59 protein-coding genes (2 of these 59 running past the window's edge) are annotated in these 55,411 nt (G+C 47.3%); 26 read left to right on the top strand and 33 right to left on the bottom strand.

What is annotated here, in order from left to right; translation table 11 throughout:
* On the bottom strand, positions 1–189 hold the 5' portion of the coding sequence (gmk, locus tag Q5L94_RS06470; RefSeq protein WP_317497631.1) for a guanylate kinase. 444 nt of this gene lie to the left of the window's left edge; the window shows 189 of its 633 coding nt (coding positions 1–189); it begins with the start codon at positions 187–189; the stop codon falls past the left edge of the window.
* A gap of 76 nt (positions 190–265) precedes the next feature.
* Here gmk and Q5L94_RS06475 point away from each other — a divergent pair, with 76 nt between their 5' ends.
* On the top strand, positions 266–1,513 hold the full coding sequence (locus tag Q5L94_RS06475; RefSeq protein ID WP_317497632.1) for a CynX/NimT family MFS transporter: 1,248 nt from the start codon (positions 266–268) through the stop codon (positions 1,511–1,513).
* Here the strand turns inward: Q5L94_RS06475 and Q5L94_RS06480 are convergent.
* Positions 1,497–2,087 (bottom strand): TetR/AcrR family transcriptional regulator, encoded by a 591-nt coding sequence (locus Q5L94_RS06480; protein WP_317497633.1) that lies wholly within the window; start codon positions 2,085–2,087, stop codon positions 1,497–1,499. The two genes, Q5L94_RS06475 and Q5L94_RS06480, sit on opposite strands and share 17 nt — an antisense overlap.
* A gap of 148 nt (positions 2,088–2,235) precedes the next feature.
* Between Q5L94_RS06480 and pyp the strand changes: the two genes are divergently transcribed.
* Together pyp and Q5L94_RS06490 are read left to right on the top strand one after the other, a co-directional pair.
* Complete coding sequence (pyp, locus tag Q5L94_RS06485; RefSeq protein WP_317497634.1) at positions 2,236–2,613, top strand: photoactive yellow protein; 378 nt, start codon at positions 2,236–2,238, stop codon at positions 2,611–2,613.
* 1 nt (position 2,614) lies between these two features.
* Positions 2,615–3,883: an AMP-binding protein gene (locus Q5L94_RS06490; RefSeq protein WP_317497635.1), complete on the top strand. Its 1,269-nt coding sequence runs from the start codon at positions 2,615–2,617 to the stop codon at positions 3,881–3,883.
* Here Q5L94_RS06490 and Q5L94_RS06495 read toward each other — a convergent pair.
* A complete protein-coding gene (locus Q5L94_RS06495; RefSeq protein WP_317497636.1) occupies positions 3,880–5,046 on the bottom strand; it encodes a PAS domain-containing protein in 1,167 nt (388 codons plus the stop codon). The genes Q5L94_RS06490 and Q5L94_RS06495 overlap by 4 nt on opposite strands.
* Positions 5,047–5,198: 152 nt before the next feature.
* On the opposite strand from Q5L94_RS06495, the gene Q5L94_RS06500 reads away from it, so the two are divergent.
* Positions 5,199–7,241, top strand: a complete 2,043-nt coding sequence (locus tag Q5L94_RS06500; RefSeq protein WP_317497637.1) for a BCCT family transporter — start codon at positions 5,199–5,201, stop codon at positions 7,239–7,241.
* Between the two features lie 111 nt (positions 7,242–7,352).
* Positions 7,353–8,243 carry a MaoC family dehydratase gene (locus Q5L94_RS06505; RefSeq protein WP_317497638.1) on the top strand — a complete coding sequence of 297 codons (891 nt, stop codon included), beginning with the start codon at positions 7,353–7,355 and terminating at the stop codon, positions 8,241–8,243.
* Positions 8,244–8,257: 14 nt separating this feature from the next.
* Here the strand turns inward: Q5L94_RS06505 and Q5L94_RS06510 are convergent, their stop codons facing one another.
* The 3 genes from Q5L94_RS06510 to Q5L94_RS06520 form a co-directional block, all read right to left on the bottom strand.
* Positions 8,258–9,532, bottom strand: coding sequence for a metal-dependent hydrolase family protein (locus tag Q5L94_RS06510; RefSeq protein WP_317497639.1), 1,275 nt, complete (start codon positions 9,530–9,532; stop codon positions 8,258–8,260).
* Between the two features lie 94 nt (positions 9,533–9,626).
* The gene (locus Q5L94_RS06515) at positions 9,627–10,079 is read right to left on the bottom strand and encodes an Rrf2 family transcriptional regulator (protein ID WP_317497640.1); all 453 of its coding nucleotides are present in this window, start codon (positions 10,077–10,079) and stop codon (positions 9,627–9,629) included.
* 18 nt (positions 10,080–10,097) lie between these two features.
* Positions 10,098–11,039, bottom strand: a complete 942-nt coding sequence (locus Q5L94_RS06520; RefSeq protein ID WP_317497641.1) for an META domain-containing protein — start codon at positions 11,037–11,039, stop codon at positions 10,098–10,100.
* A gap of 229 nt (positions 11,040–11,268) precedes the next feature.
* Here Q5L94_RS06520 and Q5L94_RS06525 point away from each other — a divergent pair, with 229 nt between their 5' ends.
* The gene (locus Q5L94_RS06525) at positions 11,269–13,398 is read left to right on the top strand and encodes a TonB-dependent receptor family protein (protein ID WP_317497642.1); all 2,130 of its coding nucleotides are present in this window, start codon (positions 11,269–11,271) and stop codon (positions 13,396–13,398) included.
* A gap of 64 nt (positions 13,399–13,462) precedes the next feature.
* Here the strand turns inward: Q5L94_RS06525 and Q5L94_RS06530 are convergent, their stop codons facing one another.
* Both Q5L94_RS06530 and Q5L94_RS06535 read right to left on the bottom strand, forming a co-directional pair.
* On the bottom strand, positions 13,463–14,410 hold the full coding sequence (locus tag Q5L94_RS06530) for an alpha-L-glutamate ligase (protein ID WP_317497643.1): 948 nt from the start codon (positions 14,408–14,410) through the stop codon (positions 13,463–13,465).
* Between the two features lie 9 nt (positions 14,411–14,419).
* Entirely contained in the window at positions 14,420–15,643 is a 1,224-nt protein-coding gene (locus Q5L94_RS06535; RefSeq protein ID WP_317497644.1) for an APC family permease, read from the bottom strand.
* Between the two features lie 88 nt (positions 15,644–15,731).
* On the opposite strand from Q5L94_RS06535, the gene Q5L94_RS06540 reads away from it, so the two are divergent.
* The 3 genes from Q5L94_RS06540 to Q5L94_RS06550 are packed head-to-tail and all read left to right on the top strand — an operon-like array spanning position 15,732 to position 18,725.
* Positions 15,732–17,096: an SLC13 family permease gene (locus Q5L94_RS06540; RefSeq protein ID WP_317497645.1), complete on the top strand. Its 1,365-nt coding sequence runs from the start codon at positions 15,732–15,734 to the stop codon at positions 17,094–17,096.
* Positions 17,097–17,156: 60 nt separating this feature from the next.
* A complete protein-coding gene (locus Q5L94_RS06545; RefSeq protein ID WP_317497646.1) occupies positions 17,157–17,495 on the top strand; it encodes a zinc ribbon domain-containing protein YjdM in 339 nt (112 codons plus the stop codon).
* 21 nt (positions 17,496–17,516) lie between these two features.
* Positions 17,517–18,725, top strand: coding sequence for an ectonucleotide pyrophosphatase/phosphodiesterase (locus Q5L94_RS06550; protein WP_317497647.1), 1,209 nt, complete (start codon positions 17,517–17,519; stop codon positions 18,723–18,725).
* On the opposite strand, the gene Q5L94_RS06555 is transcribed toward Q5L94_RS06550, so the two are convergent.
* Complete coding sequence (locus tag Q5L94_RS06555) at positions 18,722–19,216, bottom strand: DUF4199 domain-containing protein (protein WP_317497648.1); 495 nt, start codon at positions 19,214–19,216, stop codon at positions 18,722–18,724. The genes Q5L94_RS06550 and Q5L94_RS06555 overlap by 4 nt on opposite strands.
* A gap of 103 nt (positions 19,217–19,319) precedes the next feature.
* On the opposite strand from Q5L94_RS06555, the gene pgsB reads away from it, so the two are divergent.
* The 3 genes from pgsB to pgsW are packed head-to-tail and all read left to right on the top strand — an operon-like array spanning position 19,320 to position 22,263.
* On the top strand, positions 19,320–20,525 hold the full coding sequence (gene pgsB, locus Q5L94_RS06560) for a poly-gamma-glutamate synthase PgsB (protein ID WP_317497649.1): 1,206 nt from the start codon (positions 19,320–19,322) through the stop codon (positions 20,523–20,525).
* The gene (pgsC, locus tag Q5L94_RS06565; RefSeq protein ID WP_317497650.1) at positions 20,522–21,097 is read left to right on the top strand and encodes a poly-gamma-glutamate biosynthesis protein PgsC; all 576 of its coding nucleotides are present in this window, start codon (positions 20,522–20,524) and stop codon (positions 21,095–21,097) included. The genes pgsB and pgsC overlap by 4 nt, the downstream gene beginning before the upstream one ends.
* A 14-nt stretch (positions 21,098–21,111) precedes the next feature.
* Entirely contained in the window at positions 21,112–22,263 is a 1,152-nt protein-coding gene (gene pgsW / locus Q5L94_RS06570) for a poly-gamma-glutamate system protein (RefSeq protein WP_317497651.1), read from the top strand.
* Positions 22,264–22,288: 25 nt separating this feature from the next.
* Here pgsW and Q5L94_RS06575 read toward each other — a convergent pair whose 3' ends face one another.
* Positions 22,289–23,179 (bottom strand): TIGR00730 family Rossman fold protein, encoded by an 891-nt coding sequence (locus Q5L94_RS06575; protein WP_317497652.1) that lies wholly within the window; start codon positions 23,177–23,179, stop codon positions 22,289–22,291.
* Between the two features lie 77 nt (positions 23,180–23,256).
* A complete protein-coding gene (locus tag Q5L94_RS06580) occupies positions 23,257–23,703 on the bottom strand; it encodes a GNAT family N-acetyltransferase (RefSeq protein ID WP_317497653.1) in 447 nt (148 codons plus the stop codon).
* 133 nt (positions 23,704–23,836) lie between these two features.
* On the opposite strand from Q5L94_RS06580, the gene Q5L94_RS06585 reads away from it, so the two are divergent.
* The gene (locus tag Q5L94_RS06585; protein WP_317497654.1) at positions 23,837–25,015 is read left to right on the top strand and encodes an MFS transporter; all 1,179 of its coding nucleotides are present in this window, start codon (positions 23,837–23,839) and stop codon (positions 25,013–25,015) included.
* 119 nt (positions 25,016–25,134) lie between these two features.
* Here Q5L94_RS06585 and Q5L94_RS06590 read toward each other — a convergent pair whose 3' ends face one another.
* Positions 25,135–25,560: a secondary thiamine-phosphate synthase enzyme YjbQ gene (locus Q5L94_RS06590; RefSeq protein ID WP_317497655.1), complete on the bottom strand. Its 426-nt coding sequence runs from the start codon at positions 25,558–25,560 to the stop codon at positions 25,135–25,137.
* 86 nt (positions 25,561–25,646) lie between these two features.
* Here Q5L94_RS06590 and Q5L94_RS06595 point away from each other — a divergent pair, with 86 nt between their 5' ends.
* Entirely contained in the window at positions 25,647–26,081 is a 435-nt protein-coding gene (locus tag Q5L94_RS06595) for a nuclear transport factor 2 family protein (RefSeq protein WP_317497656.1), read from the top strand.
* A gap of 25 nt (positions 26,082–26,106) precedes the next feature.
* On the top strand, positions 26,107–26,385 hold the full coding sequence (locus tag Q5L94_RS06600) for a peptidylprolyl isomerase (protein WP_317497657.1): 279 nt from the start codon (positions 26,107–26,109) through the stop codon (positions 26,383–26,385).
* Between the two features lie 10 nt (positions 26,386–26,395).
* On the opposite strand, the gene Q5L94_RS06605 is transcribed toward Q5L94_RS06600, so the two are convergent.
* Positions 26,396–26,866, bottom strand: coding sequence for a hypothetical protein (locus Q5L94_RS06605; protein ID WP_317497658.1), 471 nt, complete (start codon positions 26,864–26,866; stop codon positions 26,396–26,398).
* A gap of 131 nt (positions 26,867–26,997) precedes the next feature.
* Between Q5L94_RS06605 and Q5L94_RS06610 the strand changes: the two genes are divergently transcribed.
* Both Q5L94_RS06610 and Q5L94_RS06615 read left to right on the top strand, forming a co-directional pair.
* On the top strand, positions 26,998–27,621 hold the full coding sequence (locus Q5L94_RS06610) for an isoprenylcysteine carboxylmethyltransferase family protein (RefSeq protein ID WP_317497659.1): 624 nt from the start codon (positions 26,998–27,000) through the stop codon (positions 27,619–27,621).
* On the top strand, positions 27,618–27,761 hold the full coding sequence (locus Q5L94_RS06615; protein WP_317497660.1) for a DUF2256 domain-containing protein: 144 nt from the start codon (positions 27,618–27,620) through the stop codon (positions 27,759–27,761). Before Q5L94_RS06610 ends, Q5L94_RS06615 begins: the two co-directional genes overlap by 4 nt.
* A 228-nt stretch (positions 27,762–27,989) precedes the next feature.
* Here the strand turns inward: Q5L94_RS06615 and Q5L94_RS06620 are convergent, their stop codons facing one another.
* Both Q5L94_RS06620 and Q5L94_RS06625 read right to left on the bottom strand, forming a co-directional pair.
* Entirely contained in the window at positions 27,990–29,858 is a 1,869-nt protein-coding gene (locus Q5L94_RS06620) for a DUF885 domain-containing protein (RefSeq protein ID WP_317497661.1), read from the bottom strand.
* 101 nt (positions 29,859–29,959) lie between these two features.
* Positions 29,960–30,256 carry a hypothetical protein gene (locus tag Q5L94_RS06625; protein ID WP_317497662.1) on the bottom strand — a complete coding sequence of 99 codons (297 nt, stop codon included), beginning with the start codon at positions 30,254–30,256 and terminating at the stop codon, positions 29,960–29,962.
* Positions 30,257–30,391: 135 nt separating this feature from the next.
* Here Q5L94_RS06625 and Q5L94_RS06630 point away from each other — a divergent pair, with 135 nt between their 5' ends.
* Positions 30,392–31,420 carry a sodium:calcium antiporter gene (locus Q5L94_RS06630; RefSeq protein WP_317497663.1) on the top strand — a complete coding sequence of 343 codons (1,029 nt, stop codon included), beginning with the start codon at positions 30,392–30,394 and terminating at the stop codon, positions 31,418–31,420.
* Here the strand turns inward: Q5L94_RS06630 and Q5L94_RS06635 are convergent.
* Positions 31,417–32,520, bottom strand: coding sequence for a Fic family protein (locus Q5L94_RS06635; protein WP_317497664.1), 1,104 nt, complete (start codon positions 32,518–32,520; stop codon positions 31,417–31,419). The genes Q5L94_RS06630 and Q5L94_RS06635 overlap by 4 nt on opposite strands.
* 128 nt (positions 32,521–32,648) lie before the next feature.
* Positions 32,649–33,287, bottom strand: a complete 639-nt coding sequence (locus tag Q5L94_RS06640; protein ID WP_317497665.1) for a LysE/ArgO family amino acid transporter — start codon at positions 33,285–33,287, stop codon at positions 32,649–32,651.
* Between the two features lie 88 nt (positions 33,288–33,375).
* On the opposite strand from Q5L94_RS06640, the gene Q5L94_RS06645 reads away from it, so the two are divergent.
* Together Q5L94_RS06645 and Q5L94_RS06650 are read left to right on the top strand one after the other, a co-directional pair.
* The gene (locus Q5L94_RS06645; RefSeq protein WP_317497666.1) at positions 33,376–33,951 is read left to right on the top strand and encodes an XRE family transcriptional regulator; all 576 of its coding nucleotides are present in this window, start codon (positions 33,376–33,378) and stop codon (positions 33,949–33,951) included.
* Between the two features lie 48 nt (positions 33,952–33,999).
* Complete coding sequence (locus Q5L94_RS06650; protein ID WP_317497667.1) at positions 34,000–34,578, top strand: 3'-5' exonuclease; 579 nt, start codon at positions 34,000–34,002, stop codon at positions 34,576–34,578.
* Between the two features lie 41 nt (positions 34,579–34,619).
* Here Q5L94_RS06650 and Q5L94_RS06655 read toward each other — a convergent pair whose 3' ends face one another.
* The gene (locus tag Q5L94_RS06655; RefSeq protein ID WP_199493760.1) at positions 34,620–35,483 is read right to left on the bottom strand and encodes a YicC/YloC family endoribonuclease; all 864 of its coding nucleotides are present in this window, start codon (positions 35,481–35,483) and stop codon (positions 34,620–34,622) included.
* A 29-nt stretch (positions 35,484–35,512) separates the two neighbouring features.
* Entirely contained in the window at positions 35,513–36,100 is a 588-nt protein-coding gene (smrA, locus tag Q5L94_RS06660) for a DNA endonuclease SmrA (protein WP_317497668.1), read from the bottom strand.
* Between the two features lie 136 nt (positions 36,101–36,236).
* Here smrA and rph point away from each other — a divergent pair, with 136 nt between their 5' ends.
* Both rph and pyrE read left to right on the top strand, forming a co-directional pair.
* Positions 36,237–36,950 (top strand): ribonuclease PH, encoded by a 714-nt coding sequence (gene rph / locus Q5L94_RS06665; RefSeq protein ID WP_317497669.1) that lies wholly within the window; start codon positions 36,237–36,239, stop codon positions 36,948–36,950.
* A 36-nt stretch (positions 36,951–36,986) separates the two neighbouring features.
* The gene (gene pyrE, locus Q5L94_RS06670; protein ID WP_317497670.1) at positions 36,987–37,631 is read left to right on the top strand and encodes an orotate phosphoribosyltransferase; all 645 of its coding nucleotides are present in this window, start codon (positions 36,987–36,989) and stop codon (positions 37,629–37,631) included.
* A gap of 168 nt (positions 37,632–37,799) precedes the next feature.
* On the opposite strand, the gene Q5L94_RS06675 is transcribed toward pyrE, so the two are convergent.
* Entirely contained in the window at positions 37,800–39,476 is a 1,677-nt protein-coding gene (locus Q5L94_RS06675; protein WP_317497671.1) for a cyanophycinase, read from the bottom strand.
* Positions 39,477–39,774: 298 nt separating this feature from the next.
* Here Q5L94_RS06675 and Q5L94_RS06680 point away from each other — a divergent pair, with 298 nt between their 5' ends.
* A complete protein-coding gene (locus tag Q5L94_RS06680; RefSeq protein ID WP_317497672.1) occupies positions 39,775–41,115 on the top strand; it encodes an ABC transporter substrate-binding protein in 1,341 nt (446 codons plus the stop codon).
* On the opposite strand, the gene trmL is transcribed toward Q5L94_RS06680, so the two are convergent.
* Entirely contained in the window at positions 41,099–41,563 is a 465-nt protein-coding gene (gene trmL / locus Q5L94_RS06685; RefSeq protein ID WP_317497673.1) for a tRNA (uridine(34)/cytosine(34)/5-carboxymethylaminomethyluridine(34)-2'-O)-methyltransferase TrmL, read from the bottom strand. The genes Q5L94_RS06680 and trmL overlap by 17 nt on opposite strands.
* Positions 41,564–41,617: 54 nt before the next feature.
* Between trmL and Q5L94_RS06690 the strand changes: the two genes are divergently transcribed.
* On the top strand, positions 41,618–42,547 hold the full coding sequence (locus Q5L94_RS06690; protein ID WP_317497674.1) for a cation diffusion facilitator family transporter: 930 nt from the start codon (positions 41,618–41,620) through the stop codon (positions 42,545–42,547).
* On the opposite strand, the gene Q5L94_RS06695 is transcribed toward Q5L94_RS06690, so the two are convergent.
* The 6 genes from Q5L94_RS06695 to glnA form a co-directional block, all read right to left on the bottom strand.
* Positions 42,537–43,541 (bottom strand): alpha/beta hydrolase, encoded by a 1,005-nt coding sequence (locus tag Q5L94_RS06695; protein WP_317497675.1) that lies wholly within the window; start codon positions 43,539–43,541, stop codon positions 42,537–42,539. The genes Q5L94_RS06690 and Q5L94_RS06695 overlap by 11 nt on opposite strands.
* Positions 43,538–44,803 carry a HAMP domain-containing sensor histidine kinase gene (locus tag Q5L94_RS06700; RefSeq protein WP_317497676.1) on the bottom strand — a complete coding sequence of 422 codons (1,266 nt, stop codon included), beginning with the start codon at positions 44,801–44,803 and terminating at the stop codon, positions 43,538–43,540. Before Q5L94_RS06700 ends, Q5L94_RS06695 begins: the two co-directional genes overlap by 4 nt.
* A 92-nt stretch (positions 44,804–44,895) precedes the next feature.
* Positions 44,896–45,576 (bottom strand): response regulator transcription factor, encoded by a 681-nt coding sequence (locus Q5L94_RS06705; protein ID WP_317497677.1) that lies wholly within the window; start codon positions 45,574–45,576, stop codon positions 44,896–44,898.
* 76 nt (positions 45,577–45,652) lie between these two features.
* Positions 45,653–47,059, bottom strand: a complete 1,407-nt coding sequence (ntrC, locus tag Q5L94_RS06710; RefSeq protein ID WP_317497678.1) for a nitrogen regulation protein NR(I) — start codon at positions 47,057–47,059, stop codon at positions 45,653–45,655.
* Positions 47,049–48,122, bottom strand: coding sequence for a nitrogen regulation protein NR(II) (gene glnL / locus Q5L94_RS06715; RefSeq protein WP_317497679.1), 1,074 nt, complete (start codon positions 48,120–48,122; stop codon positions 47,049–47,051). The genes ntrC and glnL overlap by 11 nt, the downstream gene beginning before the upstream one ends.
* A 72-nt stretch (positions 48,123–48,194) precedes the next feature.
* Positions 48,195–49,604 (bottom strand): glutamate--ammonia ligase, encoded by a 1,410-nt coding sequence (glnA, locus tag Q5L94_RS06720; RefSeq protein ID WP_317497680.1) that lies wholly within the window; start codon positions 49,602–49,604, stop codon positions 48,195–48,197.
* Between the two features lie 311 nt (positions 49,605–49,915).
* On the opposite strand from glnA, the gene typA reads away from it, so the two are divergent.
* Positions 49,916–51,757: a translational GTPase TypA gene (gene typA, locus Q5L94_RS06725; RefSeq protein ID WP_317497681.1), complete on the top strand. Its 1,842-nt coding sequence runs from the start codon at positions 49,916–49,918 to the stop codon at positions 51,755–51,757.
* A 106-nt stretch (positions 51,758–51,863) separates the two neighbouring features.
* Here the strand turns inward: typA and trhA are convergent, their stop codons facing one another.
* Both trhA and Q5L94_RS06735 read right to left on the bottom strand, forming a co-directional pair.
* Positions 51,864–52,529 (bottom strand): PAQR family membrane homeostasis protein TrhA, encoded by a 666-nt coding sequence (gene trhA, locus Q5L94_RS06730; RefSeq protein ID WP_317497682.1) that lies wholly within the window; start codon positions 52,527–52,529, stop codon positions 51,864–51,866.
* Positions 52,526–52,807: a DUF3081 domain-containing protein gene (locus tag Q5L94_RS06735; RefSeq protein ID WP_153850151.1), complete on the bottom strand. Its 282-nt coding sequence runs from the start codon at positions 52,805–52,807 to the stop codon at positions 52,526–52,528. Before Q5L94_RS06735 ends, trhA begins: the two co-directional genes overlap by 4 nt.
* A gap of 179 nt (positions 52,808–52,986) precedes the next feature.
* Here Q5L94_RS06735 and Q5L94_RS06740 point away from each other — a divergent pair, with 179 nt between their 5' ends.
* Positions 52,987–53,601: a TetR family transcriptional regulator gene (locus Q5L94_RS06740; RefSeq protein ID WP_317497683.1), complete on the top strand. Its 615-nt coding sequence runs from the start codon at positions 52,987–52,989 to the stop codon at positions 53,599–53,601.
* Positions 53,602–53,698: 97 nt separating this feature from the next.
* Here the strand turns inward: Q5L94_RS06740 and Q5L94_RS06745 are convergent, their stop codons facing one another.
* From Q5L94_RS06745 to Q5L94_RS06760, 4 genes are all read right to left on the bottom strand, one after another.
* A complete protein-coding gene (locus tag Q5L94_RS06745; protein ID WP_317497684.1) occupies positions 53,699–54,214 on the bottom strand; it encodes an NAD(P)H-dependent oxidoreductase in 516 nt (171 codons plus the stop codon).
* 15 nt (positions 54,215–54,229) lie between these two features.
* Positions 54,230–54,877 carry a DUF2959 domain-containing protein gene (locus tag Q5L94_RS06750; RefSeq protein WP_317497685.1) on the bottom strand — a complete coding sequence of 216 codons (648 nt, stop codon included), beginning with the start codon at positions 54,875–54,877 and terminating at the stop codon, positions 54,230–54,232.
* Positions 54,874–55,113, bottom strand: coding sequence for a YqaE/Pmp3 family membrane protein (locus Q5L94_RS06755; protein WP_317497686.1), 240 nt, complete (start codon positions 55,111–55,113; stop codon positions 54,874–54,876). The genes Q5L94_RS06750 and Q5L94_RS06755 overlap by 4 nt, the downstream gene beginning before the upstream one ends.
* A gap of 69 nt (positions 55,114–55,182) precedes the next feature.
* Positions 55,183–55,411: the 3' end of an SDR family NAD(P)-dependent oxidoreductase gene (locus Q5L94_RS06760; protein WP_317497687.1), read on the bottom strand. 494 nt of this gene lie beyond the right edge of the window; 229 of the gene's 723 nt are visible here — the last part of the coding sequence; its start codon lies off the right edge, out of view — the gene reads right to left on this strand; the stop codon is at positions 55,183–55,185.

Here is a 55,411-nt window from a genome sequence, read left to right on the forward strand (position 1 = left end):
AGTACTGAGGAAGTGGTAATGGACACCCTGAACTTCTCCCGGGCGCGGAGCACGCGTGGTGGATGACACAGACACCTGCATGGACTGATCAGGATGCTTTTCCAACAAAGCCCGAATCAGGCTCGACTTCCCTGCGCCACTAGGGGCCGCAATGATAAACAAATTCCCTAACACCGGAGACGCGGTCATAACGGGTTCTCTTTTTAAGAAACGGACGATCACTGTTGGCGCGAAATAATAACACGGTTTCACACCGCGATGAAAATTGAGTAAAGTATGGCTTTTAAGGACTCGTGGTATTACTTTGCAGACTCAATCGGCGCCTGTCGCCAAACCGTCTAAATTCTCCCTACTGTTCGGCTTGCTCGTACTGGTATTACTGGGGCTTAATCTGCGCCCTTTGCTGACATCCGTAGGGCCACTGACCGATGAGCTACAAACCATTACAGGTCTGTCTTTCAGTCAGGTATCGCTGTTAACCACATTACCCATTCTAATGATTGGTTTAATGGCCTTATTTGCCGGACGGGTGACAACCGCTCTGGGCTACAGACAAGGTATTGGACTGGGCTTACTGATTCTTTGCGCAGGCTTTACCGCACGCCTGTTTGAGCCGACCAGCACCAGCATGATCACCAGTGCTTTAGTCGGCGGCGTTGGCATTGCGTTACTGCATATCGTTATTCCGGAGCTGACCAAACAACAGTATTTGAATCGTTTAGGTATGGTCACTGGCCTTTGGTCTGCAGCGCTCATGGGCGGCGCGGCACTAGGTGCTGTCGCTACTCCATGGGCGGCAAACTTATTACCAGAACGCTTTCAGGCATTAGGCAGCTGGTCTCTTTTAGCGGCGATAGTGCTGATTATTTGGTACTTACCATTTAACCGCACACCGGTTGCCAGCATTCCTCCCCGGCACCTATTACTGCGGGCTCACCGTTATCCCAGGGCTTGGCTTCTAGGTATTTATTTCGCCCTGGTGAATGCCGGTTATGCCGGATTTATTGCGTGGATAGCGCCATTTTATGGTGAATTCGGTTGGCCGGCACAAAAAGCAGGGAATTTACTGGCGCTGTTTTCTCTGGTTCAGGTTATCGGCGCCCTGCTGCTGCCGGCTTTATCACGCACACAAGACCGACGGTTATGGCTAACAATCGCAGTACTTATTCAAATGACAGGCTTTGCGGGGTTAAGCTGGTTTCCGACCGAAGCTCCGTGGCTGTGGTCGGCACTTTGCGGCTTTGGCTTAGGTGGTGCCTTCCCGCTATGCATTGTCATGGCGTTGGACCATATCGATAACCCTGTGCAGGCAGGGCGTCTGGTTTCTTTTATGCAGGGTATTGGCTTTATGTTTGCCAGCCTGATGCCGCTGTTAACCGGATGGTTCAGAGACGTTTCCGGTAATTACAGTTTAGGCTGGCAGTTACATATTATTGTCGGCATTCTTATTGTGCTGATAACCAGGCAGTTTAATCCAAGCAGTTACCGAGACTTGTTTAACTTGCGGGAATAATTCTCGCAATTATATCATCGGCTAAACTTTCCAGCTGCTGCCGGGGAACTTCTCTCCGAGCCATAGTGCGCAAACCGATAATATTGGTTTGTAACAATAACCCGAGCCGTTCTGGAGACTGCGAAACACCGATTTCCCCACGCTGCTGTGCCTGCTGAAATGCTTCTGTAAACAGCTGTTCAAATTTATCAAGATAACTTTGCGCCGGCTCGCTGAAGGCTTTGTCTTCAGGTGTAAATTCCAGCAAGGTTTTTACCAGCATACAGGCCTGAGTTGGTGCACAGGTCGCTGTCATTACCGCAATGTTACGAAGGTACAAACTTATTCCCTGCAGCACCGAAGATTTTTGCGCTAAGGTTTGCTTAAACTCTTCCTCTGCCAGAGAGGAGTATTTTTCAAGGGTCTCTTTAAACAAGGTTTCTTTATTGCCAAATGCAGCATAAATGCTTCCTGGCCTCATATCCATTTCTTCCTCTATGTCCTTCATAGAGGTTGCGTGGTATCCCTTGCGCCAGAATAGCTTCAGCGCATTATTGAGCGCTGTTTCCCGATGAAATTTAGGCGTCCTGGGCATTGTTTTTATCCTTAATTATTTACCTGAGAGCAAGTATAGACCTGCTTGCTTTTAATTTCACTTTAAGAAGTGTTAAGAGAACATGATCTAAATGCCTCGGGGTCCACTACTAATCTATATATTTCATATCGAACTTAGAGGTAACACAATGGAAATTGTTCAATTTGGTTCTGATGATATCGAAAACACCTTAGCTAAAATGTCGGACGACAAGTTAAACGACATTGCCTTTGGTGCCATTCAGTTAGACGCCAGCGGTAAAATCATTCAATACAATGCCGCCGAGGGCGACATTACCGGTCGCGACCCGGGCGCTGTCGTTGGCAAAAACTTCTTTAACGAAGTTGCACCGTGCACCAACAGCCCAGAGTTTAAAGGACGCTTCGACGAAGGCGTTAAAAGCGGCAATTTAAACACCATGTTTGAATATGTTTTTGACTACGAAATGCAACCGACCAAAGTTAAAGTTCATATGAAGCAAGCCTTAACCGGCGACACCTACTGGGTATTCGTTAAGCGACTATAAAGTGACAGACTCACTTCAGCAGCACCTTGTTGTTACTGTCATCGGCGATATTATCGCCGATGAACTTGCGCGGATGCGTCCGGCTGAAAGTGAGCACTGGAAACGTCGTCAATGGCATGACGACGACACCTTAGTAGCAAAACACAAGTCAACCAAAGACAGTGGCGAAGACGAAGTTGCTGTTGATTCGCTGGAACGGCTTGCATTAGCTGGCCGGGTAGTTCAGTTCTTTCATATGGGCGACAGTGGAGTAGAAGATTACCTTCTGCGCCGCAACACTCTGTCCGAGTGGGCTGAAGTTATTCTGAAATCGAGGCAAGTTCACACCCAAAACTTAACAGTTACCACTTCCGGCAGCACCGGCCAACCCAAAGCCTGCGAGCACTCATGGAGTGCGTTAGTCGAGGAAGTGAAGGACTTTGTGCGCATTTTTGAAAACGATTATGAGTTATCTCCAGCTCGTGTTGTCGCTTTAGTGCCCAGCCACCATATTTATGGCTTTCTGTTTACAGTATTGTTGCCTCATCTTATTGATGCCCCGGTGCTGCGAGGCTTTAAAGCTTATAGCCATGTTCGCAACGGCGGCTTACGTGCCGGCGATGTTGTTGTCGGTTTCCCTGAGTTGCTCACTCAATTATCATCAGAGATGCTGCCACTACCGCCCGGAGTACTTTTTATTAGCTCTGCCGGAGCGTGCCCTGCCAGCACCTTCCACCAGTTATATTCTATAGGCGCAGCTCGCGTTGTCGAAATTTACGGCAGTTCCGAGACTGCAGGTATCGGTTACCGAAGTAAACCAGAAAGCAATTACCGTTTGTTATCCCGCTGGCGCAGGAATACTGAAAACTCTCAGCAGCTAATTGATAGACAAACAAAGGGTATTTTCGAAATACCCGATAATACCCAGTGGCACGCAGAGTGTGAGTTTCACGTTGCCGGACGAGTCGACAAGGCGGTCTCAGTACGTGGAATCAATGTGTTCCCGAATCATATTGCTAAATATCTGCGTCAACATCCGGCAATTGCTGATGCGACAGTGCGTCCGATGAGGCCCGACGAAGGCCATGGGCTCAAAGCCTTTGTTGTATTGCACGAGAGTCTTAGCGAAACGATAACCGAACAAAGTGTTCAGACCTGGTTAAGCAGCAACCTCTCCACTGCGGAAATACCTGAACGCATTAACTTTGGGAACCAGCTACCCAGAAACTCTATGGGTAAGGCGCAAGACTGGAACCTCGATAACTCGCCAACCGGTAAACCATTAAGTTAACTCAACGCCCGTAGCAACACATCGTCAAACCTCGAGTCGGTTATCTGTGCACGTTCTAACGCTATTTTATGCTCAATTTCGTGCTGCTCTAACAATTGTCGGGTGGCCTGTAAGCAATTCTTATTTTGCTCTGCCGACAGCGTTGACATGAGTACAACGATAATTCCGTTTCCCAAACAGCCTGGGGTATCGTAATCCTGAATGTTCTGGCGGACAATTTTGCTAACGGATTTTAAGGTTTCTGCGTTGCTCGCAACGCGCACGAGCATCACGTAATACTGATGCTCGGAGTGAGCCTGATATAAGCTAAAACGTCGCTGCAGAGACTGCAACATAAGCCGGCGATTATAAAACCCGGTGTGTTCGTCATTACCACCGGTTTCCCTGAGCTTGAGCTCCAGCTCTTTATAATCGGTAATATCCTGCGTAGTACCAAAAATAATTCCATGCCCTGCTTCGTCAATACGATAAATTCCCGATTGCCGTAACCACCGAATTTCACCGTCACCCAACATAATACGATGTTCGACATCTCTCGCCCCAGACTGCTTAACGGCATTAGTTGCGCCGGTTACGGCTTGCCTGTCTTCAGGGTGAGTTCTTTCTAAAGTCAGAGCTAAGGATGGGGTAACTTTGGCTTTCTCCAGCCCGTGTAAATGGTACATGGTATCGGACCACTGCGACTGCCCGGTCTCTAAATCGAGCTGCCAATGGCCTAGCCCGGCAACGCGTTCAGCAAGCATTAGATTTCGCTGGTTCTCTTCAACTTTCAGCTCCAGCATCTTCCTCTCAGTAATGTCCAGCATTTGTCCATTCCAGAGTGTGCTGCCGTCGGCCTGTTGACTGGTCACTGCGTGCCCGTATATCCAGCTTACCCGGCCATTTTTAATCACCCGGTATTCTTTCACCCACAAATATTGATAGCGGGCAGAATTGTGCATACTGCTCAATACAGATTGTAAGTCGTCGGGGTGAATAATTTCACTCAGCAATGTCACGTCATTTGCCAGTGACTCAGCCGAACACCCAAAAATAGCTTCAACGCCCTGACTGACATAATTAAATTTCAATTGCCCGTCCGGTGAGCGTTCAAGCTGGTATAGCGCACCCGGCACCGAGTTTGCTAAATGTTCAAGATTAACCAAGCTTTTTTCAAAATCCATAAACTGCAAAATAACTCTTTATCAACAACCATCACAGTCATAATATTAACTTACCGACTGGGAACTAAACAGCAAATAAATGAAAGTGACCCATTACAAATCTTTTTTAGTAGTCTATATATAAATAAATCATAATAAAAACAGGAGTTTTTATGTCAGCCGATAAGCAGAAATGGCATTCTGCAATTTTACTGCCAGTATTCCTTCCTGCGGTTATCGTTATAGCCTTACTGGTTATAGGCACGTTAAGTGCGCCGGAAAAAGCCGGCGAACTGTTTGACTGGACCCTTGCTGGCATTACCGATAATTTCGGTTGGTTTTATATGTTAGCAGTCGCACTTTTTCTCATTTTTATTATTGGTGTGGCCGTCTCAAGTTGGGGCAAAATTAAATTAGGGCCCGATCATTGCGAACCGGAGTACAGTTTTACTTCCTGGTTCGCCATGTTATTTTCCGCCGGATACGGTATTGCCCTGCTGTTCTTTGGTGTATCCGAGCCCATACTGCATTACGCCGAACCACCCGCAGGCGCAGCAGAAACCGTGAGTTCAGCTAAGCAGGCCATGCAAATCGCCTATTTCCATTGGGGCTTTCATATCTGGGCAATATACGGCTTAGTTGGCTTAGTACTGGCTTACTTTTCGTTTCGCCACGGCTTACCACTTTCTATGCGTTCAACGCTTTACCCGCTTATTGGCGACAGAATCAACGGCCCTATTGGACATACAGTCGACACTTTCGCCATCCTCGGCACCATGTTTGGTATTGCGACGACCCTTGGCCTTTCGGTTATTCAAATTAATGCCGGCCTCAATTACTTATGGGAAGACATTCCTGTTGGAACAACGGTTCAGGTTATCGCTATTGGAATCATCACACTAGCAGCCATAGCATCAGTTGTTGCTGGCATGGACAAAGGTATTAAGCGACTGTCCTTGATTAACATTACCTTAGTCATATTCCTGCTGTTGTTTGTTTTCGCGGTTGGGCCGACTATCCATATCCTGGAAACTTTCTTGCAAAATACCGGCGCCTACATAAGTGGCATTGTGGAGCGTACCTTTAATTTACAGGCCTATGAGCGCAGTGACTGGATTGGTAACTGGACACTATTTATCTTCGGCTGGACGATAGCCTGGGCACCTTTTGTCGGGCTGTTTATTGCCAAAATTAGCCGCGGCCGTACCATACGCCAGTTTGTTTTTGGCGTTATGCTGGTGCCAACCATATTCACTTTCTTCTGGTTTGCCGTGTTCGGTGATACAGCATTGAATATGATCATGAACGAAGGTTACACAACCTTAATTTCGGAAGTTCAGGATAACCAGGCGGTAGCGCTGTTTAAACTCTACGAAAACCTGCCTATGACCAGTGTCCTAAGCTTCCTGACAGTACTATTAATTATCACCTTCTTTGTAACGTCATCGGATTCTGGCTCACTGGTTATTGATTCATTGTCCTCTGGCGGCATGATGGAAACACCCGTCTGGCAACGTGTTTTCTGGGCGAGTACTGAAGGCATTGTTGCATCCGTTTTGCTCGTAGCGGGAGGGTTAGGCGCTCTGCAAACCGCCGCTATCACCAGTGCATTACCCTTTGCTGTCATTATTTTAATATCGGCGGCAGGCATGTGGCGCGCACTTATAATTGAAGGACATCAGTCTAATAGTCTTCAAAGTCACCGCCACTCTCACCGCCGGGGAGTCAATGAAGGCGCCGATTACTGGAAAAAACGTCTGGCTGGTCTAGTCGACTTTCCAAATAAAGAGTCGGTGCTGGAATTTATTAACGGACCAGCTACAGAAAGCATGAAAAAAGTCCGGGACGAGTTAAAAGATCAGGACTGGCCGGCGGAATTCCGAGCTGACGAAGACCATAACCGCATTATTCTTAGCGTTGAGCGAAAAGGTGACTTAGAGTTTGCTTACGAAATTCGCTTAAAAGACTACCTGCTACCAGAGTACGCTTTAACCAACGATGAAGGCAGAGAAATTTACTATCGAGCTGAAGTATTTCTCAGACAAGGTGGGCAGTCTTATAATTTATATGGTTATGAGCAGACTGATATCATCAACGATGTCATTAATCAGTTTGAAAACTATTTGCACTTTCGTCATCACAGCCCTGGTGTTCTCCCATGGGACTTGGAAAAACATGACGAAGACCTCAATGAAAACCTTGAGTCGCAGAAATAAAAAAGCGTAAAGAAGCCGCTCTTCGGAGCGGCTTTTTAGTGGTCGGACTGTTGATAGCAGGAGACATGTGAGAGAATAGCCATATTGTCAGTATGGAGTTTAACTATCACTATGGAACGTGTTGATACAAGCCCGCAAAAGCTAAGCCCGATGCCCAGCATGTTATTGCGCTCTCTGTTGACGTTACAACGCAGCGATGAATCAGCAGCAGAATCTGAAACTTTGCTCAAAGAGTACTCAATTCCTGCGCCAACAGCTAAGCATTTGAGCCGTTATCAACAGTCATTCGGTGGTTTCGTCAGTGACGTCCCTCTGGCCATGCTGTACTGCATCGCGCAAAGAGCTCATTTATCGCAAATGCTCGATGACAGCTTTCCCTGGCCTGCGCCTGGTTTAGTTCATGTCAGCAATAAAATTGAGCGTCATCAGGTCATTTCTGCGCAAGCGCCTTTTCAGCTGGTATCCAGAGTAAAAGTACCTAAGCGCGGCCCTGATGTTTCTCCGCGTCGCCTGCGCCCCCAGTTCGTGGTTGAGTTCTGGCAAAATAATGAGAAAGTGGCAACTTGCTCCAGCGTTTATCAGGTAATGAGCGGACAAAATACTGGAACAACGAAAAAATCGATGCCTCCGATAAAAACATTTGAGCCGGAAGCTGGCTGGGAAAATCTCAGTCACTGGCAATTAGGCAGTGGCATGGGCCGACGCTATGCACGCATTTCCGGCGACTTTAACCCAATTCACTTGCATCCACTGGTCTCACGCTGGTTTGGCTTTGAAAAACCAATTATTCACGGCATGTATATGATGGCAAGAGCTCAGGCTGAGCTCGAGCAGCGTCAGCAAAAACCAGTAACTTATATCGACGTTACCTTTAAGCGCCCCGTTATTCTTCCCGCACGGGTGCAACTATGGGCATCAAAGCAAGATGATAAAACCAAATACGAAGTGCGCAGTGCTGATCACAGCTCACTGAAGCTGGAAGGGTCAGTTCGTTTCGACTAACCCTTCCTGGTGCCTTACTGATGCTTATACACCTTGCCGTCTTTCATCACGAAGCTCACACTTTGTAATACCGTGATGTCTTCCAGCGGATTTCCTTTTACAGCGACAATATCGGCCAATTTACCTTCTTCAAGATGCCCAATATTGTCATTCTTAAGTATTTTCGCTGCCGTTTTAGTCGCTGACTGAATTGCCTCAGCTTCTGATACACCGGCCTCTACCATGTACTGGAATTCAAGCGCATTATCACCATGCGCTGAAACACCACTATCGGTGCCAAAAGCGAAATTCACTCCAGCTTTGTACGCTTTTACAAAAGTATTCTGAATTTTAGGTCCTATGGCACGGGCTTTGGGTCTGACCACATCCGGAAAATAGCCGTCGATCTCAGCTTTCTCCGCAACAAACTTACCTGCCAGAATTGTCGGAACCAAATAAGTACCATGTTCTTTCATAGCGGCAATGACTTCGTCATCCATGTAAGTGCCATGTTCCACCGAGGTGATACCCGCTTTTACAGCACGTAACATACCGGCTTTGCCGTGAGCATGGGCTGCAACGTGAAAATTATAATCGCTGGCAATATCCACCAGAGCTTTTAATTCATCTTCGGTAAACTGTGGGTTATCACCGCTGCTGGCCATACTTAAAACACCACCGGTCGCGGTTATTTTGATGAAGTCAGCCCCATCTTTATAATGCTGGCGTACTGCCTCGCGGGCACCCGCCGCACTATTAATGACACCGTCTTTTGGCGTGGGACGCCCCATAAGTTCTTCTTTCCAACCATTAGTAGGGTCAGCATGCCCCCCTGTCGTTGCCAGCGACTTGCCCGCAGAGTAAATTCTGGGACCATCAACGACACCGGAGTTGACGGCATCGCGCAGAGCAATAGTCACGTTGTGGGAGTCACCCGGGTTTCTTACGGTGGTAAAGCCGGCATGCAAAGTTTTCATCCCATAATGTTGAGCCGTTAAAGCGAGATCGGCCGGATTTTCAGTAAACTGTTTTATGTATGAGTTCGGCCCCGACTGACCGTCAAGGTGTACGTGTAAGTCAATAAGACCAGGCAAACAGGTATGAGAGCTTAAGTCTGTAACTGACGAAGCACCACCAGGGCTGTTCACTCTTATAGCGGTGATTTTATTATCCGTGACTTCAATATACCGCTCTCCGGCCAGACGGCCACTTTCACTATCAAAAACGTTTCCGCAATGCAGCCATTCATCGGCTTGAGCAGAATGCCCGGCTAAGGCAACAGTCAATCCGATAGCTATCTTTTTCAACATGGTTTCCCCTTATATTCATTCTAGTTATTGTTCTTCTTTGATACTCCGAACCCTACCCAAATGCAACGATAGCGGCTGACATTGAGACCAAAAGTCAGTCTTTGTCGATAGTTACCGGAATAGCGGCCCCCCAAAACTCTCGAATTTGTGCATCATTACTCACTAATGACGCAAGAGTGTAGCCTGACAGAGAATTGTAGAAAGTTTCTTTCCCTTGGTTAATTACATTTTTCAGCTCACAAACAGGGAAAATAGCACACTCGGGTTTATGGCAGTCGACCCAGTACTCATCACCCTCCAGCCGGCGTATGACTCTATCCAGCCGAATATCGGCCGGTTCAACCGCTAACAGGAAACCACCGTTTTTACCACGACGCGTTTCAATTAGACCTTCTTTGCCCAATTGATGGACGACCTTATTTAAATGATTGCGGGGAACATTGAATATGCCGCTCAGCTCATCAATAGTGGCAAGCTTCGTATCCTCTTTTGCGGCAAGATACATAAGAACCCGCAGGCCGTAATCTGTGTACTTTTTCAATTGCATGCTGGCGCCCTTTTACCTTTATTCGCTCTGCTGCTTAAATGTCATTTGACGGCCCCCGCGAGTGCTCAGTATCAAGCGTCCTTTATCATCAATGTTCACTTGATAAACTCGCTCCAGAGCACTTCTGAACTCTTGCGAGAGTTCGTTAGCCTCGCCACTGCATGCCATTTTCGTGCTTCCGGTAATACGAATTTGAGCAAGTTCGCCACCCATGTTGTAGTTCCCGAAATAACGATTACAACCATTAAAACCGACAAGCTGGCTGTCTTTTAAAAACTGAATGGTTGCTGGCCTAGAGTTAATCGCATGCCCTTCAAACTTGGAGAGCTCCCAGGTAGCCCCCTGGAGCAACCATTCACTGTCACCACCGCAGCCAGAGTACATACGATCAGATTCCTGCAAATCGACCTGATAAGGATATAAACGCCCACTCATCGAATCCCGACATAGCCTGTCAATAACAATAAGATGTTTATCGCTCGTCGACTCAATACGCCATTCATAAGGTTGTTCAGAAACAACCTGCGCTGCGGCTAAGTCAATAATTGCTTCGCTTTCAGGAGTCGTCAGCGCCATATGCTGTGGATTTACCGCCGCTTGCCAGAAAGGTTCATTGCCCCTCGCCGTAAAGTGTTTAGGTAAAGTGCCTTGCTCGACACAAAGCGGCATTTCCTGGCCGCGCCAGATAATATCGGCTTCATTACCTTTACTCCAAAACTGTGTTAACGGCTCTTTATTATTTGAGTAACGGGCTCCAGAACCACTAACGGTCTGCAGTAAATCCTCCTGCTGTGACCCATAACTTAACAGCACACCTTGATCTTTTGGCAGTACGCTAAGTTCACTTGCACCACACTGATAATATGTCGGCACTTGCTCTTCCGAAGTTAACAGAGTGCAACCTGACAGCAGCATTACAACGAGAACAGAGACACTTCCTTTCATATGTATCGCAAGCATTCTTGCCATCCTTATATTTTTTACCATTAAGTTAGAATTCTATAGATCGCACGGGTAATTGCATTAATTCTTCCAAGTCTTTTTCAAATCTTCCGGAGGAACACCAGAGTAAAGAGCTGGATCAAAAATCTTAAAAAGATTATTGCGAATCATTCTTATTTTAATTACTATTCCCATCGAATTTAATTAATCTAAAATAACTTTTCAAAAAAGGTGAAGTGAATACGTTATGAAAAAGACGATCTTAGCCAGCACCATACTGACCGCTCTCGCAGCTCCCGCTATGGCCAATAACGCTAGCGGCGATACTGATATCGAGCAAATCAAAATTATTGGCAGTAAAACAGACGCCCGCAATGTTGCCGGCTCCAGCGCCGTTATTGACGAAGAACAGATGCGTATTGAGGTGCCGAGCGATATCAACCAGTTAATGAAAACCATCCCGGGTGTTTATGTTCGTGAAGAGGACGGCCAGGGTCTGCGCCCTAACATCGGCATTCGTGCTGCTTCAGCCGGACGTGTCAGCAAGGTCACACTGATGGAAGACGGCGTCATGATAGCACCGGCTCCCTATTCAAACCCGGCCGCCTACTACTTCCCGACTACGTTCCGTATGTCATCGGTTGAAGTGTTAAAAGGTGCGCCTTTGCTACGTTACGGCCCACAAACAACCGGCGGCGTTTTAAACCTGGTGACAACACCTATTCCGGAAGACTTTGGTGGCCAGGTTCTGACTCAGTTTGGTGAGAACAGCAGCCGTGATATTCACGCTCATGTGGGCGGCACTGAAGGTCCATGGGGCTTTTTATTAGAAACAGTGCAACGCAGCAGCGACGGTTTCAAAGAAATTGATCGAAGCAGTCGCGATGCCGGTTTTGATATTGAAGACTACGTTGCAAAACTGCAGTGGACTGGCGAGCGCCAGAGCCTGTTGGCCAAAGTTCAATATTCAGAAGAAATCTCAAATGAAACCTATCTTGGCCTGACTGACACCGATTTTGCTGAAAATGAAAATCGTCGTTATGGACTTTCTGAAATTGATCAGATGGATAACTCGCACAAGGGCTACAGCTTAAACTATGTATTTGAAGCCACTGATAATCTGACTTTAAATATTTTAGGCTACTACAACGACTATGCCCGTAACTGGTTCAAACTGGATGGCGGCAATGCATACGTCAGTGCGGCTAACAACGGTGACGCCGAGGCATTAGCTATTTTGCGAGGCACTCAGGACGAAGCCGGGTTAAACTACAAAAACAACAACCGTGCTTATGAATCTAAAGGCATTGAAGCCAATGCTCAGTTTGCTTTAGGGGCTCATGACCTGGAAGTGGGTGTTCGCGATCACAGCGACGAGATGGATCGTTTCCAGCCAGTTGAAATTTATGATCAGGTTAACGGTAGCCTCGTTTACCAAGGCGAAATTATGCCTACCGGCGGTAATAACCGTCTAGAAGGCGCAGACGCAATCAGTTTCTGGTTAACGGATCAATGGCAGGCAACCGAGAATCTGAACGTACACTTAGCGCTGCGTTATGAAGACGTAGAGTCTTACCGTAACCAGTTTGCGGATACAGCACGCGAACAGTTGGACAGCGCGCGTTCAAACGACAGCAACGAATGGTTGCCGGGCGTATCCTTCACGTATGACGTGAACGAAAACTGGCAGGTACTGGCTGGTGCACATAAAGGCTTTTCTCCTTTAGGCGGCGGTGCGAAAAGCTTCCAGGAGCCAGAAACCAGTAATAACTACGAAGCCGGTGTTCGTTTTAACCAAGGTTCATTCTTTGCAGAAGCCATTGGTTTCTATAGCGACTTTAGCGACACCACACAACAATGTTCAATTGCTAACCCATGTGACAACGGCGCTGAATCAGGCAACTACGTATTGGGTGAATCAGTCGTTCGCGGTTTGGAATTCCAGGCGAGCAATACCTTTGAAGCAGGAAGTTTCTTAATACCTATTGATGTTACTTACACCTATACCAAGGGTGAAATTAGCGAAGACAACCTCGATAACCTTGACGGCGACGAGTTAGCTGACATTCCACAAAACATGTTCAGTATGCGTATTGCGCTCGATAACCAGCAAGGATGGGTAAATTATGTTGTCGCCAAATACGCTGACGAAATGTGCGTCAGCACCGGCTGTAACCGAAGCAACAGCCGCTTTGACAAAACGGAGTCTGTTTTTGTCACCGACTTTGTCAGCCGCTACGAAATGAACAACAACATGGCGGTTTATTTCAAAGTTGAGAACCTGTTCGATCAGCAGAAGATTATTGCTCGTTCACCACATGGTGCACGTCCGAACAAACCTCAAACCGCTTCTTTCGGTGTGGAATACACTTTCTAAAAATTAATCCCTCCCTGGATTTGTTATGGCCCCATTTTTATGGGGCCATTTTTTTTGAGTCACCTTATTGGGCTAAGCTAATCAGGTAATCCGCTAACGCGCCCATGCCTGTTTTCTTAACACCCGCTTCACGCTCCGCACTTTGATTATAATTGGTGTTGGTGTTCACATCGTAAACGTACAACTCGCCTTTTTCGTCCTCAATAAATTCAATGCCGGCCACATCGATATCATTGGCTTTCAAAAAGGCTTCCAGCGCAAAAATAATTTCATGGTCATTAAAACGCTGCGTAATAGTGAATTTATTGGGTTGATTTCCATCAGCAGACGCTTCAGTGGTTGGGCAAAATGCATCATCCACGCTGCACACATCGGCAGGGCATAACTCAAAGCCTTGCTCAGTATTAACGTTAACCGCGTAAACAAATTTCTGCCCGACAAACTCACTGCGGGTAATATGCGGCTGCTTTGGCTGAATGTATTCCTGTAACAGCCAGATACCGTCTAACGGCTCTTCATAATCGTCGCTGTTTAGGTAGTTCTCCAAGCCAGCGACATCATCAAACTTCATGACGCCTAAACCTTTACCTCCACGATTAGGCTTTAAAATCAGTGGCCACTCAGCAAACTTCTCAGCGGCCTCTGTCAGCAGATTTTTCCCCACCACAGCTTGTGTTTTAGGTACATTAAGCCCCGCTTTTTGCAGCGCCGCATATTGCGACAGCTTACACACTTCCAGCGCCAGCACCCGGGTGCCATTAACCACGGTTCTATTACTATTTTCCAACCAGGTTAACGCCATGCGAGTCAGTTCCGGTGCAAACCGATGGCCCCGCGTGTGCGAGGAAGCACTCATACGGTTGTAATAAACCGCATCTTCCGGAAGCTCGGAAAAAGGTATAACTCCCTTATCCAGAAACCATTCTTTGGCTTCTACGCCGCGCTTTTCAAACTCTGCTCTTAGCGGCACCAGCCACTCTTCATTCTCGTGCAGAATAACAATATCTCGCATGGTTACCTCTTAGCGTCTCAGCTGATGTATCAGCAGAACTACGACAATAAAAATAAGCCCTGACAACAACACTTGCCAGGGAACAAAAACGGCCAACCCAAGGCAGCTGACTAAACCTAGTATGGATACCCACTTGGGTAAAAAACGATCACTTTTTGCAACTTTCAGCGCCGCTAAATTCGTGATGCCATAATACACTAAAACCGTAAAGGCGCTGAACGACCATGCGGTCTTTATATCACCAATTGCGACCAGCACCAGCATGACAATAGAAGTTAGCCAGGTTGCCGGGGGCGCCGATGTTTGCTGGTCGTTTAAGTTAGCAAAGCGCATCGGCAAATCGGCCCTGCGCCCCATGGCCAAAACCACCCGCGATACGCCCAAAATTAAGTTCAGGATAACTCCGCCCATAGCAGCCACCGCGCCAAGGGTTACCAACCATTGTATTGGTCCGCTCGGCAGCAAACGTGCCAGGGAGAAATGCTCCGCCTGAAAGTCCGCTATGCTGGGAAAGTGCAATAGAGCGCTACCAACCCCTAAATACAGAAGCGTCACAACCGCCAGAGTTAAAACAACGGCCAGAGGAATAACCCGGCGCGGGTTTTGTACTTCTTCACCCATGGTGGCAATACGTCCGTAGCCTGTGTAGGCAACAAAAAGCAGAGCTGCCGCCTGCAAAACGTGCCACCATTCTACCGAAGCCCGCTCAACAACAAGGGAAGTTTGTTGATGTCCGTTAATAATGAAAGCCAACAGAGCCACGATGCTCACCGTAACAATGACTGCATTAACCCGGTTTGTGCGCTTAACGCCACCCAATACTAATAACGTAAATAGTACCAACACCGCAGCCGCTATCCATTGTGCAAAATATGACGGTATTGCCGAGGTGTTCGTCACATACCAACCTACCGCCAGCGCGGCTGTTGCCGCTGATGCACTTTTTGCTACTACAAATAAACTGCCGGCCGTTACGCCATAAGCCGGAGTCAGGAACCGATAGCCGTATTCATAGGTTCCGCCGCTTACTGAGTGTGCTGAAGCTAACTGAGCCGAAGACAAGCCATTACATAAGGCCGTTACCGCCGCAATAAGAATTGCCCATACAACAGCGCCACCGGCAATGTCGGCACCAATACCGACACTAACGAAAGCGCCCGTGCCTAAAATGGAACCCAGCCCTAAAACAATAGCGCCCGCCAGCGAGGTAGAACGCGCAAGTTGTTGATTCATAGACTGCCTTTTATTCTTTCGTTGGTGATTCAGCCACTTCTCTATTATCTTACAGGGTAAAAGATGAAAAGGATGTGACAACCGCTTAATGAAACATTTAGCACTGGGCCCAATAACCGCCCTTATTGTATTACTCACAACACAGCTGGCAAACATGCCGTTACCCGCCGCGCTAACCTTGAGCACTGTGGTCTGGGTGGCCTGGTGGTGGGTAACCGAATGCATTCCTTTACCTGTCACCTCGTTACTGCCTTTTGTATTGCTTCCAACGTTTGGGGTTATCGACACACAAACCGCCGCAGGCGCTTTAGGTGACAACATCATTTTGTTGTTTATGGGGGCGTTCATGCTGGCCAAAGCCGTTGAAGCCAGCGGTGTTCATAAACGCATGGCTCTGTCTTTGATTGCCAGAATTGGTGCAGACAATGGTCGCAAAGTAGTTATTTCCTTCATGGCTGCAACCGCTTTTCTCTCTATGTGGATATCGAACACCGCCGGTGTGCTGGCACTTTTACCCGTTGCATTGGCACTTGCCGATGCCAGTGACGACAAGGACTTTCAACGAGCTCTGCTGTTGGGTTTGGCCTATGCCGGGTCGCTAGGCGGCGTCGCGACTTTAGTAGGAACACCACCGAATCTGATTTTCGCATCTATTTACCAAAATATTACCGGCGCGGAATTCAGTTTTACCCGGTGGCTGGGCATTGGTTTACCCATGGTTCTGCTAGGCTTACCTATTATCGCACTTTGGCTAACGCGTAACGTCAAACTGTCAAAGCCACTTGAGTTGCCAACCACCAGTGAAATGACAACTTACGAAAAACGCGTATTGATAGTATTCGGTATTGTTGTCTTTTTATGGATAACACGTACCGCTCCCTTTGGCGGCTGGACTGGCGTACTTGGTACTGGCAGCCTCAATGACGCGACCGTCGCTCTGGCCGGAGTTGTCGCTATGTTCGTTATCTCATCCGGGAATGCTAAAAACGAAAAATTGTTAAACTGGCCGTTGGCGAGAGATATTCCCTGGGGCATTTTGCTACTGTTTGCCGGTGGTATCTGCTTAGCCCGCGGCGTTATGGAAAGTGGGCTTGGCGAACTTATTGGTCAGTCTCTCACTGCGTTAGACGCCCTGCCATTGTGGTTACTGATTTTTGTTTTGAGCCTGACCGTATCCTTCGTTACAGAAGTAACCTCCAATACAGCAACGGCTACCTTACTTATGCCCATTCTGGCAGCCACGGCAACGGCACTTGAGTTACCTATCGAGTTACTCATGATACCTGCGGTTATTGCCTGCAGTTGTGCCTTTTGCATGCCGGTCGCCACACCGCCAAACTCTATTGTTTTTGCGTCTAATCGAGTCACTATAAAAGCCATGGCAAAAGAAGGTTTGGTACTGAATATTTTGCTGGCCATTGTCACAACGCTAGTGGTACTAATTTTTGTCTAGTGCACCAACAGCTCTGACAGGCTATAATCGCCTGCTTTCATCTCCTCAAAAGGATCTGACATGAGCGATTTTCCAGCCTGTCCTGAGTGCAACTCAAGTTTCACCTACCACGATGGCACCTTATTAATTTGTCCTGAATGCGGACACGAATGGTCTGAAAACGAGCCAGAAGTAGCTGACGATGCACCAACTTATCGCGATGCCAATGGTGCGCCACTGGAAGACGGCGATACTGTCACTGTCATTAAGGATCTTAAAATTAAAGGTTCATCTTCGGTGGTTAAAGTCGGTACCAAAGTTAAAAATATCCGCTTAATTGATGGTGACCATGACATCGACTGTAAAATTGACGGTATTGGTGCAATGAAACTGAAATCTGAATTTGTTAAAAAGGTCTAAAGTCGGATACCGGAAATTACTATGAGAACGCTTTTAGCTGTCTGCCTTGTTCTTTTTTCGTCATTTACTTTCGGAAAAAGTAATGAGCAAACTGTGGTACTTATCTCAATTGATGGCTTTCGCCACGATTATATTGAAAAACATAATGCCAAAAACATTGCAGAATTAGCTAAAAGCGGCGTGCGCAGTAAAGGACTTATTCCTGTTTATCCGTCAAAGACGTTCCCAAATCACCTGTCTATTATCACCGGCCGTTATCCTACTCATCACGGCCTGGTCGATAATAACTTTTACGATACCGAGCGCCAGCAAAAATACAGCATGGGCGATGGCTTAAAGGACAGTAGCTGGATAACCGCTTTGCCATTGTGGAACCTTGCCGAATTTCAGGGCGTAAAAGCAGCGACTTTTTTCTGGCCTGAGTCCGATGCGCGAATTAATGGCCGGACACCCAGTTATTTTTATCATTACAGCCACCCGGTTCCTAACCGCCAGAGAGTTGAGCAAATCATCGACTGGTTAAAGTTACCGGAGAAAGCTCGTCCACGCCTTGTTACCGGCTATTTTTCTGTCGTTGACACCATGGGGCACCGTTTTGGCCCGGACGCTAAACAAGTGAAAGGGGCAGTTCAGCACGTTGATAAGCTTATTGGCAAGTTATGGCAGCGAATGCAAACGGAAGTGGATGCGCCGGTTAACCTGGTTCTGGTTTCTGATCACGGCATGGCACCCATTAAAGCCGATAAGATGATTGACGTTAGTGAGCTGACTATTGATGAAGAGCTGTTTAACGTTGTGAATGCACAAACTCGACTGCTCATTTACGCAAATGAGGGAACTTCGGACGAGCAAGTAGACTCACTCCGACAGCGCCTGAACCAAATGGCTGATGGTCCCTTTTATACTGAGTCGGAAGAAGCGTTGGCTCAGCGACACTTCGTGAATAGCCCACGGGTGCCTTCCATCGTGTTAGCGACAGATGCCCCTGTCACTTTCGCTACACGCCCGCGAGAGCAATGGTCAGACGGCGGCACCCACGGGTATTACGGCACCCGCGATATGGACGGCCTGTTTGTTGCAGCCGGAACCGGCTTCAATAGTAACCAGCAAGTTGAGCGGTTTGAGAACATTCATATTTACCCAATGCTGGCAGAGTTACTCAATTTAGAGCTGCTCACCGACATTGATGGCCGGGCTGACGTGCTCCGGCCAATCTTAAAAACGAATTAATGATCATCAAGTTGCGGTGTTTTTATAAATACCGCAACTAATGCGGCCGTAATGGTGCCGATAACAAGAGCAAAGAGCATCGACTGAATAATATAGCTACCTAAAGTAAAGTAAATCTCCGCTTGCTCAGCATCCATTCCACCTTCACTGACAGCAAAATTGCTAATATTTTCAAAATAATTGGGTGAAATAATAACGTGCGTTATCCACTGACTAACGGGCGTTAAAATCGCCACTATAATGGCTACAATCAGGCCACTGATAAACCCCTGCATCCAGGTCATTGATCCATTAAGATCTTTTTCTCGCTTTTCTCGAAGTGCTAATACAAAAATGGCGATAGCAATAAGCGCAAAGAAGTTCGAGTAAGTTGAATGGTAAGCAATGTAATTGTCATGAAGACCAACCAGCCTTGCTATTAATACCCACAACATACTCACTACAATAAAAATAATGCCCCATTTTATTTCTGTTGTTCGTGTTTTAAGCATCCTGAATTGCCCTTTTGTAAAGATCCCTAAAAACAATAGCACTATTAAGGGGGACTCTGTAATGATAGTCCCGTTTTAAACGAATTATTTCAGGAGGATTCCCGTGGAAATACCCAGCATGCTCGCTATTGTAGCTGCACTGTGGGTTGTTCTGGTTATAGCCGGCGTTTTTGAGGCCGTTCGCCATTGGGCACTTGTCCGTAAAATTCCCGTTCGAGTTCATGTAAATGGTACCCGGGGAAAAACCAGCGTTACCCGATTAATTGCGGCAGGGTTACGCAGCGGTGGCAAACGTATCTGTGCTAAAACAACTGGTTCTGCAGCAGCTATTACTGACCCGGATGGTCGCGAATTTCCTATTTACCGAATAAGCGGTGCGAATATTATTGAGCAAATGCGTACGCTCAAAAGAATGGCAGCGTTAAAGCCTGAAATTGTGGTTATGGAATGTATGGCCCTGCAGCCACAGTACCAGTCTTTGAGTGAATTGCGAATGGTTCGCTCAACCGTTGGCGTTATTACCAATGCCCGTGCCGACCATTTAGATGTTATGGGCCCGGGTGAAAACGACGTAGCCTTAGCTCTGGCAGGCAGCACCCCCGTTAAAGGTGACTTATTCACCGCCGAACGCGACTTACTCGATGTATTTAAACATTCATGTAATGACCGTAAAAGTGAACTGCATGGTGTAACCGAAGAAGAAGTTAACGCCATTACCGACGACACCATGAAGCGTTTCCGTTACGCAGAGCACGCCGAAAATGTTGCTTTAGCTCTGAATGTCTGTGAGCACCTTGGCGTTGAACGGGAGAAAGCGTTGGGCGGCATGGTTGCATTAGAGCCAGAAGCCGGAGCCATGCAGGTTCTTCACGTTAACTACTTCAAACGCGAAATTATATTCGTTAACGCCTTTGCAGCCAATGACCCTGAGTCTACAGGCCGCATTTGGGAAAATATGCTGGAGAAACACGGCGAAGACCGCCGTAAGATTGTTTTGATCAACTGCCGGGCAGACCGTCCGCACCGCTCTCAGCAAATGGCCGAAGACGCCGTTAATTGGAGTCAGGCAGATAAGTATCTGCTGATGGGGTCAGGTACATTTATCTTTGTTCGGAATGCCGTCAAATACGGCCTCGACCCAGAAAAATTATTAGTCATGGAAAATGCTCATATGACCGAAATTACTGAAACAATTTTAGAAGAGTCCGGCAGCAGCGCATTAGTTGTCGGCATGTGTAATATTCACGGTGGTGGCGAAGAAGTTGCTCGTTTCTTCCAGAACCGAGCAATTAAGGAGGAAGATCTATGATTGCATTAAACATTCTTGCCGTCGCCATTGGGGTTGGTCTATTTTTCACCTTATTACTGACTCAAACCTTGGGCTTGGCCGCTGGCGGCTTGGTTGTCCCTGGTTATGTTGCGTTACAGCTGACTGACCCTCTAAGCTTGGCTATCACGCTTGTTGCTGCGCTAATCACCTATCTCATTGTCAGAATTATTGCCAGCTTCGCTATTATCTATGGCCGTCGCCAAACCATTATTATGATTCTTACTGGGTATCTCATTGCCGGCTTGATGGATTTATTCCTTGGCAACCTCGTTAATTGGGTAGATTTGCAAATGATTGCAGGCGGCGATGATGCTCAGGCTCAAATAGCCACGCTTGAGTCGAGCTTTATGATGTCAATTATGGAAAGCAGCATCATTGGTTACATTATTCCCGGGCTTATTGCCATTTGGTTTGACCGGCAAGGTGTACTGCAAACTTTGTGTGGACTTGCGGTCACAGCGGTACTGGTCCGTCTGGCCCTTATCATTATTATGCCGGAATCATTACAAATGTACGAAGCAAGCCAAGCATTTCAGATGCCAGGCTGGTAACAGGAGGACGAATCATGAGTAGTTTTACAAAGATTTATTGGCGTTCGTCAGGCGTACCAACCTGGGGACTTCTTTTTCTTATCGTGCTGTCAGTTATCGTTATGGTTGCAGCAGAAAATGTTAAGCAGCGTGACCCCGTTGTTGATGACAATTACGCCACCATGGTCAATGCGTCAAAAATAATGCGCGAAGGTATGCAGGTACTTAAACCACTGCGCGCGCAACTGGCGCCAATTAACCCGGAATTCGATCCCCAACGTTCTGGCCTGGTTGGCTTAGAAAACAGCATTGTAACCACTAACCATGGTGGGCGTGAATCGAAGCAAACAACAGTTAATCCTAACTGGGCTGCAGTTGCGGTTAAGTTAATGGCGGATGCTGGTGTGCAAGAAGGAGACTTGGTTGCAGTTACAGTATCAGGCTCATTCCCGGCACTGAACCTCGCTGTGTACTCAGCCATTGAAGCTATGGGGGCTGAAGCAGTAATTATCGCATCTGCGTCATCGTCACAATGGGGTGGAAACGTGCCTAATTTCCTGTGGCTTGATATGGAACGCGAGCTTCGCGAAGCCGGCGTACTCAGTTCAAAACCCGTTTACGCTTCTATCGGAGGTATTGAGGATCGGGGTATCGGTATTGCAGAAGAAGGTATTACCTCAATACGAAATACCATAAAAAGAGCAGACATCAATTTTATTGACCCTGCCAGCTATCAGGAAGCCGTTGCTGATCGTATTGCAATATTTCGTGAATATTCAACTGACCGTCAATACAAAGCCTTCATTAACGTCGGTGGTGGCGCGACTATCGTTGGACCTCCGGGAATTGACGATATGTTTAAATCTGGGCTTCAAGAGGATGCTCCGGCTCGCGCCTTCGCAGTAGATACCGTAATGGGTTACTTCTTACAAGAAGACATTCCTGGTATCCACTTCATTGGTATTAAAGATATGGCCACGCGATACGGCCTTCCGTTAATGCCACAACAAGTCGTGCCAGTTGGCAATGGCGGTATTTATTCAGCAACAATTTATAACCGCTGGTTAGCACTTGGTTTAGGCCTTGGCCTATTCGCTATGACCTGGCTTATCGTTCGCTCTGCGCGCATTACCAGCTTGTGGCGCCGAACAGGCGAAAGTGGTAAGAGCACAAAACCGATGGTTTAATAGCGCCAAGCGCAACGGGAGCAAGTTAACCTTTGCTCCCGTTCTTTAAATCATAACAATGACAAATAGCCTTCCACGCGTCTTCTGCACTATCCACAATCTGGAACAAATCTAAGTCGTATTCTGCAATAGCGCCTTCTTCTACCAGCAAATCAAAGTCGATTGCACGCCGCCAAAACTCAGAACCAACCAAAACGATAGGTACTGGCCCGGACTTTTTCGTTTGTACCAGGGTTAAGGTTTCGAATAACTCATCGAGTGTTCCAAAGCCACCGGGAAAAGCAACCAACGCACGGGCTCGTTGCAGAAAGTGCATTTTGCGAATAGCAAAATAATGAAATTGAAAGCAATATTCAGGCGTTATATATGGGTTCGGGCGTTGCTCATGGGGCAGTACTATATTCAGCCCAATACTTTCGCCTCCGGCCTCCATTGCCCCCCGGTTCGCAGCTTCCATAATACCGGGGCCACCGCCACTAACAATCATCAGATTTTCTTCATCGTGCCTCAGGTTATGTTCAGTCGCAATACGCGAAAAATCCATTGCCTGCTGATAATAGGCGCTATTTTTTAATGCCCGCTGGGCGCGCTTTAAATTACCTCTTAAACTATCGTTATCCGGATCTTCTGCTAATGCCTGCTCGGCCACACGAGCATCGTGCCGCGCCTGTTCAGGGGATAAAAAGCGGGCGCTGCCAAAAACGACAATGGTTGAATCTATCTGATGCTTCTCTAACGTTAACTGAGGTTTTAAATATTCCAGTTGCAAGCGTACCGCGCGCAAATTGTCCTGCAGTAAAAATTCATGGTCAGCGAATGCCAACTTATACGAACCTTGCCCTTCTATCTTGGCAATAGATTCTTCAGACTGCTTTGCCGAAATTAAGCGACGTCGATGCAATTCATTTTCTGTCATGAGAAGTCCGTATGCATGGGGTTAATGGTAACCAATAATGGATAGTTTATCTTAAATACAGGGCAAAGCCTTTTGAATTATTCTCTCTCCAATTGCATAGAGACCATGCCATTATTCTCACCCACCTCGTGAAACCCCAGATCTTTATAAAGTGACCGCGCTGGCGTATTTTCAGGGTACACATTCAATGTAATAAACCTTACTTGCTCCTGCGCCCAGGCATTTTCCAATAGTGCTTTTACAAAAGCCCTGCCAAGTCCTTTTCCTCTCACTTTCGGGTTAACAATAAGGCAGGCTATGTGAATACCGTTCTCGATTTTTTCATAAGCCTGAGCAAAACCAACCAGCTCTTCATTCTGATAAAACGCAAAAGTCCCGCGTTCGTTGCCTTTAATCTGTTGCCAGATTGCATCCGCCGAGCTGCCATACCGAACTTTATCGCCAAACCACAGCCGGAACTCGGCGGCATTTTCAGGCCAGGTCAGCGCCATTTTTAACTCGTTGATTTCAGCTTTCTTTAACATCGCTCTTTATCTTAACAATGGGTTTTCAACGTAAATTATCACAGAAGAAAACCTAACGTCGCGTTAGTTCACTAACTAAGGTAATGTAAGGCCAATAAAAAATAATCTCCTATAAGATGCAATTAACGGCGCCATGCTAAGCAATACCAAACTGCACCAGAAACTCGCCTTACCTTTAATTATTCTCTCTCAATTACTGGGCACGTCCTTGTGGTTCAGTATTAACGGTGTCTGGCTTCCTTTATCGGCAGAACAGCAACTCACAGAGTCAGACTTAGGCGCTTTAACTCTGGCCGTGCAACTGGGTTTTATTATCGGCACTCTGACACTGGCATTAACCGGGCTGGCGGATCGTTACCGAGCCAGCCAAATCTTCCTGTTCTCAAGCATGGTTGGTGCAGTCGTTAACGCACTCTTTATCGTTACCGTTGATATAGCCAGTATGGCCTGGTTGCTGCGCTTTTTAACCGGGCTGTGCTTAGCTGGAATTTACCCAATGGGAATGAAACTGGTGATATCCTGGGTACCCCGCTATGCAGGCAGTGCACTTGCCTGGCTATTGGCAATGCTGACTCTGGGCACAGCTTTGCCCCACCTCATGCGCGGCATAACGCTGGACTTTTCATGGCAGATCCCGCTACTGGTATCTTCGTTACTGGCATTGCTTGGCGGCCTGTTAGTAGGATGGCTCGGCAGCGGCCCCCATTTACCGGCAACAGCTTCAGCTCATACGTTCCGTTCTGGCCTTAGCGCATTAACACGCCCCAAATTCAGAGCCGTTGCTGTCGGTTACTTCGGCCATTGTTGGGAGCTATACGCATTCTGGATGTTAACACCATTGCTGGTATTGCAGCCTTTAACCGCTCTCAACCTGCCTTTAAGCGCAGTACCCTGGATGGCCTTTTTCATTATTGCTATTGGCAGCCTGGGCTGTATTGGCGGTGGCTTACTGACTAAACACTTCGCAGGGTTAACCGTTGCCAGACTGGCATTATTCAGCTCTGGGAGCATTTGTTTGCTATACCCTTTAATGACAGAACTTACCGCCTGGATACTTTTGGGTTTATTGCTGTTGTGGGGCCTTACCGTTATTGCTGACTCCCCGCAATTTTCAGCACTGGCCGCTCAGTTTGCACCAAAAGAAAATGTTGGTTCTGCACTGGCCATAATGAATGCCATTGGATTTTCATTAACACTACCGGCTATATGGCTAACCAGTAATTTGTGGTCTATACATAACGAGTGGGTTACCTGGCTTTTGCTGCCGGGGCCAGTCATTGGTTTATGGGCAATGCGCAAGCTATCACCATAGAAAAAAATCATGACCACTAAAATTAAAGACCAGCGTATTTATAAGTACGGCGTTATCGCTATCGTTTGTATCGTTGCCGCTCTGGCACTTATTTTTGTTATTGGACGCTTCGGGTAAAATTAGTACTCACCCTGAAGTGTGAGAACCAGGGTGCGTTCGCCACCATGCTCCCGATGCTCGCAAAGATAAATACCTTGCCAGGTTCCGAGGTTTAAACGGCCATTTGTCACAGGAACGGTCAGACTACTACCAAGAATGCTTGCTTTTAAGTGCGCCGGCATATCGTCCGGCCCCTCAAACGTATGGCGATAATAGGGCGCATTCTCCGGCACCATTTCATTGAAATGACTTTCAAAGTCCTGCCTAACTGTTGGATCAGCATTTTCGTTGATGGTCAGTGACGCAGAGGTGTGTCTAATAAACACATGCAATAAACCCACCTGAACTTGCCCAAGCTGCGATAAGGCCTGCTCAACCTCACTGGTAATAAGATGAAAGCCTCGCGACCGAGCCCGTAACTGAAGTTCCGTTTGTTTGATAAGCATTTATAAACCTGTTTGCTGTACATGAAAGCTTGCCATATGCTTAGAGCATATCGAAAAAAACGTCATAACTTAAAGGAATGATACTAATGCGATACTTACTGATCGTTTTTACGCTTTTATTCAGCATAACAAGTTTAGCCCAAGAAAGTGTCGAAGAAGCCACCACAAAAGCCGTAAAAGCATTTTTGTATGGTGCCAGCATTAATTCTCCAAAAGCTCATGACCGGTTCTGGGCAGAAGAACTCACTTATACCAGCTCCAGCGGGAACCGTTTTGGTAAAGAGCACCTTATGTCCGGCATGGAAGACGCCAAAGCTAAAGACCCTGAAGAAGTAAAAGTTTGGTACGGGGCCGAAGACATCGACGTAAAACAATTTGGTGACACTGTGGTTTTTAATTTCACACTAACCGCCGAAGAAGAAGGCAAAGTGACAAAATACTATTACAATACCGGCGTTCTTATTGAGCGAGACGGTCGCTGGCAGGCTGTTAACTGGAACGCGACTGAAATACCCGAGTAGAATAGATAAACGCCGGAGATAAGAAATGGCAAGAGCACACGCATTACATATTTTAGTTGAAACGAAAGATGAAGCCGAAAAACTAAAAGAGCAACTGACTAAGGGTGCAAAGTTTGCTGAGCTTGCACGTAAGCATTCACTTTGCCCATCGAGTAAAAAAGGTGGTGACTTAGGCGAGTTTAACCGCGGACAAATGGTTCCTGCTTTTGACAAAGTCGTGTTCGGCAAACCCACTCTTGAAGTGCATGGCCCGGTCAAAACCCAATTTGGCTGGCACTTAATCAAGACATTGTCTCGCAGTTAGAAAACCGCTTTTATTCTTGCTCCTCAACCGGGTCGGCGTCCTCTTTACCGGGCTCGACATAAATAGCGATGCCTTCTCCGGTTTTATCAGTCAGTCCAAACGCTTTGCCCACACTGACACCAAACCCAACGTTCCCTGAGTAGCCTCCGGCACCGGTGCCCACATAAACGGAGTTACCTTCTTTATCACCCGTTTTTTCGAGTAAAATTCCATTCGCCCCAACTTTTGCAGCTTCCTGTTTCAGGCGCTTTAATACAGCATCCATTTTCGCCTGGTCGCCAAAACTCCACGAGGAGTCGCTGGTTGCTTCAATTAAGGCAATTTCCTCATAGTTATCTGGCTTTTCTAAATAGACTTTTACTTGCTCAGCTGGAATCTCCGGACGGGCATCGCCAATAAGCACGGAAGACGAGGGTGATACACAGCCCGCTAATAGCAGCACTCCGCTCAAAACCAGACCAGAATAAAATGTATGTTGCATAACGCTACTCTCAGTATAAATCGCTTACTTAATCAATAGCACAGAAGTGGAGATTTCACTCAACTCTTTCAATATCTTTAAGGAGCCGTAAAATAGAAAGCATTAAGCAGACCAATTAAACGGAGAGCTTTTTGTTTGATATAGACCTGATTAGCCGTCACTTTTTAGCCCTGTACTTTCTATTTATTGCGGTTCATTACGCCAGTACTGCCATCGGTTTATCCAGTCGTACCGCACAAAGCCATATCCAATATGGAAAGAAAGGCAGTGTCACCTGGTGGGTCAGACAGGTTTTTAACCTTTTCCGCGGAGCTATTTTAATAGTTTGCATTGCCCGGGTCTTTTTTCCAATAGACCCTTGGCTTGGTGTCATTACACCGCTTTATACCCCGTGGCTGCTTTCTATTGGCATGGTCAATATGCTGGCATCTCTGGGGTTAGTAAGCTATAACCACGCCTACATGAGACAAGACTGGCGCTCAGGTATCGATAACGATAGAAATCGTAATTTACTGACCAAAGGCCCTTTCTCACGTTCACGTAACCCCATGTTTTTGGCTATTATGCTGGGACAACTGGGTTTCTTTTTAACACTCCCCAGTTTGTTTACACTGGTCTGTCTGGCTACAGGTGTGGCGATGATAAGATTACAGGCTTCAAAAGAGGAACAGGCGCTTCAGGAGCTTTATGGTGATGAATACCTACAATACCAAGAGAGGGTACCGCGTTGGTTCAAATGGATGCCCACTCGTTGACACATCAAAAAACCAATTTACCCAGTAAACTATGCCCGGTTTGCCAACGTCCGTTTGTCTGGCGTAAAAAATGGAAGGACTGTTGGGATGACGTTAAATACTGCTCTGAGCGCTGTCGAAGGCAACGTCGTCAAAACTAGCGACAACCGTATTTCTGCCAATATTTCATAAGAGTTTTTAGCCGCTTTTTTTCTATGCTAGCGCGGTTTTGTAAAGATTGGAATGTGTATGCAGAATATACGAACACAAAATTGCATAATTTCGCACAGGCAGGTAAAACCTGTTTAAAACAGTGGAAAATGGTTTTGCTATGCTCGGCGCATCACCGCAGAGTTAGTGCGATGATGCGCTGTATTTAGAGAAAAGGCCTAAGAATTTTTCGTTTCGCTAATATAGTCGTTAACGAATTGCTCCAGGATATTAAGCGGAACCGGACCACTACCCAGTACAACATCATGGAACTCACGAATATCAAAGGCATCACCAAGCTCTGATTTGGCTTTTTCACGCAATTCCAGAATCTTGATCATACCAATTTTGTACGCAGTTGCCTGACTTGGCATAACAATATGGCGCTCAACCATTTTTACGGCATCGGCTTTCGCGTTCGGCGTATTGTTCACGTAGAAATCGATACCCTCTTCACGAGTCCATTTCTTGTCATGGATACCGGTATCCACTACCAAACGAACCGCGCGCCACAGCTCCATCGCTAAACGACCAAAGTCGGAGTAAGGGTCTTCATAAAGGCCAATCTCTTTTGGAAGTTTTTCGGTATAAAGCCCCCAACCTTCAGTATACGCCGTGTAACGACCATATTTTCTGAAGCTCGGAATACCTTCCAGCTCCTGCGCCATTGCAATTTGCATATGGTGACCCGGAATACCTTCATGGTAAGCCAATGCTTCCATCTGATACGTCGGCATAGATGACATATCGTACAGGTTGGCGTAATAAATTCCCGGACGTGAACCGTCCATTGACGGCTGCTGATAGAAAGCTTTACCCGCAGATTTCTCGCGGAAAGGTTCTACCGCTTTTACCGTTAAGTCAGCTTTTGGTTTATTAAGAAACAATTCGTCAAGACGTCCACGCATATTATCGATATAAGCGGTCGCTTCATCCAGGTAACGCTGACGGCCCTCTTCAGTACTTGGGTAAGTAAAGTCGTCACTGTTGCGCATATGCACAAAGAATTCCTGAAGGGTGCCGTCAAAGCCAACTTCTTTCATAATGCCGCGCATTTCTTCGTGAATACGGTCTACTTCGTCCAGGCCAATTTGATGAATTTCGTCTGAAGTCAGGTCAGTCGTGGTGGTGCGCTTCAGCGCGTTATTGTAAAAAGCCTCGCCGTCAGGGAATTTCCAGGCGCCGTCTTTGGTACCTGCTTGCTCAGCAATGCCTTCCACTGAGGTGATTAAGCCTTCATACGCTGGTTTTACCGATTCCAGCATCGCTTTTTTCGCCGAATCTAAAAGCTCATCGCGCTGGCTATCATCAATATCTAAGCCGTCTATTTTCTTAGAAAAGTCTGCCCATAACGCGCTAGGTTCACCATCATCAAACGGCGCACCGGTAATGATATTTTCACTGTCGCTAATGACATAAGGGTAAACAAATTTCGGCGCGATAATTCCTTTTTCAGCACGCAGTTCCAGGTTCTCTGCCAACTGATCAAATAACTCGGGCAGGCCATTAAGACGCGCAATATAGTCTTCTGCGTCGCCCACTTCGCTAATACCATGCTGATTAATTAGCAACGAGGCAACGCTGGAGTGCATGCCGAACATTTGATTAACCGGGTAGTTATAGTGACGCCATTTAAAGTCAGCAATGTCGTTTTCCAGCTTCTGCTTCATCAACGTCCAGCTTATTTTAGTCTGCTCATTCAGCTTAGACTCATCAATGGCCATTACCCGTTCCAGCTGAGCTTTCTGAAACTCTAAATCTTCTTTTGCGCGCTCTTCAGAAATATCGTCCCATTTGTCCTGGTCTTCTTTAATACCCAGGTAAGACTGATACATTGGGCTGCGCATGACATTTTCCATAAAAATATCTTCAAACAGCTTATTCGCCTTCTCAGATTCGGTTTGCTCAGCATTCTGGGTAGCATTTTCAGTCGTCGCGGTTTTCGACTCCGCAGTTGCCGTCGTCGCTTCTTCTTTGGAAGCATCAGAGCAGGCTGTAGTCATTAACACCAGCGAAACCGCCAGCGCTATCTTTTTATATTCAAACATGTGTGTTCTCTCCTGTAAGGTTTATAAACTTAATATCTGTTGTAGCACAGTATGTCAACGCAGGCACGACCGCAGGGTAAATTGTTAAGGCAGTCAGCTGCTTATTGCAGTCTATGTTCCCGGCAAGCTTCAATTTGCGCTGCAGGCAAGGGGTCACCTATTACCGGTTCAAGTGCCAACTGCACTTTTGGAATCAGCGCCTGAAACTCTGCCAGCAAAACCTCTTCGCTTACACTCTCGTTAAACACAAGCGTCACCTTTAAGCTTTGCGGAAAGCGCTGGTAGTTCACTTCATGAGTCAGCCAGATAAAGCCCTCATGATCAAACTTTGCGGCTTCGCACATTTGAGTCAGCTCGCGGATTATCTCGCGCTCAAGTTTTTTGTCGTTTTTTCGCATCGCCCACCCCTTTCATAGCATTGTAGCTGCAGGATAACCTATAACAACCAAATTAAGACAGAACACCACCGCGTTTGACCCGCCTACTCAGCTAGCTATACTCATTTTATCAGTCGTCATAAGGGGCTTTAGTATTTGTTAAACCCTGATAACTGGACGTTATTTCAAGGGCTGGCGGTATTTGGGGTTTGCGCTCTGGTTATCGCTATTGCCGGAACCCGTATTACGCGTATTGTCGATCAGCTTGCTGACCGTACAGGTATCGGTGAAGCCGCAGCAGGCGCGGTGTTACTGGGTGGTACAACTTCCATTGGCGGCTCCGTGCTCTCCGTTACCGCCGCGTGGAACGGTAATGCCGAGTTAGCAATGAGCAATGCGTTGGGCGGTATTGCGGTACAGACCTTCTTCCTGGCTGTGGCCGATATGGTCTACCGACGCGCGAATCTTGAACATGCAGCAGCATCGGTTCCAAACATGATGCAAAACGCGCTGCTTATTGTCCTGCTCTCACTTATTCTCATGACTCCGCTGTTGCCTGATGTCACCGTCTGGGGACTACACCCTGTGACGCCCATACTGTTTCTTGTTTATATCTACGGTATTCACCTTGTGCACCGGGCGCACGATGCACCCATGTGGGCTCCGACCAAAACTCGTGAAACTCGTGAAGACAAGCCGGATGACATAAATCTTATGCCGTCAATGGTAAGGCTGACGAGTGAGTTTTTTGTGCTATTTGTCGTGCTCGGTTTTGCCGGTTACATGCTGGAGCCTTCAGCAACTGTCATTGCCGCGAAGACCGGACTGACCCAAACCATAGTAGGCGTTATGCTAACCGCCATTAGCACCTCAATTCCGGAGTTGGTCACTTCCGTCGCAGCCGTTCGGCGTGGTGCATTGACCCTGGCTGTCGGCGGCATTATCGGCGGTAATGCCTTTGATACCTTATTTACCGCCGCATCGGATATTGCCTACCGCGACGGATCGATTTATCACACCATGACCGACGGTACCTTGTTCTGGGTGTGCTTAACACTATTGATGTCAGCCATTCTTATAATGGGCCTCATTCGGCGTGAGCGTGAAGGGCCCGGCCGTATTGGTCTGGAAAGCGTACTTATTACGGTGCTGTACCTTGGTGGGGCATGGTTGTTGTTAAGCTAGGTTGAAACCTTATAACGCGTACTTCGCCCCCCACCTTGTGTTTTATACAGCAGCTCTTGTGCAACCATATCCGCCAAATGTCGCGTCGCCGTTGCTTTGCTCACTTTAGCCACCGACTTATACTGCGATGCATTAATGCCTTCCGCAAAGTCACCATCCAACAACCGGTTAAGCACCTTTTGCTGATTCGGCTGAACATTTTTATCCGCGTGGTGAGCCCAGAATTTTGCCTTAGCGACAACCCGGTCAATTTTTACTAGAGCAGCGTCAATAGCCTCGGCAAGTGTTTGTAAGAACCAAACAAGCCATGGCGTTATATCAACCCCATGTTTCTGAGTATATTCCAGTATGTCGTAATAACCCGTACGATTTGCCAGAATCGCTTCGGACATCGCAAATAACCGAATACTTTGTTTATCCGCCTGAGCCAGCGCTCTGTCGGTAAGCGCTCGAGTTATGCGCCCATTACCATCCTCAAATGGGTGTATTGTCACAAACCACAAATGCGCAATAGCGGCGCGTAATAGGGGGTCATAGTGCGGGTCATGTTGCGTTTCGTTGTACCAATTAACAAAGCTTTCGAGCTCTGGGTCAATAGTGTCTCTTGGTGGCGCTTCAAAATGAACCGTCGGCCGTGTAATAGGGCCAGAAACAATTTGCATGGGTGCTTCACCGCGCAAAACAGCGGGTTCTATTTTTTGCATAAGCGACTCATGATGCTCAAACAACCACCGATGCCAATTTAGTAGCCTTTCTAATTTAATTGGCTCATCCAGGTCTGTTACTGCAGATCGCATCAAACTGGCTACCCCTTCCGACGAACCATCTGTTTTCACCGGAGAGTTATCATTGATACCAAGCTGCCGGGCTAAGGATGAGCGCACCGCGTACACATCGACTTTTTCACTCTCTATCGCCGATGATGCAACAATATTTGCCAAGAGCGTATCCAGACTAAACTCAGCGTCATTCTCAACCAGTGCAAATTTACCTTTTAGTTGACCAAGACGATCGTAAACGCCACGCAATAAAGGCGCCAGCTGCTGTTGCTGCCAAACCATGTTCGGCCAGTCTTTATGTTGCCAAAGCCACGCGGTCATTTGCTGATTACCCTTAGTTGCTTGCGTCGTGAGCTGAATAACAAACCTATTCGGCTCACTATATGAGCCAAATAGTAGGTGTATTCGGCTCATTTTGCAAACTCGAGTGCCTGTGCATCCTCTATCGACTAAAACCAGTACGGAACCACATCGACTAAAAGGCTACCGGCGATTAGAAACATTACCGCACTGATTAATGCATTAATAATACGCCACGTTTTTGGTTTATTCAGTTTACTAGCGAGCTTTTTTGCAACAAATACTAGTGTGTAAAACCACGTTGCAGAGGCACATAAAGCTCCGGCCACGAACCACGGTCTATAGACTTGCTCAAGGCCAGCGGTAACGCCGCCAACCAGAACAACAGTGTCTATATAAACGTGTGGGTTTAAAAATGTCATTGCAAACGACATCAATAATGCGCTTTTAAGCGATGTTCTTTTGCTTTCCCCTTCATCGATCGATAATCGACTTTCACCTTTTATTGCAGCTTTTAGCGCATTACTTCCATACCAAATTAAGAAAATAGCGCCCGCTAAGCTCAGCATTTGCCCCCAGATGCTTTCAATCGAAAATAGCGCGCCAACGCCAAACACGCCCGCACCAATAAGTAGAATATCGCCAACAAAGCAAACCGTCGCCGCTGCAAACGGATGATTATTCGTTAGCCCGGTTTTTAACAGAAAGGCGTTCTGGCTACCAATTGCGATAATCAATCCACCAGAAATTACGGCACCCATAACGAATACACTGACAAACTCAAACATTATCACTTCCTGCGTTGTTCTAATCGTTTAAGTCAACGATAATGGAAATTATCGTCAGTTTAATATAAAGAAACAAATAGTCAATATAATGACCGATAAAGATAAAACAGCTATTAATGAAGCTATCGCAAAACGCGTTTACACCTTTCGTAAGCAATACGGAATGTCCCTTGATGAGCTGGCTAAAAATGCCGAAATCAGCAAGGGGATGCTAGTGCAAATAGAGAAGGGGCGTGCCAACCCAAGCATAGGGATTCTATGCAAATTAGCCAATGCACTCGCTGTTTCTGTGGCGGATATAGTAGCTGTATCAGACGACCCGAAAGTAACGATTCGACAGCCTCAGGACATTCCGACACTCTGGAATGGTGAACATGGGGGGGCTGCTCGACTGCTTGCAGGTTCAAAGGGCACAATCATGATTGAGTTATGGCGATGGTCTATGTTTCCCAAAGAACAATTTGTATCTGAGGCGCACTCTAAAGGAACCATTGAACTCATTCACGTTGAGGGAGGATGTTTAGACGTTTTGGTGAATGGAGAAACTTATACTTTATCGGCAGGTGACTCAATGACCGCCGAAATGGACGTTGCGCACACCTACCAAAACAGCACTAACGAACCGGTTCACTTCACAATGACGGTCTACGAAAAGTCGAGGTAGAGCTCTCATTGAAAGTTTCTCTTCAAATATCAAATCAGATTTTTACCTATGGACCCGAGTATTGTGAATTCCAACAGGCTTTATCTAATAGTCGACCTTGAAGCCACGTGCTGGGATGGCAATGTTGAAGGTTTAGACCGTAAGCAAACCGTCGATGATATGGAAATTATCGAGTTCGGTTGTGTTATCGCACAATTAGACGGAGCCGTGGTGGACTCCCGATCGTTTATGGTTCGTCCACAGGTACATCCAAAGCTCAGCAATTTTTGTACTCAATTAACCAGTATTACGCAAAGGGATGTTGACTCAGCCCCGGTTTATCAAGACGTAGTGTCTAAGATAAACCAGTGGTTGGAGAATTATGATTTAGCGGCTTGGGGGTCATGGGGTAATTACGACAAGAATCAAATTGGAGCAGAGTTCCGCCGTCATGAACTGTCACCTGAATTCTTCTCACTGTCGCACATTAACATCAAGCAACAATGGCGACAGGGCAAAGTGAATAGTCGTAGCGCTGGTTTAGCCAATGCTATGAAATATCATGGTTTATCGTTTGAAGGAACGCACCATCGCGGCATTGATGATGCGTTGAATATTGCGCGATTGCTGAGGTTTACTGAATTATGAAATCGCACCTGCGGTAGAACCGCAGGCTACGTCAAAATACATCATTCCAGGTTCTGGATCTGCTCCCTCATTTGCTCTATCAAAACCTTCAATTCCACCGCAGCAGCGGTAATGTCAGAGTTGATAGACTTAGAGGCGAGTGTATTTGCTTCGCGGTTGAACTCTTGCATCATAAAGTCCAGGCGGCGTCCGCAGGGGCCGCCTTTTTTCAGTATTTTGCGGGCTTCTTCCACGTGGGCGTCTAAACGGTCGAGCTCTTCGGCTACGTCGGTTTTCTGCGCCAGCATCACCATTTCCTGCTCAACGCGCTGCGGCTCCAACTCAACTTTGGCTTCTTCAAACCGGGTTAGTAAGCGCTCACGTTGCCAAGCCATAACTTCCGGCATGCGTTCACGCACAAAAGCTACCTGAGTAGTCACACCGTCTAGGCGTTCCTGCAGCATTTTATCAATGGCTGCGCCTTCGCTTTTGCGGTTCTCGATAAAGTCATTGGTGGTCTTCTCCAATGCGGCCAGAACGTCTTTTTGCAGTTCGTCCATGTCCTGGTCCTGAGCAGCAACAACGCCTGGCCACTTTAAAACGTCAATAGGGTTTAACTGCCCGGCAGCGGAGTGCTGGCTTACCCATTTGGCGCTGGCGATCACACTTTTTGCCAGGTCTTCGTTAATCGACAAGGCACTTTGCTGGGCTTCATCTACCTGCAGGCTAAGCTTGCACTCGACTTTGCCGCGCTGCAGCTTTTTACGAAACTGTTCACGCAATGAATTTTCCAGAGAACGGAAAGTTTCCGGTAAACGAAAGTAGGTTTCCAGATAACGTTGGTTAACTGAACGAATTTCCCAAACTGCGGTGCCCCAGTCGGCTTTTTGCTCGTAACGAGCATAGCCAGTCATACTTTGAATCATGTCGGTTCCTTTAAAACGAATCGTTTCTGTTACCGCTTAGCGTGCTTTTCACGGTTCTTTTGTTTCTGTTCGGCGTTCTTTTTCATCATTATGTAGGCTGCGCCGCGGCCACCATGGGGTCGCTGTGCGCTATGAAACGCCAGTACCGGCTCCAGCTCGCGCAACCACTTATTCACGTAACTTTTTATCAGTGCCGGATGCGGCTTTGTGTGCTTGCCCATGCCGTGAATGATTAAAGCCGTACGTACACCCGCGGCATGGCAGTCTTTCACAAAGTTAAACAGCGCAGTGCGTGCCTCCGCCAACGTATGGTGGTGCAAGTTCAAACTGGCTTCCATACTGTAACGCCCCTGTTTAAGGCGTTTATACACTCCAGCCTGAACACCATCGCGATGAAACTCAATAACGTCCTCCGGCTCAACCAAGTCTACATACTCAGTCGATAAAAAGTTTTCGTTTTCAGCTTCTTCTGCCTCAGCAGCGCGGCGGCGCTCTTTTTGCGCCAGCGTCGGTTCAAAAGCCTGCTTAATATCAGCAACTTCTTCACCCGCCAAGGGCGTTACGTCAGTCATTTCCTGACGAAACAACTCAAATTCTTCATCATCTGAACGCGACATACTGCCTCCCGCTCATATTCTTTTGCTCGGTCTAGTGTAATACGTTGCTGCGCGAATCGCGATCCATTAATCGTGCAATTCTGCTACAATTGCGCTCAATTTATACATCGCGACATTCACTCAGTAAGGAGATGACATGCGTCCAAGTGGCCGTACGGCACAACAAATTCGACCGGTAACCATTACCCGTAACTTTACCCGACACGCAGAGGGCTCGGTTTTAATCGAGTTTGGCGAAACCAAGGTGCTTTGTAATGCCTCGGTAGAAAGAGGTGTTCCTCGCTTTTTAAAAGGTAAAGGTCAAGGCTGGGTTACCGCTGAATACAGCATGTTACCACGCGCAACTCATACCCGTTCTGCCCGCGAAGCCTCCCGCGGTAAGCAAGGCGGTCGTACCTTAGAAATTCAGCGCCTAATTGGCCGTTCACTGCGTACCTGCATCGACATGAGCGCCTTAGGTGAGCACACCATTACTATCGACTGTGACGTCATTCAGGCCGACGGCGGCACACGTACCGCGTCTATCACCGGTGCCTGTGTGGCATTAGTTGACGCGCTGAACTGGATGCGGGCGCAAGGTATGGTCAAAGTAAACCCATTAAAAGAAATGGTCGCGGCAATTTCGGTCGGCATTTTAGACGGTGAACCGGTTAGCGATTTGGAATACATTGAAGACTCAAAAGCCGATACTGACATGAACATTGTTATGACAGAAGCCGGCAAGTTTATCGAAATTCAGGGCACAGCCGAGGGCGAAGCCTTCAGTTTTGACGAAATGAACAGCTTAGTCGAAATGGCGCGTCACAGTATTCGCGAGTTAATTGATATTCAGAAACAAGCGTTAGCGTAAGCTTAAATATAAAAGCAGGCGAGGAAAAATCAGGCAATGAAAGCGTATCAAAAAGAGTTTATTGAGTTTGCCATTGAGCGTGGTGTATTAAAGTTTGGTGAGTTTACCTTAAAGTCCGGGCGTACCAGTCCGTACTTTTTTAATGCGGGGCTTTTTAATAAAGGTTCTGACCTGGCTCGCTTAGGCCGCTTTTATGCCGCCGCGTTGGTCGACTCCGGTATCAGTTTTGCTGTGCTTTTTGGCCCCGCCTACAAAGGCATTCCAATTGCCACCGCCACAGCGGTTGCCTTATACGACCACCATCATCAGGACACCCCATATTGCTTTAACCGTAAGGAAAAGAAAGACCACGGCGAAGGCGGTAACCTGGTGGGCTCTGCGCTGGAAGGCAAGGTGATGCTGGTGGATGACGTGATCACCGCAGGCACAGCTATTCGCGAAGCCATGGAGATTGTCGAAGCTAACGGTGCCGAATTATCCGGCGTGCTCATTGCTCTGGACCGTCAGGAAAAAGGCAAAGGCGAACTGTCGGCTATTCAGGAGGTTGAACACGATTTTGGCGCTCAGGTGGTTAGCATTGTAAGCTTAAATGATGTGATCAACTTCTTAAAAGATGACGACGCCTTTAACGAATATTTGCCCAAAGTTGAAGCGTATCGCGCCGAGTTCGGCGTCGCCTGAAGAAATGGAATATCGGAGAATAAGAGTGCGCCTGACGGTTGCAAGGGGTCTTATGGAGGTGCGCAGCGCCATGGATGGCGCTGCACAAGCCCTACAGGGATGTATTCACGGGCGTCCTCCAAAAGACCCCTTGTAACCTCAGCACTCGCTTTCCCGATTCTCCAGCTGTTACAGCTGCTCCTGTGGTTGCCAGGCAATACCAATGCTGCCGTTTACAATCTGACACTCACCACCTGAAGACTGCACCCGACTGGACTCCCCACGCTGTGCAATTAGGCGAAAGTCTTTATTTAGCACGCTAACCTGCTTACGCTCGCCACACAAAATACGCATGGAATCGATTAACCCACGGTCGCTGAGAAAGTTCGTAGTAGGCTCTTCCTGAACCACATCATCACCTTCTGCAAATTCGGCGGTTTGTAATCCATAAGGTGAAATAACACCAGATGCTCCGGCAACCAGATAATGAAACGTAGCAGCTACGGCATTATCGGTTCCTTGTGCATCTTCCACAAAGAAAGCACCGCGCTCACCAATAATATCAAAGCCGCCAGTTTCAAGGTTCACTTCCATAGCAGTGTTTTCATCGATACCAATAGACAAGGGCGTTGAGCTTGAAGCCGCTAAACGCATTAAACGACCCTGTCGGCCCCGCTCAGAAAAATGTGTATCTAAGGTCGCGTAATGGAACAAGCTCAGCCCCCCTAATGGGTGGTAAGTCAGGCTATCCGGTCCAACATTAGGCGGACAAGTAGTGTCTAGATCACACCCAAATGCGGGTGGATCAGAGGCGATAGCGCCTTCTTTTATAGCCTGAGCAGTTGTACCGTTGGAGATCATTGGCTTAGAGGTCATGACCGCCGTACCTGCGCTGGTTCCGCCAACAACCACTTCTTTTTGTTGAACAGCGGCAATAATCGTTTTCAGCACATCGCCGGGCTGATTATTCGCTTTCACAAAAGTCGAACGGGTTAAGTTCTGGTCGCCGCCATTAAAAAATAGCCCATCGGCGTCTGCTATCATTTCTGCAGCTGTATCAGAGTCTTTGCAAAATGCGACCTGTTCTTTATAACGCTCTCTGTGCACCCGATCACGTTCATAAGCACCTAATTGCTTTTGTTGAATTTTTGCCAGCTCATCGCAGCGGCCTTCACGCCGAGCTTTCACAACAGCGGAATCCAGCGGCAACCAACGCGCTTCAGCTCCCAACTGCTCAAATACACTGCTGTAAAAGTCGATAGCGTCATAAGGGTTACGGGATGCGGAGGTCAGAAAATAAATAACCGGCTTCTGATCATCGCCGGCAACAGACTGAGCCATTTCAACAAAGCGCTGAAAAATCGCTTTCGATTCACCTTTCAGGTTTTCATCCAAATTAACGACTTCGCGGGCAGAGTCAGGAACAGGAAGCTCAATCAAATCGATAATTCGGTTCCATTCCGCGTCTGACAATGCGTTATAAAGCTGCTGGGTTGCACGACGGGTAAATTCACGCAAAAAAACGCGTTCAGGAACAATATCCTCTTTTAAACGCTCGTGAATTAATTCCAGTGCGTCAGCGACTTTTTTGCGAGTTTCTTCACGGTAAGTAGGCCAAACCGATTCTGCCGTTGCCTTAGAACGAAACTTTTTCGACAGGTTTAAATATCTGTCGGTACGCATCGTTTCCTTATCTATCCAGTCAACGTCATCACAGTTATCCGACGCGAAACTGGAACAGGCCGTCAGGCCACCACCAGCCAACAATAAATGCCGGTACGTATCATCATCGGCAGCATTTGACGGCGCCGCAAAAGCTGATGACAATGCCGCCAAAGAGAGCAAGGAAAACAACGACTTAACCATAAATAAAACCCCTAGTTACCGACGGCTCTCACCGCTAGAATAGCTTAACTAACAAAATCAACAGGCTGCAACGCTAGAGCGTTAGCGACCTATCTGTCAAATATAGGACAATAGATTAACGCATTTATTATAGACAGACCTAAAATTCTCACAGAATTAACTTATGCGATACGACAGAGTAAAGCCACTGTTAATAAATATAACACTATGAAAACAAATGATTTTCAGATCTCGTGACGCACCTTTGAACACTGCTATACTAACCGCTCTTTTATGAAATAAGATCACACGCGTTGTTATGAAGTCACCGTTACGTTTTTGCTTTCTGTTACTGCTCGCGGGTCTGCTCCCGATGACCAGCCTTGCCTTCTCAGAGCAGAAACTGACCTTCCGTGCCCCCGAAGAAGGCCCCTTTACGCAATATGTAACCGCGGTGCTTGAAGAGGCTTACGGAAAACTCGGTATCGAACTCGAGTACATCGAACTTCCCCGCTTACGAGGTGAGCAGTTAGCCACTGAAGGCACCATAGCCGGGGAACTCGGAAGAACCGCGCTACTGGAAGACAAACGTCGACACCTGCGCCGGGTGCCTTTTCCATTATTTACTTTCGATATTATCGCAGTAGCCGATCGTCGCAACTGTGGTTACTGCCCATTGTCAGAAATGGAAAGTCTGGCCTATGTTAACGGTATGGACTCAATTACCAAATTGGTCGACAACCTGCCTTACGAACCGTCTATTGTCACCCCTATTGATATTGAACAAGTGGTAAAACTACTTGATTCGGGGCGTATTCAAATGGCATTTATGGGGGATTTTCAATTTGAAAATTCAGAGCTGAAAGATAACCCTCATTTAATTACTCATAAGTTATCGACAGAGGTTGGTTTTCATTACCTGAATGAGGGTCATGCGAGACTGATCCCTCAACTGACTTATCACCTGCAAACTATGCGCGCCAACGGCCGGATGAAGGCGCTGCGCGAGCAGTATGGTGTCACCCTGGAAACACCTGTAAAACCCATAAAGCGTCCTGACCAACTAACCGTTGTAGGAGCTCTGCATCAGGGATTACTGAATGCCGACGGCACGGGAAAATTATGGAGTTTGGCTAAATCCGTATTTCCGACTTTTACCTCCCGGCTCAATACGGTTGTCAGCAGTTGGCAGCGAAGTATTCAATTACTACAAGAAGGCCGTGCAGATGCATTAATTGGTGTTCGCCCTGATCAGAAAATTAAAAATATCATTCTGTCTAAATATCATATTGCTTACGACGAAAGCATTTTTCTTTTCACTCTTGAAGAGCCGAATGATGGTCCTATTTGTGTATCCGGTCCTCGCTTCATGCAAACCTTACTGGATACCGACCAACCCTTTTACCGGGCATCGAATTCGCTGGACTGCTTTGCACTGCTGGATATGGAAAGAGTCAGCGCGGTAATAGACTACAAAGACAACCTGCCTGACTGGACCGAAAAGCCTTATAAGAAACAGCAGCTGTCCGACCCGCAACCTTTATTCGTGGCTTTTTCCGATAACAACAGAGGCCGTGCACTTCGTCAGCTGTTTGATAACACGCTGTTCGAACAGACAATTGAAAGAAAGGCTAAACAGCAAATTAACGAGCGCCTGTAAAGTCGTTCTGACGCCAGGCTTCATAGGCAAAAATAGCCACTGAATTGGAGAGATTAAGGCTTCGGCTGGTATCCGCCATTGGCAACCGCAACCAGTTCTCTTGCGGAAAAGTTTCCAGAACCTCCATTGGCAGCCCGCGGGTTTCGGGGCCAAACAACAAAACATCGCCAGCCTCATAATCCACTGCAGAGTAATTTGTCTTACCTTTGGTTGTGCACGCAAAAATGCGGTTAAACGAGGTATTATTCAAAAAGCTCTGCCAGTCTTTATGAATATTCACAGACGCTAAATCGTGATAATCAAGACCCGCCCGGCGTACCTTCTTTTCATCCAGTTCAAACCCTAAAGGTTCAATTAAATGCAAAGACATGCCCGTGTTCGCCGCCAGACGAATAACGTTGCCGGTATTAGGGGGAATTTCAGGCTCAAACAGTACAAGGTGCAACATGGTCGTTTTCATCACTTGAGTAAAAGCGGTAGAATAGCAGAATATCTTTTATAAATGTGTACCGGTACTGTGGCAAATCAGAAAAACTACCAACAGAATTATGCGTTTTGGGTAAGGCTGGCAAGTACAGCGTCAGTTATCGTTGCCATAACCTTAATTACCATTAAGCTTTTTGCCTGGTTCCAGACCGAATCCGCCAGTATGCTGGCATCTCTCACCGACTCAATTTTAGACAGCGGCGCTTCTATATTCAGCTTTTTTGCGATTCGCTACGCTTTGCAACCAGCAGATGAAGAGCACCGCTTTGGTCACGGTAAAGCCGAGTCCCTGGCGGCGTTAGCGCAAAGTGCCTTTATTTCCGGTTCCAGCATGCTGCTTATTTTCCACAGCGTTCAACAGTTTATGCAGGGCGGCAGTGTGCCAAAAGTGGGCTATGGTATTGCGGTTTCTGCCATTGCTATTGTTATTACCTTTGTTTTAATTGTTATTCAGCGTATGGCTATTCGCCAGACCAACTCTCAGGCCGTGCAGGCCGATAACCTTCACTATCAGTCGGACATACTGCTGAACTTAGCCGTTATTGTGGCGTTAATTTTAAGTAGCTATGGCTGGCTCTGGGCTGACAGTATTTTTGCTATCGGCATTGCGGTTTACCTCATTATTGGTGCAGTTCGTATTGGCTGGGATGCATTTCAGGCACTGATGGATCGTGAGTTGTCAGAAGAGCTACAACAGCAGATTGGTAAGATCACAATGGCAGTCGACGGTGTCAGAGGCTTTCACGGTTTACGCACGCGCGAGGCCGGTCCAGTACGTTTTATTCAGTTGCACATTGAGCTGGCCAACGAATTGTCTCTATTACGAGCACACGCCATTGCCGACGATGTTGAAGCCCAGCTGATGAAAGCTTTTCCGGGAGCCGACATTATTGTCCACATGGACCCTGAAATTGTCGCCGTGGTAGAAGGCTCACTTAAGCGTTAACAAGTTTTCGGGTTTCTTCAATAAGAGCGTCCAGCACAGGTTGACGGAACTTGTCAGCTTCCATCATAAGTTCGTGCGACGCACCTTTAACGGTCTCAAACCGAAAGTGGTCTCGGGTAACCGCAGCGGCCACTTTCTTTTGTCCAGAAGCGGAAACCACTTTATCACTCCCTGCCTGAAACAGAATAACCGGAATGGTAATGTCATTTGCCTGTTTCTGGGCGTTGATAGCGCCGCTAATGGCCTCATACAGCCAGTTAAACGTCGGCCCACCTAGCTGAACATCCGAAACATTGTCGTAAGCATCCCGAAAAGCCTTATATCGCCGTCGGCTGTGCGTCAGAACGTTATCCTCAAACGGCACCGGCTTATAATCTCCCATGCCGAGGAAGTACCAGGGCTTTGCCAGCCATTTGTTTAGCCAGGCCCCTGTAAAAACTATCCAACGCGCCAGCCAATAAGGAACTATTCCTGTTTCTATGGAAAACATAGGAGCAGAAAGTATCAATTTTTTATAAGGGTGCTGGTAAGTGGCACAGTAAATGGTCGCTATTGTTCCACCCATTGAATGGGAAAATAGCATTTTGGGTACATCGCCAAATTGTGCCATCAACTGGTCAGTAAAATCCGAGAAGTCACGTACAAAGTCATTAAAGTTTTCGACATGTCCCTGATGAGGGTTCGCCGTCAGGCGCCCCGACAAACCCTGCCCCCGATGATCCAGTGCGGCAACGGAAAAACCTTGCTGTGCCAGCTCCCAAAACAGTTCCTGATACTTCAGGGCGGATTCAATTCGCCCGGGAGCAATAACCACTAAGGGTGCGGAATCACTATGTCGGTAATAAGCAAAGTGTAACTTGATACCATCAAATGCAGTAAAGTACTGAGACGTAACTTGTTGTTCCCAAAAGACTTCGACTTGGGTATTAAAAAACTCAAGCCATTCAGGCGTGTCGTCCGCAGGGCGTTGTTGTGTAGTAGGCGGTTGCTTCATTCTTTCTGTTCAGGCTGACTTTTGGGTAAGTCTAACACGACTTCCAGCCCCCCTTCAGAGTGATTATGAGCTTTTAATTCGCCACCCAGAACAGCCGCCGCGCGATGACTCAGGGCTAAACCAAGACCAACGCCGGCTTTATGATGTCGTGCCGGATCGCCGCGATAAAAAGGCACAAACAGTTTACTTATGGTGCTCTCATCAACTCCCGGGCCATGGTCCCGAATACGTATATGACAGCTTTTGCCGTAATCGTCACAAGAAAGCTCAACGTTATCTTCGGTGTAGTGCAGCGCGTTACGAACAATATTTTCGAGAACCAGCCGCAGCAATTCAGGGTCGGTATCAATAACCGGCCAATTACTACCGTGGCGCAGCAAGCGCTCCCGTACTTGGGGATGCTGATAGCACATATCGTTAATAAGCTGCTGCACCAGTTCACCGCTATCCAGGCTTTCATGGTTCAAATCAACCAGCCCATTCTCCAGTCTCGACAGTGAAAGAATACGTTCAATAATTACACTTAATCGTTCAGTGTCTCGACGTAACTGCTGCCAGTTCGGATCTTGTTCATCGGTTTCGGTTAAATCCAAAGCCACCTGCATACGAGCCATAGGTGAGCGCAGCTCGTGTGATACATCACTGAGTAAGCGCCGTTGCGCATCGCGTGAGGTTGCCAAGTCAATTGCGCCCTGCGATAAAGCCCTGGCCAGTTCGCCAATTTCATCGCCGCGTTTAGGTAAGCGTTTCAGTTCTGGTGTCGCACTGCCGTCAGCTACTTCACGCATTGCTAAAATCATTCGTCGTATAGGGCGAATCAGCCAAATACCCAGCAAGACCGCAAGTAAACCACTGCCGACCAACAAAGTCAGTATGCGCGCACGAGTCGACTCAGCTTCCAGTTGTTCACGATCAACCTGCTCTTCAATGCCTAAGGGCTTAGTCACCAGAATTTTATTGCCGTCCAGCTCGAAAGGACCCATTAACAGGCGTTCATCCAGAGGGATTTGCTGAGGTGAATCCTGACCCAGCATACGCAACAGTGTGGAACCATGACTCACGCGCAGCATCTCGTCCATTAACAGCTTCTCGCTGCCCTGCACCGATAACTGCGCGGCAACTCGGTAGTCACCGGCAATAAGCCGGCCGGGTTGTAATGAGTGAAAGGTTAGGGCATCACTCAATAAAGGCTGTAACGTCTGATAAATCTCCGAGTTCAGTGGTTTAAGTTCAGCTTTGGGTTTATTCCAGACTGCTAACAAATAACCACTGGCCGCCGTGACCGAAAGCAGCGCCCAGAAAATGAAAAGTAATCTCAGAGCAAGCGATCGGTACCACCGCGTACGCCAGTTTTTCATAAGCTTGCAATCAGTCGGTAGCCGCGACCTCTTATGGTTTGAATACGATCAGGTTTTGCCGGGAATTTCTTCCGGATGTTACTAATATGCACATCCAGACTGCGGTCGAAAGGTTCCATTTTCCGTCCAAGTGCCGCAACCGACAACTGATCCTTACTAACCATTTGCCCGGCCTGCTGCATAAGGCAACGCAAAATATCAAACTCAGTTGGCGTCAATATCAGTTCAGCGTCATCGCATTTCACTTCGGTGGTATCGGGATCCAGCACAATACCGCAAACATTCAGGCTTTCATTCTGCATGGTCGTGTTTGGCGTGCGACGCAGCAGAGCTCTTACACGGGCAATCAGTTCGCGAGGGTTAAAAGGTTTTGGCAGATAATCATCTGCGCCAAGCTCCAGCCCCATAACTCTGTCGTCATCGTCACCACGAGCCGTCAACATCAGTACGGCGGTATCACGGTGCTGTTGGCGTAAGCGTTGCAAAAGCTGCATGCCATCAATACCGGGTAACATAACGTCCAACAAAATAAGTTCGTAGTCACCGTTGAGTGCTTTATCAAGACCAGTGACACCATCTTCAGCGACGCTTAAATCTACAGATTCACGTTTAAACAATTCTGTCAGCATGACTGACATTTCAGTATCATCGTCAATGAGTAGTACGGAATGTCTCATAACTTGTTGTTCTCTCCTAGAAATAAATCCATGATCCAAAATGCCGGGAGTGGATACGAGCCTCTTTACATAACTTTTACTTTAACAGAGTTTTCAATTTTCGGGTTAAGGTATTCCTTCCCCAGCCCAGCCATGCGGCTGCTTTTTGTTTGTGTCCGGAGAAACGTTTTAACGCAGTCTGTAACGCCACCTGCTCCAGCTTCTGCTGATAACTTTGCAGAACATCCTGCGAGTTTAACGGTTGCAGTTCAAGCTCGGCTTGCAACGAGTGTAACCAGGTAAGTTCACCTTCTGGCTCTGCCGGAGCAGGTTCCGAGGTCACAAGAATGTCTTCAGGCAGGTCTTGGGAACTAATTTGTTGCCCGGGCGCCATTACCGTTAACCAACGGCAAGTATTCTCAAGCTGTCGGACATTGCCGGGCCAATTGTACTCCTTAAGTGTGCTAAGCGTTTCATCGAGCAAGGTTTTAGGCGTGACATTTAACTCTTCCGCCGATTTTTTAAGAAAGTGTCTGGCGAGAGTATCAATGTCTTCCGCTCGTTCACGCAGAGGCGGCAGCCGCAGTCGAATAACATTAAGCCGATGATAAAGGTCATCCCGGAATGTGCCCTGGTTAACCAGATGCTCTAACTCCCGGTGAGTCGCAGCAATAACACGCACATCCACTTTTACCGGTTGTAGCGCTCCTACCGGGTAAAACTGTCCTTCGGCCAGAACACGCAGCAGCCGGGTCTGAACCGGTAACGGCATATCACCAATTTCATCCAGAAACAAAGTACCACCGTCGGCTTGCTGAAACCGCCCAACGCGTTTCCGATCGGCTCCGGTAAAGGCCCCTCGCTCATGCCCGAACAGTTCCGACTCAATTAAATCGGCCGGTATTGCTGCCATATTAAGCGCAATAAAAGGTTTGCCGGCCCGTGGGCTGTGTTTATGCAGAGCACGCGCGACAACTTCTTTGCCGGTACCAGTTTCTCCGGTAAGCAGCACACTAACACTTGAGCCCGACAAGCGTCCGATAGCACGAAACACGTCCTGCATAGGCGTGGCTTCGCCAATAAGTTCGGGAACTGAATTTGCATCCGCTTCCGCGGGTGCATTTTCACTTTGTCTGGCATGCTGCAGAGCACGGTCAACGGCGGTAATGGCTTCATCAATATCAAAAGGCTTCGCCAGATACTCAAATGCACCGCCCTGAAACGCTTTTACTGTTGTTTCAAGATCAGAATGTGCGGTCATAACAACAACCGGCAGATGCTCCTGCGTCTGATGCAGCCGCTCCAGTACTGCGAGGCCGTTTTCACCCGGCATACGGATATCGGTGAGCACAACAGTTGGTTTATCACTCTTTAATGCGGTGAAAAAGTCCTCACCATTGGCAAAACTGCGCACATGATAACGGCTATCGGCAAAGGCTTTTTCCAGTACCCAGCGAATCGAGTCGTCGTCGTCAATTATCCATAACTGAGCATTAGTGGTCATCCGTCACCTCATTACCATTTTCTGCAGAAAGATAAGGCAGATACACTGAAAACCGGGTTGTCCCGGGACTGGAATCAAAATCGATTTTCCCTTTATGCTGATGCACCAAGTTTTGTGCCAGCGACAAGCCGAGCCCGGTTCCTTCGGCACGGCCGCTTATTAACGGATAAAACAAGGTATCGCGCAGCTCTGCCGGAATACCGGGTCCGTTATCGGTCAAAGTAACCACTGCACATTGCCGATAGCGCTGTCCAAACAGAGTCAATTGATGCTCCACCCGGGTTTTGATTGTAATAGTGCCTTCGCCGGACATCGCTTGTGCTGCATTTTGGGCAATGTTCAAAAATACCTGCTCACAAGCTTCCGCAACCACCTGAATACCCGGCAGCGACGGGTCATAATCCCGGACTAAATTCAGCGAATCACCATATTCGTACCCCAAGGTTCTGGCGACTCTCTCCAGTACTTCGTGAATATTGGTTTCCTTCGATTCACCCCTTTTTTCCGGCCCAAGTAACCTGTCGACCAAATACCTTAACCGGTCCGACTGGCTGATGATCAAGTCCGTATACTCTGTCAGGCTCTCGTCCGGCAGTTGCCTCGCCAATAATTGTGCTGCACCGCGTAAGCCCCCCAACGGGTTTTTAATCTCATGCGCCATACCACGCAATAAATGCTGGGTAGCGAATAGCTGATTACGCTGTTGGTCTTCCTGATTTATTCGCCGCAACTGGTCTACTTGTTTTAATTCCAGCAGCAAAGCACGTCCAAATGGTTGCTCCACTGTCTGAATGCTGGTTTCCACCCGAATATTGTGCCCGGAATGCAGCGCGAACTGAGCTTCCGCATTCAATACCGTTTGTTCGTTATTCAGACACTCCATCAGCGTTTCTGACGCCAACGAACATTGATAAAACGCCGCGGAGAAAGGTTCGCCCAACAGGCGCTTTGCACTGTGATCGAGCAAAGATTCAGCAGACGAATTGACGTAACGGATGGTCAGGCGATCATCGAGGATGAGTATGCCTGTGAGTAGTTGGTTAAGTAGCGCAGTATCGTTCACGAAGGCAGGATAAATTACGCACCAATTTGGTGCAACCGGATAAGGCAAGACACCTTACCCGGCCAGGAACCATTAAACGCTGTAGTACATATCGAATTCTACCGGGTGGGTAGTCTTCTTCAATGTCTCTACTTCGTTGTATTTAAGATCGATGTAAGCATCAATCATGTCGTCATCCATAACGCCACCTTGTTTCAGGAAATCGCGATCTTTGTCCAGCGCATCCAGAGCCATTTCCAGTGAGTGGCAAACAGTCGGGATGTCTTTCGCTTCTTCAGGCGGCAGATTGTATAAATCTTTGTCCATAGCATCGCCAGGGTGGATCTTGTTACGGATACCATCAAGACCAGCCATTAATAAGGCTGTAAAGGCGAGATATGGGTTGGCACTCGGGTCAGGGAAGCGCACTTCAATACGGCGACCTTTCGCGCTGGAAACCAATGGAATACGGATAGAAGCCGAACGGTTACGGGCTGAATAAGCCAGCATGACCGGTGCTTCAAAACCAGGAACCAGACGTTTATACGAGTTAGTAGAGGCGTTTGCAAAAGCGTTAATGGCACGAGCATGCTTAATGATTCCACCAATGTAATACAACGCCGTTTCACTCAAGCCCGCGTACTGATCACCGGCAAATAAGTTTTCACCACCCTTGTTCAAAGACATATGCACGTGCATACCAGAGCCGTTATCGCCAACCAGAGGCTTCGGCATAAAGGTTGCGGTCATGCCGTAAGAGTGTGCAACGTTGTGCACGACATACTTATAAACTTGCATTTCATCTGCTTTTTTAGTCAGGCTGTTGAAGCGAGTAGCCACTTCGTTCTGACCTGCTGTTGCGACTTCGTGGTGATGGGCTTCAACAACCATACCCATATCTTCCATTACTAAGCTCATGGTGCCACGAATATCGTGCGCTGAGTCTACCGGAGGTACCGGGAAGTAACCGCCTTTTACACCAGGTCGATGAGCCATGTTGCCTTCTGAATATTCACGACCAGAGTTCCACTTGGCTTCTTCTGCGTCAATCTTATAGAACGAGCCACTCATATCAGTATGGAAGCGCACGTCGTTGAACAGGAAGAACTCAGGCTCCGGGCCGAAGTAAGCGTCATCTGCAATACCTGATGAACGCAGGAAGTCTTCCGCACGTTTCGCGATTGAGCGAGGGTCACGGCTATAACCTTGCATGGTTTCGGGCTCAAGAATGTCACAACGGACATTCAGGGTAATTTCATCAGTAAATGGGTCCAGAACAGCAGACTCATTATCTGGCATCAGTACCATGTCTGATTCGTTAATGCCTTTCCAGCCGGAAATAGATGAACCATCGAACATTTTACCTTCTTCAAAGAAGTCTTCATCGATTTGCGACACCGGAATAGTGACGTGTTGCTCTTTACCTTTAGTATCAGTAAAGCGTAAATCGACGAATTTAACGTCGTGTTCTTTGATGGTATCGAAAATCTTATTAGCTGACATGTTGTCCTCCGTAGACAGCGTCTAAAAATACAGCTTGAGTATAGCAAAGCCTGTGCCAACTGACTTTTTTGTTTATATTCATAAAGTTAGTTTATTTAACACGATAACGCCTAAACTAATACGCACCAGTATAGCGCATAACGCACAAATTTGGTGCAAAAGTGAGGGTTTGAGATAACGTCATAAAAATATAACGAACAAAAAACAATCAGCCCTTTCTTAATCCAACTCAAAAAGGTAGAATACGCCGCTATTTTTCATAAAACCCCCTGCCCGGGGTTCCATTCCCGGACAACTACAGGCAGTTCTTAATGACAATTCAGGTATTTGATATAGAAAAACTACGCAACATCGCGATCATCGCCCACGTTGACCATGGTAAAACCACGCTAGTCGACAAATTGTTGCAACAATCTGGCACTTTAGAAAGCCGTGGCGAAATAGAAGACCGTATTATGGATTCCAACGATCTTGAGAAAGAGCGTGGCATCACTATTCTTGCCAAAAACACAGCGGTTAACTGGCAGGATTACCGCATCAACATTCTGGATACACCAGGACACGCCGATTTCGGTGGTGAAGTTGAGCGCGTACTTTCTATGGCAGACTCGGTATTGTTGGTGGTTGATGCTGTTGACGGCCCTATGCCCCAGACTCGATTTGTCACGCAGAAAGCTTTCTCTCACGGTTTGAATCCAATTGTTGTTATTAACAAAATTGACCGTCCAGGTGCTCGTCCGGACTGGGTTATGGACCAAGTATTTGACTTGTTTGACAACCTGGGCGCTACAGATGAGCAACTAGACTTCCCCGTGGTTTACGCATCAGCACTTAATGGCTGGGCATCCCTGGATATAGATGAGCAAGATGGTGACATGACACCATTGTTCGAGACCATCGTTGACAAAGTAAGCCATCCAGATGCTGATCCTGATAGCGACCTGCAAATGCAGGTGTCACAACTGGATTACTCAAGTTACTTGGGCGTTATCGGTATCGGCCGCGTTACCCGTGGTAGTGTTAAAGTTAACCAGCCAGTCACTATTGTTGGTGCTGACGGCAAAGAACGCAGCGGCAAAATTGGTAAAGTCTTTAGCTACTTAGGTCTGGATCGCATTGAAGCCGACAAAGCAGCAGCAGGCGACATTTGCGCTATTACGGGTCTGGGCGAACTTAAAATATCTGACACCGTTTGCGCGGTTGGTAAGGCCGAGGCCATGAAGCCATTGACGGTGGACGAACCAACGGTAACTATGACCTTCCAGGTCAACACCTCACCTTTCGCAGGTAAAGAAGGTAAGTTTGTTACCTCTCGTCAGATTCTTGAACGTCTGCAGCAAGAACTGGTTCATAACGTTGCATTACGCGTTGAAGAGACTGACAACCCGGATCGTTTCCGCGTATCAGGCCGTGGTGAGCTTCACTTAGGTGTTCTTATCGAAAACATGCGCCGCGAAGGTTTTGAATTAGCCGTTTCTCGTCCGGAAGTTATCATCAAATACGAAGATGATAAGAAAATGGAACCTTATGAAACTCTGACGGTTGATATTGAAGAGCAGCATCAGGGTGCCGTTATGGAAAAATTAGGCTTGCGTAAAGCCGAAATGACCAACATGACGCCTGACGGCAAAGGTCGCGTCCGCGTTGACTTTGAAGTACCAAGCCGTGGTTTGATTGGTTTCCAGACAGAGTTTATGACACTGACTTCAGGTACAGGCCTGATGTACCACACTTTTGACCACTACGGTCCGCACAAAGGCGGTACTATTGGTCAACGTGTTAACGGTGTACTGATTTCTAATGCCCAGGGGAAAGCTCTGACTTATTCACTGTTTAACCTGCAGGAACGCGGTAAATTATTTGCATCGCACGGCGATGAAGTTTACGAGGGCCAGATCATCGGTATTCATAACCGTTCAAACGACCTGACAGTAAACTGTCTGAAAGGTAAGCAGCTAACCAACGTTCGTGCATCAGGTACTGATGAAGCGCAGACGCTGAGTACGCCAATTCGTTTAACACTGGAGCAGGCGCTTGAGTTTATCAACGATGATGAGCTGGTCGAAGTGACACCAGAGTCTATTCGTATTCGTAAACGCGCACTGACAGAGAATGATCGTAAACGTTTAGGTCGTGAGCCGAAAAACGGTTAATAGACGACTCAGTCTGTAATCAAAAAAGCCCGCTAGAAATGAGTCCAACTTTATGGGGTCACTTCAAAATTAGCGGGCTTTTTTATGTCTGTAATTCAGCTAAAAGTTAACCGGCGTTAAGCAATTCCGGTTGCGGCAGCACAAAATAGAAAATTGAAAAGAAATGGAAAACACTGCCAACCAACACAAATAAATGCCAGATAGCATGATGATAAGGCAACGACTTCCACACATAAAAAATAACGCCTAACGTATAAGCCAAACCCCCGGCTACCAGCAACATCAAACCGCCACTATCAACGTTATCAAGCATCGGTTTAATGGCAATTAACGCCATCCAGCCCATTCCCAGATATAAGCTGAGCGATAACCACTTAATTCGCCTTTTCATACCGAGCTCAAGAATCACGCCCAGCAAAGCAATGCCCCAGGCCACACCCAATAGCGTCCAGCCCCATCCGCCTCTCAAGTTAATTAAGGCAAATGGCGTATAGGTACCAGCAATTAGAATGTAAATGGCGGCATGATCAAGCTGTTGGAATACAGCTTTCATTCTTGGCCAGGGGAACGCGTGATAAAGCGTTGAGGCGGTATAAAGCAGAATAAGGCTCGCACCGTAGATGCTTGAAGCAACAACATGCCACGCATCACCATAGGCGGCAGTCCATACCAACATGACAATTAAAGCTGCAATGCTCAAAACAGCACCGACGCCGTGAGTCAGCGCATGAGCCACCTCTTCCTTTACGGTGTAAGCTTTATCCAGACTCATCCTCTCTCTAGCCCCGGCGTTTCATACCCTTTGCTAATGTTTTTAAGAGCCCGTATGAATTGGTCGTACTGTCTTTCATTGTCATACTTTAGATTGTACGAATTATGGAACTGCAGGGTGAGCGTAACCCCATGCCCTTCCAGAAATACCGTATAACCGTCGTGATCGGTATAAGCTTCTATGCCGTCTAAATAATGGCGACCCTGACGAGCTTCACCATGAGTGTGGATCTTTTCGTACGCATCCAACATCAGTTTGTTATCAAGTTCGTTTTTCATCACACACCTCAACGTTTTTTACTAAATGTATACCCTTATTATTAGGGTCGAATACCCATTCCACAACCGCTTTTCCCTATTTGTTTTAAAATCCTTGTATCAGAATATACATACATAGGTGCATGATTACGGAAAAAACGTTATAATAATGAACGGATGTTAAGAAATAGGAGCCCAAAATGGTTCGACGCACAAAAGAAGACGCAATGGAGACCCGCGCCAAGTTGTTAGATGCTGCTGAAGCTTTATTCAGTGAAAAAGGTGTGACTCAAACGTCGATGATGCAAGTGGCGGAGAAAGCTGGCGTTACTCGCGGTGCAATTTACCATCATTTTGAAAATAAAATGGACTTAATTGAGTCTCTTATGGGGCGCATTAAGTTGCCATTTGATGAAATGCGGGAACAAGTTGCTGAAGGCTCCGAATTTGATCCATTAATTGAAGTCAAAGAACGCTCTAAAGAGTTTATTCGCCGTGTGCAGGACGACGATCAGGTACGCTCCTTAGCCAGTATTCTTTTACACAAATGTGAATACATTGACGAAGTAAATCCAATTAAATTAAGACACATAAGCGGTCGCAACGAATGCATTTGCGATGTCGAAAAGCTTTTTGAAACTGCGGTAAAAAAGAATGAACTTGCGCCGACAGTCGACTCACGCGTGGCGGTTATCGGCTTGTTCTCTCTGGTCGACGGCCTTATTTACAACTGGCTACTCGCGCCTGATTACTTTCCTCTGGTTGAGTATGGCAACCAGGCAATCGATAGCTACGTTAATGGATTAAAACGCTAAGGCTCATTGCTGTCTCCGCGGCTACGGCGCCAGCCACTGTATTTACGGTGTACGCCGCGGGTCAAAGACTGAAAAGTATCCTCCAGTAAATCACTAACTAGCCCTCTCCTTGCTCTAAAAATTGTTTCAGAAAACCTTCGTCCATTGCCGCAATGGCCTCATCGCTGGCATTAGGGCAACTTGCGCACAGAGGTGCCGTCCAAGCCTGAACATTGGCAAGAATATCGCGTAAATGACTGACGGCTCGTAAACCACCTAAACCACCGGGAGAGGCCGCAGCCAGCAGCACAGTTTTTCCGGCCCAAGCTTTACTATCAAGTCGGGACACCCAGTCAATCGCATTTTTTATCAGCGGCGACACCGACGAATTGTATTCTGGGCTAACTAACACCACTTTAGATGCGGACTGAATTTTCTCGCCCAGACTTTTCATCGACTCAGGCACACCGTCGGCGGCTTCTAAGTCACCATGGTAAATCGGCGCGTCAAGTGCGTCGGCATCAACCAGTTCATGACGAATGCCGTGTTTATCAGCCACTTCGACTAAACGGTGCTTCAATTTGGTATTAAGTGAATCTTTACGGCGGCTGCCACCAATAAATAAAACGGTCATATTATCTCCTGCTCATTAAGATTGAGAGTCTTTCATTGCTTTGATAAAGCGGTTCGATTCAGTTACGGCCGCTTCCATATCTTCTATTAATACGGAAATGTCGCTTTGCAGATTACTGAATTCACCACGAATGGCATCAATCGCCTTGGCGTTCAGGTTATGCTTCAGATAAAGCACGTTATCCTGCATTTTATCCAGAACCGGCTGCATCTTGTCCGCTGCACGCTCCATAACCCTTAACAGTTCAGCATAACGACGCTCGGTTTCCCGCAACTGTCGCTCGCTTTCACGGCGCATGTTGTCGTTACTGTATTCACCCAGCTCTTCGCTCCATTCATCGAATAAGTCATTGGCTACTTCATCAACTTCATCGATACGACTGCGGACTTTTTCAGCTGCATCTTTACTGTATTCGTAATCGTCGCGTAGCGCATTGTATTGTTCTTCCAACTTACCACCGTCAATATTCAGCATGGAATCCAGACGTTCAAGCGCCGAACGGAACTCCTCCTGCGCATCTGACTGGGAGTCACGAGCATCATCCACTCTATCGACTAATATATCGCGCTTTTCTACACCAAACTTTTCCATAGTGCCGTAGTAAGCACTTTGGCAAGCCGACAGCGTGATAACCGCAACAACAGCTAATATCCATTTACTCATTTTTCACCTCGCGCGGCTTTAATTAAGCGTTCGTCGCGTTTGTCACGGTGATAGCCATGCACGACAATAATCGCGTGAAGAATAGCGATAATATAAAGAGCGCCCAGAGCACCAAGCGAAACAATAAAAAGCACCACGCCGACAATGGCGATAATTGCATTGAATATCGCCTGAAAGATTTTACCCGTCAGTAAAATTGCGATGGGTGGAAGCAAAATGGCTAAAATATATAACATCGTGTTCTCCTTGCACTTAACATGCCTCTTACCAATTAAGAGACATTCCTTTAAAAAAAGCAAACTAAATCAGTAAGGTAAACGGCTGCCATCCCAGTGCCATAACGCTCCGGTATTTTCCGGTTTTAAGTCTTTTACAACAGCCACAATGCGCTCCGCAGAGAGTGCCGGGGAATACAGTTTGTCGGCAGATATTCGCTCCTGAAAAGGTTCCGACAAGCGGGTATCGGTTGTGCCCGGGTGTATTGCCGCCACCGTCAGGCTTTTATGAGTACGCCTAAACTCTATTGAAGCTGTT

It is taken from the genome of Idiomarina sp. Sol25 (assembly GCF_033052775.1).
GTDB lineage: Bacteria > Pseudomonadota > Gammaproteobacteria > Enterobacterales > Alteromonadaceae > Idiomarina.

What these genes read in the sequence shown, in the direction of transcription:
- Q5L94_RS06480 (WP_317497633.1), bottom strand. Translation starts at nt 2,087, where the DNA reads ATGCCCAGGACGCCTAAATTTCATCGGGAAACAGCGCTCAATAATGCG.
- pyp (WP_317497634.1), top strand. Translation starts at nt 2,236, where the DNA reads ATGGAAATTGTTCAATTTGGTTCTGATGATATCGAAAACACCTTAGCT.
- Q5L94_RS06495 (WP_317497636.1), bottom strand. Translation starts at nt 5,046, where the DNA reads ATGGATTTTGAAAAAAGCTTGGTTAATCTTGAACATTTAGCAAACTCG.
- Q5L94_RS06500 (WP_317497637.1), top strand. Translation starts at nt 5,199, where the DNA reads ATGTCAGCCGATAAGCAGAAATGGCATTCTGCAATTTTACTGCCAGTA.
- Q5L94_RS06505 (WP_317497638.1), top strand. Translation starts at nt 7,353, where the DNA reads ATGGAACGTGTTGATACAAGCCCGCAAAAGCTAAGCCCGATGCCCAGC.
- Q5L94_RS06510 (WP_317497639.1), bottom strand. Translation starts at nt 9,532, where the DNA reads ATGTTGAAAAAGATAGCTATCGGATTGACTGTTGCCTTAGCCGGGCAT.
- Q5L94_RS06515 (WP_317497640.1), bottom strand. Translation starts at nt 10,079, where the DNA reads ATGCAATTGAAAAAGTACACAGATTACGGCCTGCGGGTTCTTATGTAT.
- Q5L94_RS06520 (WP_317497641.1), bottom strand. Translation starts at nt 11,039, where the DNA reads ATGCTTGCGATACATATGAAAGGAAGTGTCTCTGTTCTCGTTGTAATG.
- Q5L94_RS06525 (WP_317497642.1), top strand. Translation starts at nt 11,269, where the DNA reads ATGAAAAAGACGATCTTAGCCAGCACCATACTGACCGCTCTCGCAGCT.
- Q5L94_RS06530 (WP_317497643.1), bottom strand. Translation starts at nt 14,410, where the DNA reads ATGCGAGATATTGTTATTCTGCACGAGAATGAAGAGTGGCTGGTGCCG.
- Q5L94_RS06535 (WP_317497644.1), bottom strand. Translation starts at nt 15,643, where the DNA reads ATGAATCAACAACTTGCGCGTTCTACCTCGCTGGCGGGCGCTATTGTT.
- Q5L94_RS06540 (WP_317497645.1), top strand. Translation starts at nt 15,732, where the DNA reads ATGAAACATTTAGCACTGGGCCCAATAACCGCCCTTATTGTATTACTC.
- Q5L94_RS06545 (WP_317497646.1), top strand. Translation starts at nt 17,157, where the DNA reads ATGAGCGATTTTCCAGCCTGTCCTGAGTGCAACTCAAGTTTCACCTAC.
- Q5L94_RS06550 (WP_317497647.1), top strand. Translation starts at nt 17,517, where the DNA reads ATGAGAACGCTTTTAGCTGTCTGCCTTGTTCTTTTTTCGTCATTTACT.
- Q5L94_RS06555 (WP_317497648.1), bottom strand. Translation starts at nt 19,216, where the DNA reads ATGCTTAAAACACGAACAACAGAAATAAAATGGGGCATTATTTTTATT.
- pgsC (WP_317497650.1), top strand. Translation starts at nt 20,522, where the DNA reads ATGATTGCATTAAACATTCTTGCCGTCGCCATTGGGGTTGGTCTATTT.
- pgsW (WP_317497651.1), top strand. Translation starts at nt 21,112, where the DNA reads ATGAGTAGTTTTACAAAGATTTATTGGCGTTCGTCAGGCGTACCAACC.
- Q5L94_RS06575 (WP_317497652.1), bottom strand. Translation starts at nt 23,179, where the DNA reads ATGACAGAAAATGAATTGCATCGACGTCGCTTAATTTCGGCAAAGCAG.
- Q5L94_RS06580 (WP_317497653.1), bottom strand. Translation starts at nt 23,703, where the DNA reads ATGTTAAAGAAAGCTGAAATCAACGAGTTAAAAATGGCGCTGACCTGG.
- Q5L94_RS06585 (WP_317497654.1), top strand. Translation starts at nt 23,837, where the DNA reads ATGCTAAGCAATACCAAACTGCACCAGAAACTCGCCTTACCTTTAATT.
- Q5L94_RS06590 (WP_317497655.1), bottom strand. Translation starts at nt 25,560, where the DNA reads ATGCTTATCAAACAAACGGAACTTCAGTTACGGGCTCGGTCGCGAGGC.
- Q5L94_RS06595 (WP_317497656.1), top strand. Translation starts at nt 25,647, where the DNA reads ATGCGATACTTACTGATCGTTTTTACGCTTTTATTCAGCATAACAAGT.
- Q5L94_RS06600 (WP_317497657.1), top strand. Translation starts at nt 26,107, where the DNA reads ATGGCAAGAGCACACGCATTACATATTTTAGTTGAAACGAAAGATGAA.
- Q5L94_RS06605 (WP_317497658.1), bottom strand. Translation starts at nt 26,866, where the DNA reads ATGCAACATACATTTTATTCTGGTCTGGTTTTGAGCGGAGTGCTGCTA.
- Q5L94_RS06620 (WP_317497661.1), bottom strand. Translation starts at nt 29,858, where the DNA reads ATGTTTGAATATAAAAAGATAGCGCTGGCGGTTTCGCTGGTGTTAATG.
- Q5L94_RS06625 (WP_317497662.1), bottom strand. Translation starts at nt 30,256, where the DNA reads ATGCGAAAAAACGACAAAAAACTTGAGCGCGAGATAATCCGCGAGCTG.
- Q5L94_RS06635 (WP_317497664.1), bottom strand. Translation starts at nt 32,520, where the DNA reads ATGACCGCGTGGCTTTGGCAACATAAAGACTGGCCGAACATGGTTTGG.
- Q5L94_RS06640 (WP_317497665.1), bottom strand. Translation starts at nt 33,287, where the DNA reads ATGTTTGAGTTTGTCAGTGTATTCGTTATGGGTGCCGTAATTTCTGGT.
- Q5L94_RS06645 (WP_317497666.1), top strand. Translation starts at nt 33,376, where the DNA reads ATGACCGATAAAGATAAAACAGCTATTAATGAAGCTATCGCAAAACGC.
- Q5L94_RS06650 (WP_317497667.1), top strand. Translation starts at nt 34,000, where the DNA reads ATGGACCCGAGTATTGTGAATTCCAACAGGCTTTATCTAATAGTCGAC.
- Q5L94_RS06655 (WP_199493760.1), bottom strand. Translation starts at nt 35,483, where the DNA reads ATGATTCAAAGTATGACTGGCTATGCTCGTTACGAGCAAAAAGCCGAC.
- smrA (WP_317497668.1), bottom strand. Translation starts at nt 36,100, where the DNA reads ATGTCGCGTTCAGATGATGAAGAATTTGAGTTGTTTCGTCAGGAAATG.
- rph (WP_317497669.1), top strand. Translation starts at nt 36,237, where the DNA reads ATGCGTCCAAGTGGCCGTACGGCACAACAAATTCGACCGGTAACCATT.
- pyrE (WP_317497670.1), top strand. Translation starts at nt 36,987, where the DNA reads ATGAAAGCGTATCAAAAAGAGTTTATTGAGTTTGCCATTGAGCGTGGT.
- Q5L94_RS06675 (WP_317497671.1), bottom strand. Translation starts at nt 39,476, where the DNA reads ATGGTTAAGTCGTTGTTTTCCTTGCTCTCTTTGGCGGCATTGTCATCA.
- Q5L94_RS06680 (WP_317497672.1), top strand. Translation starts at nt 39,775, where the DNA reads ATGAAGTCACCGTTACGTTTTTGCTTTCTGTTACTGCTCGCGGGTCTG.
- trmL (WP_317497673.1), bottom strand. Translation starts at nt 41,563, where the DNA reads ATGTTGCACCTTGTACTGTTTGAGCCTGAAATTCCCCCTAATACCGGC.
- Q5L94_RS06690 (WP_317497674.1), top strand. Translation starts at nt 41,618, where the DNA reads ATGTGTACCGGTACTGTGGCAAATCAGAAAAACTACCAACAGAATTAT.
- Q5L94_RS06695 (WP_317497675.1), bottom strand. Translation starts at nt 43,541, where the DNA reads ATGAAGCAACCGCCTACTACACAACAACGCCCTGCGGACGACACGCCT.
- Q5L94_RS06705 (WP_317497677.1), bottom strand. Translation starts at nt 45,576, where the DNA reads ATGAGACATTCCGTACTACTCATTGACGATGATACTGAAATGTCAGTC.
- ntrC (WP_317497678.1), bottom strand. Translation starts at nt 47,059, where the DNA reads ATGACCACTAATGCTCAGTTATGGATAATTGACGACGACGACTCGATT.
- glnA (WP_317497680.1), bottom strand. Translation starts at nt 49,604, where the DNA reads ATGTCAGCTAATAAGATTTTCGATACCATCAAAGAACACGACGTTAAA.
- typA (WP_317497681.1), top strand. Translation starts at nt 49,916, where the DNA reads ATGACAATTCAGGTATTTGATATAGAAAAACTACGCAACATCGCGATC.
- trhA (WP_317497682.1), bottom strand. Translation starts at nt 52,529, where the DNA reads ATGAGTCTGGATAAAGCTTACACCGTAAAGGAAGAGGTGGCTCATGCG.
- Q5L94_RS06735 (WP_153850151.1), bottom strand. Translation starts at nt 52,807, where the DNA reads ATGAAAAACGAACTTGATAACAAACTGATGTTGGATGCGTACGAAAAG.
- Q5L94_RS06740 (WP_317497683.1), top strand. Translation starts at nt 52,987, where the DNA reads ATGGTTCGACGCACAAAAGAAGACGCAATGGAGACCCGCGCCAAGTTG.
- Q5L94_RS06745 (WP_317497684.1), bottom strand. Translation starts at nt 54,214, where the DNA reads ATGACCGTTTTATTTATTGGTGGCAGCCGCCGTAAAGATTCACTTAAT.
- Q5L94_RS06750 (WP_317497685.1), bottom strand. Translation starts at nt 54,877, where the DNA reads ATGAGTAAATGGATATTAGCTGTTGTTGCGGTTATCACGCTGTCGGCT.
- Q5L94_RS06755 (WP_317497686.1), bottom strand. Translation starts at nt 55,113, where the DNA reads ATGTTATATATTTTAGCCATTTTGCTTCCACCCATCGCAATTTTACTG.